This window comes from Clostridium sp. HGF2, assembly GCF_964240115.1.
In the GTDB taxonomy this organism is placed as follows: Bacteria; Bacillota_I; Bacilli_A; order Erysipelotrichales; family Erysipelotrichaceae; genus Clostridium_AQ; species Clostridium_AQ innocuum.
Genome location: NZ_CAXSSO010000004.1, coordinates 187484 through 245154, shown reverse-complemented (window position 1 = coordinate 245154; position 57671 = coordinate 187484). Strand labels below are relative to the sequence as shown.

Annotated in this window: 59 protein-coding genes and 1 other annotated feature (2 of these 60 running past the window's edge); of the genes, 48 read left to right on the top strand and 11 right to left on the bottom strand. The window is 45.4% G+C overall.

Going from position 1 to position 57671, the window contains the following annotated elements; genetic code table 11:
* Nucleotides 1-1301, top strand: the 3' portion of a protein-coding gene (locus ACESPQ_RS09400) for an ABC transporter ATP-binding protein (RefSeq protein ID WP_109770677.1). 565 nt of this gene lie to the left of the window's left edge; only the last 1301 of its 1866 coding nucleotides appear in the window; its start codon lies beyond the left edge, outside the window; the stop codon is at nt 1299-1301.
* A 598-nt stretch (nt 1302-1899) separates the two neighbouring features.
* Here ACESPQ_RS09400 and ACESPQ_RS09395 read toward each other — a convergent pair.
* The 5 genes from ACESPQ_RS09395 to ACESPQ_RS09375 are packed head-to-tail and all read right to left on the bottom strand — an operon-like array spanning nt 1900 to nt 5753.
* Entirely contained in the window at nt 1900-2460 is a 561-nt protein-coding gene (locus ACESPQ_RS09395) for a DUF3783 domain-containing protein (protein WP_002610482.1), read from the bottom strand.
* Between the two features lie 12 nt (nt 2461-2472).
* On the bottom strand, nt 2473-4119 hold the full coding sequence (locus tag ACESPQ_RS09390) for a putative ABC transporter permease subunit (RefSeq protein ID WP_257376812.1): 1647 nt from the start codon (nt 4117-4119) through the stop codon (nt 2473-2475).
* Nucleotides 4112-4837: an ABC transporter ATP-binding protein gene (locus ACESPQ_RS09385; protein ID WP_002610485.1), complete on the bottom strand. Its 726-nt coding sequence runs from the start codon at nt 4835-4837 to the stop codon at nt 4112-4114. Before ACESPQ_RS09385 ends, ACESPQ_RS09390 begins: the two co-directional genes overlap by 8 nt.
* Nucleotides 4834-5487 carry an SdpI family protein gene (locus ACESPQ_RS09380; protein WP_373144293.1) on the bottom strand — a complete coding sequence of 218 codons (654 nt, stop codon included), beginning with the start codon at nt 5485-5487 and terminating at the stop codon, nt 4834-4836. Before ACESPQ_RS09380 ends, ACESPQ_RS09385 begins: the two co-directional genes overlap by 4 nt.
* Nucleotides 5484-5753 carry an autorepressor SdpR family transcription factor gene (locus ACESPQ_RS09375; protein WP_002610489.1) on the bottom strand — a complete coding sequence of 90 codons (270 nt, stop codon included), beginning with the start codon at nt 5751-5753 and terminating at the stop codon, nt 5484-5486. The genes ACESPQ_RS09380 and ACESPQ_RS09375 overlap by 4 nt, the downstream gene beginning before the upstream one ends.
* A 136-nt stretch (nt 5754-5889) precedes the next feature.
* Between ACESPQ_RS09375 and srtB the strand changes: the two genes are divergently transcribed.
* From srtB to ACESPQ_RS09325, 10 genes are all read left to right on the top strand, one after another.
* Nucleotides 5890-6663, top strand: a complete 774-nt coding sequence (srtB, locus tag ACESPQ_RS09370) for a class B sortase (protein ID WP_008728793.1) — start codon at nt 5890-5892, stop codon at nt 6661-6663.
* An 86-nt stretch (nt 6664-6749) separates the two neighbouring features.
* A complete protein-coding gene (locus ACESPQ_RS09365; RefSeq protein WP_224720937.1) occupies nt 6750-7460 on the top strand; it encodes a LiaF transmembrane domain-containing protein in 711 nt (236 codons plus the stop codon).
* A 52-nt stretch (nt 7461-7512) separates the two neighbouring features.
* On the top strand, nt 7513-8595 hold the full coding sequence (gene ftsW, locus ACESPQ_RS09360) for a putative lipid II flippase FtsW (RefSeq protein ID WP_038274612.1): 1083 nt from the start codon (nt 7513-7515) through the stop codon (nt 8593-8595).
* Nucleotides 8596-8662: 67 nt separating this feature from the next.
* Nucleotides 8663-9736 carry an undecaprenyldiphospho-muramoylpentapeptide beta-N-acetylglucosaminyltransferase gene (murG, locus tag ACESPQ_RS09355; protein ID WP_002610496.1) on the top strand — a complete coding sequence of 358 codons (1074 nt, stop codon included), beginning with the start codon at nt 8663-8665 and terminating at the stop codon, nt 9734-9736.
* A 6-nt stretch (nt 9737-9742) separates the two neighbouring features.
* Nucleotides 9743-10645, top strand: a complete 903-nt coding sequence (murB, locus tag ACESPQ_RS09350; RefSeq protein ID WP_002610497.1) for a UDP-N-acetylmuramate dehydrogenase — start codon at nt 9743-9745, stop codon at nt 10643-10645.
* Nucleotides 10633-11412: a cell division protein FtsQ/DivIB gene (locus ACESPQ_RS09345; RefSeq protein WP_002610498.1), complete on the top strand. Its 780-nt coding sequence runs from the start codon at nt 10633-10635 to the stop codon at nt 11410-11412. The genes murB and ACESPQ_RS09345 overlap by 13 nt, the downstream gene beginning before the upstream one ends.
* Before the next feature lie 78 nt (nt 11413-11490).
* Complete coding sequence (locus tag ACESPQ_RS09340; protein WP_002610499.1) at nt 11491-11850, top strand: Asp23/Gls24 family envelope stress response protein; 360 nt, start codon at nt 11491-11493, stop codon at nt 11848-11850.
* A gap of 10 nt (nt 11851-11860) precedes the next feature.
* Nucleotides 11861-13492 (top strand): DAK2 domain-containing protein, encoded by a 1632-nt coding sequence (locus tag ACESPQ_RS09335; RefSeq protein WP_002610500.1) that lies wholly within the window; start codon nt 11861-11863, stop codon nt 13490-13492.
* Nucleotides 13493-14112: 620 nt separating this feature from the next.
* Nucleotides 14113-15279, top strand: coding sequence for an iron-containing alcohol dehydrogenase (locus tag ACESPQ_RS09330; RefSeq protein WP_002610501.1), 1167 nt, complete (start codon nt 14113-14115; stop codon nt 15277-15279).
* Nucleotides 15280-15308: 29 nt separating this feature from the next.
* The gene (locus ACESPQ_RS09325; protein WP_002610502.1) at nt 15309-16184 is read left to right on the top strand and encodes a cyclophilin-like fold protein; all 876 of its coding nucleotides are present in this window, start codon (nt 15309-15311) and stop codon (nt 16182-16184) included.
* Between the two features lie 23 nt (nt 16185-16207).
* Here the strand turns inward: ACESPQ_RS09325 and ACESPQ_RS09320 are convergent, their stop codons facing one another.
* Complete coding sequence (locus ACESPQ_RS09320) at nt 16208-17107, bottom strand: LysR family transcriptional regulator (RefSeq protein WP_002610503.1); 900 nt, start codon at nt 17105-17107, stop codon at nt 16208-16210.
* Between the two features lie 303 nt (nt 17108-17410).
* On the opposite strand from ACESPQ_RS09320, the gene ACESPQ_RS09315 reads away from it, so the two are divergent.
* The 11 genes from ACESPQ_RS09315 (at nt 17411) to ACESPQ_RS09265 (ending at nt 32733) form a co-directional block, all read left to right on the top strand.
* On the top strand, nt 17411-17635 hold the full coding sequence (locus ACESPQ_RS09315; RefSeq protein WP_002610504.1) for a hypothetical protein: 225 nt from the start codon (nt 17411-17413) through the stop codon (nt 17633-17635).
* Between the two features lie 30 nt (nt 17636-17665).
* Nucleotides 17666-18025, top strand: coding sequence for a hypothetical protein (locus ACESPQ_RS09310; protein ID WP_002610505.1), 360 nt, complete (start codon nt 17666-17668; stop codon nt 18023-18025).
* Nucleotides 18026-18398: 373 nt separating this feature from the next.
* Complete coding sequence (locus ACESPQ_RS09305) at nt 18399-18944, top strand: flavodoxin family protein (RefSeq protein WP_257334874.1); 546 nt, start codon at nt 18399-18401, stop codon at nt 18942-18944.
* A gap of 40 nt (nt 18945-18984) precedes the next feature.
* Entirely contained in the window at nt 18985-19833 is an 849-nt protein-coding gene (locus ACESPQ_RS09300) for a DUF3737 family protein (RefSeq protein WP_002610508.1), read from the top strand.
* Entirely contained in the window at nt 19830-21011 is a 1182-nt protein-coding gene (locus tag ACESPQ_RS09295) for a MalY/PatB family protein (protein WP_257327740.1), read from the top strand. Before ACESPQ_RS09300 ends, ACESPQ_RS09295 begins: the two co-directional genes overlap by 4 nt.
* A gap of 268 nt (nt 21012-21279) precedes the next feature.
* A complete protein-coding gene (locus ACESPQ_RS09290) occupies nt 21280-24357 on the top strand; it encodes an ABC transporter ATP-binding protein/permease (RefSeq protein ID WP_002610511.1) in 3078 nt (1025 codons plus the stop codon).
* Nucleotides 24358-24706: 349 nt separating this feature from the next.
* The gene (locus ACESPQ_RS09285; RefSeq protein ID WP_373144290.1) at nt 24707-28036 is read left to right on the top strand and encodes a fibronectin type III domain-containing protein; all 3330 of its coding nucleotides are present in this window, start codon (nt 24707-24709) and stop codon (nt 28034-28036) included.
* 3 nt (nt 28037-28039) lie between these two features.
* Nucleotides 28040-30001, top strand: coding sequence for a M60 family metallopeptidase (locus tag ACESPQ_RS09280; protein WP_373144288.1), 1962 nt, complete (start codon nt 28040-28042; stop codon nt 29999-30001).
* Between the two features lie 34 nt (nt 30002-30035).
* A complete protein-coding gene (locus ACESPQ_RS09275; RefSeq protein WP_002610516.1) occupies nt 30036-30854 on the top strand; it encodes an LPXTG cell wall anchor domain-containing protein in 819 nt (272 codons plus the stop codon).
* 341 nt (nt 30855-31195) lie between these two features.
* Entirely contained in the window at nt 31196-32494 is a 1299-nt protein-coding gene (locus ACESPQ_RS09270; RefSeq protein WP_002610518.1) for an O-acetylhomoserine aminocarboxypropyltransferase/cysteine synthase family protein, read from the top strand.
* Between the two features lie 59 nt (nt 32495-32553).
* Complete coding sequence (locus ACESPQ_RS09265) at nt 32554-32733, top strand: rubredoxin-like domain-containing protein (protein WP_002610519.1); 180 nt, start codon at nt 32554-32556, stop codon at nt 32731-32733.
* Between the two features lie 42 nt (nt 32734-32775).
* Here ACESPQ_RS09265 and ACESPQ_RS09260 read toward each other — a convergent pair whose 3' ends face one another.
* Both ACESPQ_RS09260 and ACESPQ_RS09255 read right to left on the bottom strand, forming a co-directional pair.
* On the bottom strand, nt 32776-33180 hold the full coding sequence (locus ACESPQ_RS09260; RefSeq protein WP_233105410.1) for a winged helix-turn-helix transcriptional regulator: 405 nt from the start codon (nt 33178-33180) through the stop codon (nt 32776-32778).
* Nucleotides 33173-33514: a FeoB-associated Cys-rich membrane protein gene (locus ACESPQ_RS09255; protein ID WP_002610522.1), complete on the bottom strand. Its 342-nt coding sequence runs from the start codon at nt 33512-33514 to the stop codon at nt 33173-33175. The genes ACESPQ_RS09260 and ACESPQ_RS09255 overlap by 8 nt, the downstream gene beginning before the upstream one ends.
* Before the next feature lie 536 nt (nt 33515-34050).
* Between ACESPQ_RS09255 and ACESPQ_RS09250 the strand changes: the two genes are divergently transcribed.
* The 13 genes from ACESPQ_RS09250 to ACESPQ_RS09190 all read left to right on the top strand — a co-directional run bounded on the left by ACESPQ_RS09250 (nt 34051) and on the right by ACESPQ_RS09190 (nt 45273).
* Nucleotides 34051-34599, top strand: coding sequence for a DUF3793 family protein (locus ACESPQ_RS09250; protein ID WP_002610524.1), 549 nt, complete (start codon nt 34051-34053; stop codon nt 34597-34599).
* A gap of 16 nt (nt 34600-34615) precedes the next feature.
* Nucleotides 34616-35035 carry a flavodoxin gene (locus ACESPQ_RS09245; RefSeq protein WP_002610526.1) on the top strand — a complete coding sequence of 140 codons (420 nt, stop codon included), beginning with the start codon at nt 34616-34618 and terminating at the stop codon, nt 35033-35035.
* Between the two features lie 201 nt (nt 35036-35236).
* Nucleotides 35237-35449 carry a FeoA family protein gene (locus tag ACESPQ_RS09240; RefSeq protein ID WP_002610528.1) on the top strand — a complete coding sequence of 71 codons (213 nt, stop codon included), beginning with the start codon at nt 35237-35239 and terminating at the stop codon, nt 35447-35449.
* 13 nt (nt 35450-35462) lie between these two features.
* Nucleotides 35463-35681, top strand: a complete 219-nt coding sequence (locus ACESPQ_RS09235) for a FeoA family protein (RefSeq protein WP_002610530.1) — start codon at nt 35463-35465, stop codon at nt 35679-35681.
* A gap of 53 nt (nt 35682-35734) precedes the next feature.
* Complete coding sequence (gene feoB, locus ACESPQ_RS09230) at nt 35735-37882, top strand: ferrous iron transport protein B (RefSeq protein WP_008728796.1); 2148 nt, start codon at nt 35735-35737, stop codon at nt 37880-37882.
* A 27-nt stretch (nt 37883-37909) separates the two neighbouring features.
* Entirely contained in the window at nt 37910-38080 is a 171-nt protein-coding gene (locus tag ACESPQ_RS09225) for a FeoB-associated Cys-rich membrane protein (RefSeq protein ID WP_002610534.1), read from the top strand.
* A gap of 558 nt (nt 38081-38638) precedes the next feature.
* Entirely contained in the window at nt 38639-39619 is a 981-nt protein-coding gene (locus ACESPQ_RS09220; RefSeq protein ID WP_118001929.1) for a PTS sugar transporter subunit IIB, read from the top strand.
* A gap of 19 nt (nt 39620-39638) precedes the next feature.
* Nucleotides 39639-40457, top strand: coding sequence for a PTS mannose/fructose/sorbose transporter subunit IIC (locus ACESPQ_RS09215; RefSeq protein ID WP_002610537.1), 819 nt, complete (start codon nt 39639-39641; stop codon nt 40455-40457).
* Nucleotides 40458-40477: 20 nt separating this feature from the next.
* Nucleotides 40478-41392: a PTS system mannose/fructose/sorbose family transporter subunit IID gene (locus ACESPQ_RS09210; RefSeq protein ID WP_002610539.1), complete on the top strand. Its 915-nt coding sequence runs from the start codon at nt 40478-40480 to the stop codon at nt 41390-41392.
* Nucleotides 41393-41442: 50 nt separating this feature from the next.
* Nucleotides 41443-41838 (top strand): DUF956 family protein, encoded by a 396-nt coding sequence (locus ACESPQ_RS09205; protein ID WP_002610541.1) that lies wholly within the window; start codon nt 41443-41445, stop codon nt 41836-41838.
* 221 nt (nt 41839-42059) lie between these two features.
* Nucleotides 42060-43676, top strand: a complete 1617-nt coding sequence (locus ACESPQ_RS09200) for a PTS transporter subunit EIIC (protein ID WP_257376805.1) — start codon at nt 42060-42062, stop codon at nt 43674-43676.
* 38 nt (nt 43677-43714) lie between these two features.
* On the top strand, nt 43715-44569 hold the full coding sequence (locus ACESPQ_RS09195) for a PRD domain-containing protein (RefSeq protein ID WP_002610544.1): 855 nt from the start codon (nt 43715-43717) through the stop codon (nt 44567-44569).
* Nucleotides 44570-44655: 86 nt separating this feature from the next.
* Entirely contained in the window at nt 44656-45273 is a 618-nt protein-coding gene (locus tag ACESPQ_RS09190; RefSeq protein WP_002610546.1) for a hypothetical protein, read from the top strand.
* A 140-nt stretch (nt 45274-45413) separates the two neighbouring features.
* Here the strand turns inward: ACESPQ_RS09190 and ACESPQ_RS09185 are convergent, their stop codons facing one another.
* Nucleotides 45414-45923, bottom strand: coding sequence for a peptidoglycan-binding domain-containing protein (locus tag ACESPQ_RS09185; RefSeq protein ID WP_002610548.1), 510 nt, complete (start codon nt 45921-45923; stop codon nt 45414-45416).
* A 185-nt stretch (nt 45924-46108) separates the two neighbouring features.
* Nucleotides 46109-46329: a binding site (T-box leader), on the top strand.
* A gap of 45 nt (nt 46330-46374) precedes the next feature.
* Between ACESPQ_RS09185 and ACESPQ_RS09180 the strand changes: the two genes are divergently transcribed.
* The 6 genes from ACESPQ_RS09180 to ACESPQ_RS09155 all read left to right on the top strand — a co-directional run bounded on the left by ACESPQ_RS09180 (nt 46375) and on the right by ACESPQ_RS09155 (nt 50544).
* Nucleotides 46375-47031: an amino acid ABC transporter permease gene (locus ACESPQ_RS09180; protein ID WP_002610550.1), complete on the top strand. Its 657-nt coding sequence runs from the start codon at nt 46375-46377 to the stop codon at nt 47029-47031.
* The gene (locus ACESPQ_RS09175; RefSeq protein WP_002610551.1) at nt 47024-47749 is read left to right on the top strand and encodes an amino acid ABC transporter ATP-binding protein; all 726 of its coding nucleotides are present in this window, start codon (nt 47024-47026) and stop codon (nt 47747-47749) included. The genes ACESPQ_RS09180 and ACESPQ_RS09175 overlap by 8 nt, the downstream gene beginning before the upstream one ends.
* Before the next feature lie 24 nt (nt 47750-47773).
* Nucleotides 47774-48553 carry a transporter substrate-binding domain-containing protein gene (locus ACESPQ_RS09170; protein WP_002610553.1) on the top strand — a complete coding sequence of 260 codons (780 nt, stop codon included), beginning with the start codon at nt 47774-47776 and terminating at the stop codon, nt 48551-48553.
* Nucleotides 48554-48720: 167 nt separating this feature from the next.
* Nucleotides 48721-49119 (top strand): hypothetical protein, encoded by a 399-nt coding sequence (locus tag ACESPQ_RS09165; RefSeq protein ID WP_109770668.1) that lies wholly within the window; start codon nt 48721-48723, stop codon nt 49117-49119.
* A gap of 109 nt (nt 49120-49228) precedes the next feature.
* Entirely contained in the window at nt 49229-49969 is a 741-nt protein-coding gene (locus tag ACESPQ_RS09160) for an MSCRAMM family protein (protein ID WP_002610557.1), read from the top strand.
* A gap of 29 nt (nt 49970-49998) precedes the next feature.
* Complete coding sequence (locus ACESPQ_RS09155; protein WP_002610558.1) at nt 49999-50544, top strand: beta-class carbonic anhydrase; 546 nt, start codon at nt 49999-50001, stop codon at nt 50542-50544.
* Here ACESPQ_RS09155 and ACESPQ_RS09150 read toward each other — a convergent pair.
* The gene (locus ACESPQ_RS09150) at nt 50536-51435 is read right to left on the bottom strand and encodes a carbohydrate kinase family protein (RefSeq protein WP_118001924.1); all 900 of its coding nucleotides are present in this window, start codon (nt 51433-51435) and stop codon (nt 50536-50538) included. The two genes, ACESPQ_RS09155 and ACESPQ_RS09150, sit on opposite strands and share 9 nt — an antisense overlap.
* Nucleotides 51436-51484: 49 nt before the next feature.
* On the opposite strand from ACESPQ_RS09150, the gene ACESPQ_RS09145 reads away from it, so the two are divergent.
* Entirely contained in the window at nt 51485-52339 is an 855-nt protein-coding gene (locus ACESPQ_RS09145) for a metallophosphoesterase (protein WP_002610561.1), read from the top strand.
* A gap of 87 nt (nt 52340-52426) precedes the next feature.
* Here ACESPQ_RS09145 and ACESPQ_RS09140 read toward each other — a convergent pair whose 3' ends face one another.
* Nucleotides 52427-53149, bottom strand: coding sequence for a GntR family transcriptional regulator (locus ACESPQ_RS09140; protein ID WP_002610563.1), 723 nt, complete (start codon nt 53147-53149; stop codon nt 52427-52429).
* A 205-nt stretch (nt 53150-53354) separates the two neighbouring features.
* On the opposite strand from ACESPQ_RS09140, the gene ACESPQ_RS09135 reads away from it, so the two are divergent.
* The 6 genes from ACESPQ_RS09135 to ACESPQ_RS09110 form a co-directional block, all read left to right on the top strand.
* The gene (locus ACESPQ_RS09135) at nt 53355-53771 is read left to right on the top strand and encodes a PTS sugar transporter subunit IIA (protein ID WP_002610565.1); all 417 of its coding nucleotides are present in this window, start codon (nt 53355-53357) and stop codon (nt 53769-53771) included.
* A gap of 10 nt (nt 53772-53781) precedes the next feature.
* A complete protein-coding gene (locus ACESPQ_RS09130; protein ID WP_002610567.1) occupies nt 53782-54519 on the top strand; it encodes a BtpA/SgcQ family protein in 738 nt (245 codons plus the stop codon).
* 1 nt (nt 54520) lies between these two features.
* Nucleotides 54521-54994 (top strand): PTS sugar transporter subunit IIB, encoded by a 474-nt coding sequence (locus tag ACESPQ_RS09125; RefSeq protein WP_109770664.1) that lies wholly within the window; start codon nt 54521-54523, stop codon nt 54992-54994.
* A 21-nt stretch (nt 54995-55015) separates the two neighbouring features.
* Entirely contained in the window at nt 55016-55789 is a 774-nt protein-coding gene (locus tag ACESPQ_RS09120; RefSeq protein WP_109770663.1) for a PTS mannose/fructose/sorbose/N-acetylgalactosamine transporter subunit IIC, read from the top strand.
* Entirely contained in the window at nt 55773-56594 is an 822-nt protein-coding gene (locus ACESPQ_RS09115) for a PTS system mannose/fructose/sorbose family transporter subunit IID (RefSeq protein ID WP_002610573.1), read from the top strand. Before ACESPQ_RS09120 ends, ACESPQ_RS09115 begins: the two co-directional genes overlap by 17 nt.
* A 432-nt stretch (nt 56595-57026) precedes the next feature.
* Nucleotides 57027-57671, top strand: partial view of a class I SAM-dependent rRNA methyltransferase gene (locus ACESPQ_RS09110; protein ID WP_257335708.1) — the 5' portion only. The gene runs 588 nt beyond the window's last position; only the first 645 of its 1233 coding nucleotides appear in the window; it begins with the start codon at nt 57027-57029; the stop codon falls past the right edge of the window.

Sequence of the window (57671 nt, the reverse complement as noted above, 5' to 3'; positions counted from 1 at the left end):
TTGTCATGATGCTGTCCATTAGCTGGCAGATGACGCTGATGGCACTGGTTGTCATTCCGCTGTCCCTGTTCCTGGTAACCACTGTTGTTAAGCATTCTCAGAAATATTTTGCTAAGCAGCAGCGCTCTTTGGGAAATGTGAACGGACACATTGAGGAAATGTATAGCGGTCACATTGTCATGAAGGCCTTCAATGGAGAGGAAAAGAGCATTGCTCAGTTTGCGGAATACAACGACGAGCTTTATGATTCCGCTTGGAAATCACAGTTTCTAAGCGGCTTGATGCAGCCGATTGCCATGTTTGTCGGAAATATCGGCTATGTCGGTGTGTGTATTCTGGGAGGCTGGCTGGCGATGAACGGCGTCATCGAAATCGGAGATATCCAGTCCTTCATCATCTATGTACGAAACTTCAACAACCCGATTTCTCAGGTTGCGCAGACGATGAATGTCCTGCAGTCTACAGCTGCTGCGGCTGAGCGTGTGTTTGAGTTTTTGGCAGAAGAGGAAGAGGTCAGGGAAACCGCACAGCCGGTTGAAGTCTTTGATGCGAACGGACATACGGATATCAAGGGACAGGTTACCTTTGAAAACGTGCACTTTGGCTATACTCCGGACAAAATCGTTATCAATGATTTCTCCATGTATATCAAGCCGGGGAAGAAAATTGCCATCGTCGGGCCAACCGGTGCCGGAAAGACGACAATCGTTAAGTTGCTGATGCGCTTTTATGAGCTGAACAGCGGCAGTATCTATATTGACGGCATTAAAACGACGGATATGCGCAGAAGCGATTTACGTTCTCTGTTTGGCATGGTGCTGCAGGACGCGTGGCTGTTTAACGGAACTGTCATGGAGAATCTGCGTTATGGCCGTCTGAATGCAACCGATGAGGAAGTCATGGCTGCGGCAGACGCTGCCTATGTCGATCATTTCATTCGTACGCTGGATCATGGCTATGATACGATGATCAATGAGGAATCCAATAATATTTCGCAGGGACAGAAACAGCTGCTGACCATTGCGCGTGCCTTCCTTGCGGATCCGAAGGTACTGATTCTGGATGAGGCAACATCTTCTGTCGATACGCGTACCGAGGTGCTGATTCAGAAGGGCATGGAGAAGCTGATGGAGAACCGTACAAGCTTTGTGATTGCACACCGTTTGTCTACGATTCGGGATGCGGATCTGATTCTTGTTATGAAGGATGGCGACATTGTGGAAGCCGGAAATCATGAGGATCTGATGAAAGCGGATGGCTTCTATACCAAGCTGTACAACTCCCAGTTTGAGGAAGTATAAACAGACGTTTCAATCTGTGAGCAGAAAATATAAAGAAGACGATTTGTCACGAGATTCTGACAAATCGTCTTTTGCAGTTGCATGCTTGATACCATACGGAATGGTGATTGCTTTGTGTGAATTTCACATGGCTCCATGTACATGAGGAAGGATCTCGCGGTTCAGGCTTTTTTGCACAATGGTGCTTGTACAGCAGGTATAAAGTGATCCAGACGGTGATTTGTATTATTTTGATAAGAATTTCGCGGATATATATGCCGGTTATCGGTTATCGTGATTTGAAGAGTAGGGAAGGATACATCGGTATATTAGGGTATACAATCGGCCTGGATACGGCCTGGATGATTTTGTTGTTGTACATCGAATTTGCATGGATTTATAAGGGGTAGCCGGTATTCGAGCGTATAGCTGCAAGATATGTATACCAATACAATTTTTGATTAGCAGAAATAGAACCGCAATTTGCGGATTCCTGGCTGTATGCAGATATCCTTTCATGCAGAGGATAAAAAATGGTCAATTTCATCTATTGACCATTTTTATATCCGGATTTCTGTAGCTTATCCGTTTCCATGCAGACTTCCGTTTGCGGACGGCTTTATTCTGCCGGCTCAAGCTGCTTTTTTGCGGAGGACAGGGCTTCATAGGCCCCGTTGAGTTCTTCCATGGAGCATTCTCTGTTCATGCATTCATACGCCTGATAAAAGGCCTGCTCATAGGACTTCCAGGAAGCGGGGGTACAGGATTCGATCACCAGCTCGCTGCTTTGGACAAGCAGGGTGCGAATGGCATCCATGGTTTGAAAATAGGTATGCTCCCGTTCGATCTCTGAAAGCAGATCATGAAAAGTCCAGCCTTTGTTATGCTTTGTCAGCATTGCTTTTCGCTGCATGGCAGTTCCCTTTGCCTGCAGACATTCATTCACCTTTTGAATATCCTCATCCGAAGCATCTTCAAACAGCATGAGGTCAATGCTGTGGTGAGCAGGCTTCGCATCCGGTATCTCATCAAATCCGGGAAGGCCCATCAAATTGGCAACACACTGATTGAGATCAGCATCCTGCAGGATACGGTAATCCGCATGCATGTCCTTCAGTACCTGTTCCACAATGGGCTGCTTCTGCTGCTCGTCACCAAAATATATTAGTATTCTCTTCATTTCATTTCACTCCTATAGTTGATGGAAGCGCTTCTGTGCAAAGCTATCCAGTCGCATATAGAATACCACATCAACAGCAATACATACAATCACCATGCCTGCCGTACCGAAAAGAAGATAGTCATCCGGCAGGATGAAGAGCAGCACACAGGTCACAACCGTCATAGCCATACCTGCCAGCATGGACACGATTCCTGACATATTCTGCTTAACAGCAGCTGCCTCCTGTTCCCAAACCAGCTTGGGGTGCAGGATATCCAGCGCAAGACTGGCATAATTGCCAAGTACGATGGTGATAAGGGAAGCAGCTGCGGCAGCGAAATACCAGGTAAGCGGGAAAATCGGCAGCAGGAAGTATACACAGACCATCGTCAGCAGCATGCTGATGACAGACATCAGAATACCGCTGAGTACCTTAGCCTGCAGCTGCTGCTTCAATGACATGGGAATGTATTTCATGAAGGAGATATTTGTTCCCTCACGCGATATGGCGGTTGAAGAAATCATGTTCAGATTACTGAACAGAAAGCCTGAGGCCATGCCGGCAAGTACAGCATAGGGGAGCATGCCGTCCAGATACGGTGTGATATCCGGAAGCTGCTGCAGCAGGACATCCGCATCCGCTGTTATAAAGATGACCAGCAGCATGATCGGCATCAGTATACACATGCCGATACAGTTGATTGCATACACCGGTGTACGGATAAGCAGACGCAGCTCCTTAATCAGATAGGTGCGTACCTTGCTGTGGCGGCTGACACGCGCAAAATCCTTTGCGGACAGCTCCTTGCGGGAGCTTTTTGTTTCGCTGAAGCCGATGGCTCCCTTAAAGTACAGCCATTTTCCCAGAATGACCAGGACCGCCAGAGCAGCACAGGTGATGAGTATATAGTAAACCAGCTGCAGTGCATCGCTGCTGATAAGTGCTTCTGCGGCAAAGGGGATAGCCGGAAATATTTTGGAGAACAGGGAAATCATGGAATTATTCCCCTGTGTCAGCATCGAAATGAGCGCATTGGGATCCTCTGCAATCGTACCGGAGTTCATTGCAAAGCTGAAGCCGAAGGCCAGAATGATGGAAAGGATACCGACAATCATATTGAAGCGGTCGCGGTTTTTGAAAAACGGCACAAAGCGCATCAGCAGCATCGTGATGATGCTGGACAGCACGAGGGGATAGATTGGAAGGGTAATGAAAATCACCAGCGCAAGCAGAATATAGGGAATACCAATCGCAGCATTGTTTGCATAGGCGATGTACAGCGGTACGCAGACGATCAGTGTAAAGGCATATTCATACACAAGACACACACTGAATTTGGCACTCAGAATGGTCTGCGGCGGCAGCGGAAGCGCCAGCAGGGTTTCGGAATCCTTGCTGAAATAAAAGATGGAGGGAATCAGAAAAATGGAAAACAGAAAGGTTACCAGTGAGGAAATGTGAAAGCCCAGTGCCAGAACGGCTCCCTCCTGCTGCAGGGGCTGCAGCTGTGCCATGGCAGTGTTGAACATCATGTACAGCGTGAAGCCTAACGGAATCATACAGACTGCAAGCACGCCATATATGAACACGTTGAGTGCCTTCTTGGATTTGCCATCGCTCATCATCCCCATGGAGTTCTTTAACAGAACCCGTGTCAGAGACAGATATTTACGCATGGGCAATGACCTCCATGAACAGGGCTTCCAGAGAATCACATTGCGGATGCAGCTGCTTCAGCTCCTCCAGTGTACCGAAGAACACGATGCGTCCCCTGTTGATGATGGCAACCTTATCGCATAAACGCTCCGCCACCTCCAGCACATGGGTGGAGAAGAAAACAGTGTTTCCCTTGCGGGCATGCTCCTTCATCATTTCCTTCAGAGAATAGGAGGACTGCGGATCCAGACCGGTCATCGGCTCATCCAGAATCCATACGTTTGGATCGGAAAGCAGCACACCCATGATGACGATTTTCTGCCGCATACCGTGGGAATAGGAAAGAATGCGGTCATTGAGTGCGTCCTTCATCTCGAAGGTTTCCGCAAGGGAGGTGATGCGCTGCTTGCGCTGCTCGCTGTCGACCTCATAGATATCTCCCATAAAATTCAGGTATTCCAGCCCCTTTAACCGCAGGAAAATATCAGCGTTGTCCGGAACGATTCCGAATTCCTTTTTTGCCTCCAGCGGCTCCTTAACGATGTTTTTCCCGTTGATCAGGATTTCTCCCTCATCCGGATTGAGCACACCCGTGATCATTTTGATCGTTGTGGTTTTGCCGGCACCGTTTGGGCCGATAAAGCCGATGATTTCTCCCGTAGGTATTGTCAAAGAGATATCATCCACAGCCTTGTGGGTACCTCCGTATATTTTTGTTACATGCTTGATTTCAATCATTTGTTTTCTCCTTTCATCCGCTTTGAGCGAAACAGTGAATATGAATAGATATAGGGCGCCAGAGCCATTGCCAATGCAATTCCAAGGATAGACCCCGTCAGAATTTCCTTTGGCAGCACACTGAGCAGCATCATGAGCAGTCCGGCCGCAAACCATAAGCGTCCAGCCATGCGATGAGTTCTGCGCCAGTTATCCTCATCCTCCAGTGCCCATGGAGTTTTGATGCCGATAAAATAATTCTGGCGGATTTTCGGCATTAGATTGCCCATGACGGCAAACAGGAAACCAAGCCCCAGCGTGATCGCCATTGGAACATCCAAAGCATCTGGCTTCCATGCGGAAATAGCAGTTATCAGACACATGCCGAAAATAAGCAGACACAGTACCATTAGAAATACGTTACAGGTAGATACAAAGTGCTCCACGTTTTTCCTGCGTGGATCCGTGCTTCTGACAAACTGGAAACCGACGCTGATCACGAGCTGCAGCACAGGAAACAGGAACAGAAAAAGCTTGTCGCACCAATTGTCGATAACACCCTCCGCATTCCAGTGAATCGGAATCTGCGCAGGCAGGAAGGGGAGAATTACAAGACAGAATAGAAACGTTATCAGAATCAAAAACGCAATACTCAGGGTTTGCTTTTTCATTGCTCTTCTCCTTTCAGGGATGTGATCCAGCCGATGATTTCATCAATCACGCTGGTATTCAGCTCATAATAAATGTATTTCCCTTGTTTTTCATCCGTAATCAGACCAGCCTTTCTAAGAATGGAAAGATGATGGGATATCGTGGCATTTGTGCTTGAAAAATGTGAAACGATATCTCCGGCACTGCGCTTGCCGTCCTTTAGCAGATTTACAATTTCTCTGCGAGTCGGATCGGACAGCGCCTTGAAGGTTTCCTGAAATCCCATAGCATCGCCCCTTTCATTTCGATAACTGTCTAAATGAAGTATAGAACAGAACGATTGGATTGTCAAACAAATTCCGTATGGATAGTAATTTTGTATAAACTATGGTAGAATGAAAACCAGCAACGGAGGTATCCGCATGAAGAAACCCATGTCAAAAACGAAAAAAATTATATATGATATACTGTTCGTCATCGCTCTGGCCGTTTTTCTGTTTTCCGCCTATAAGCTGATCAGCATCTACTATCTGAATTATCAGGAGGGGAAGGAAAAGGATGCGGTACAGGAGGTTGCCAAGGTTCCCAAAAATCCGGAAAAGGAGGATTTCACGATTGACTGGAAGGCATTGAAGGAGAAAAATCCGGAGGTTGTCGGCTGGATTCTGATCCCTGATACAGATATATCCTATCCCATTGTGCAGGGAAGTGATAATTCCTATTATCTGAATCACACCTTTGAAAAAAAGGAAAATTATGCCGGTGCTATTTTTATGGATGCCGGCGCAGATGCTTCCTTTCAGGATCGCAATACCATCATCTACGGACACAATGTCAAGCACGGTACCATGTTTGCCGAGCTGGAGAAGTTTAAGGAGCAGGCATTTTTTGAACAGCATCCGTATCTGTATATCTTCACAGAGCAGCAGAATTACCGCTGCGAAATATTCAGTATGTATTCAACGAGTGCAACGAGTGCCTCCTACCGGCTGCAGTATGCGGATGATGCGGACTTCAAGAGCTATGTGGATATGGTGAGGGAGCTTTCGGATTTTAACCGAAAGGTATCGGTCAAAGGACAGGATCGCATCGTTTCGTTAAGCACCTGTTCCTATGAACGTGACGGACAGCCCAGCGAGCTGCGCTACCTGCTGCACGCCAGACTTGTGAAGTGGGACGGGGCATTGAAGAAATAAAGCCAGCTGCATTTTAAAGAGAAAAAAGCAAATCCTGCGTTTGGATAGCGGAATGCTCAGGATTGAAAGGAGAATATGCAATGCATATGAAATCAAGAATTATCGGACTGCTGTTTCTGGCAGTTGGAATCGGATATTTGGGAGGCGCCATGGACTGGTGGGATTTCTCCATCTTTTTCCCGGGCTGGTGGACACTGTTTCTGATCATCCCGGCAGTATTCAGCTTTTTTGAGGACGGCTTCCATTTCGGAAACGGCTGTGTTTTTATTCTGGGGGTATATCTGCTGTGCAGTGCAAATGACTGGATCAGTATTCGCCTGACATGGGGAATGCTGGTGGCAATCGGCTTGATTCTGCTCGGCTGCCGTATGATCATCGGGGACAGCTTTCTGCGGTTTAAACATAGTGACAGTGTCCTGCAGGAGGAGGATGGCCGCCGTGATTTGCGCAGTGCCACCTATTTCGGCAACAAACGGCTGAATGCTCATGGTATTGTGTATTCACTGAAGGCGGAAAGTGTTTTCGGAACGCAGATGATTGATCTTGTGGATGCGGACTTAACGGAATGCGGCTATGTGAAGCTGGAAGCGGTGTTTGGCAGCATCGACCTGCTGGTCAGTGACAGGATACATTATCGCGTGAAAAGTGAAAATGTGTTCGGAAACACCCGTGTGGAGCATCATCCGGAGGGCTCACAGGATCTTGCGGTAGATGTATCCTGCGTCTTTGGAACGATCAATTTACGCAAGGTGCATGTCGAGGATGATATCCTGAATGGGAAATACAGAGAAAAGTAGTCGGGTACTACTTTTTTTCTTGCTGGCATACACTGTGTCAGAGGTGGTAGTTATGTTTTCCAGAAAGTGCAGGACGCTCACCGTACTGATTCTGCTGCTGGTGGTCATCGGCGTGATCATGGTGGGCAGCTCTTCCCGTGTATGGGCATCCGCGAAATTCGATGATGCATCCTATTTTATGAGCAGACAGGCCGTGTTTGCACTCATTGGGGTCTTTGTCATGTATGTGGCCAGCCGTATTTCCCTGACGAAGCTTCGCAGGTACGGGAAAAAGCTGTTTATCCTGTGTGTGATCGCTCTGATTCTGGTATTGATTCCGGGGCTAGGAATCCAGCGAAACGGTAGCCGCAGCTGGTTTGGTGTCGGCTCCTTTCTGATTCAGCCATCTGAATTTTTCAAAATTGCCATCATCATTTACGTTGCGGATTTTCTGGCAAAGCGCTACCGCATCAAAACCTTTAAGCGCGATCTGCTGTTTCCGGCCTTTCTGGTCATGCTTGGCTTTGGTCTGATTCTGCTGCAGCCGGATTTTGGAAGCGGCATGGTTATGGTCTGTTCCATCGTCGTCATGGTGCTGGCGGCGGATTCACCGCTTTCTTATTTTGTGCGAGTCGGTATGCTGGGGGCTGCCGGTCTGGGTGGACTGATCATATCCGCGCCCTACCGCCTTGCCCGTATCACCTCCTTTATCGATCCGTGGAAGGACCCGCTGGGGGCAGGCTTTCAGATCATACAGTCATTGTTTGCCATCTCACCGGGAGGGATTTTGGGTGTCGGCTTTGATAACAGCATGCAGAAGCATTTCTATCTGCCGGAGCCGCAGACGGATTTCATCTTTGCCATCTTCGCCGAGGAATTCGGCTTTATCGGCTGCTGTATCCTTATCACCTTATTTCTGATGGTGATTTATCAGGGCGTGAAGATTGCCAAAAACAGCAGTGATCCTTATCTGTGCTATGTCGCTATCGGCTTGATCTCGCTGTTTGCCATTCAGGTGATGATCAATCTGGGCGTTGTTGTCGGTCTGTTTCCGGTTACAGGCATCACCCTCCCCTTTATATCCTACGGAGGCAGCTCGCTTGTGGTCATGATGGGCAGCATGGGGCTCTTGATGAGCATTGCAAATGAAAGCTGAAAAACATAAAATTTACTGCGCAGTAACACGTCTTCCTATGGTATAATAAAAAACAAGGAGTGATTACATGAGAATGCTGATTGCCACTGGAGGGACCGGAGGTCATATCTATCCTGCCCTGGCGCTGGCGGATGCCGCAAAAGAGCGCTATGGGGATATTGAGATATTGTTTGTGGGGAATGATGATCGAATGGAGGCCAGTGAAGTACCGTCCCATGGTTACGCCTTTCAGGGACTGCATGCCAGCGGACTGACAGGAAATGTCTTCAACAAGTGCAGGGCACTGCTGTTGATGATGAACTGTTACCGAAAAGCCTGCAGGATCATTGATGAATTTAAACCGGATATTGCGATTGGCTTTGGAGGCTATGTGAGTGCACCTGTCATGCTGGCGGCACATCATAAGCATGTAGCTACCATGATCCATGAACAAAACTCCATTGTCGGAGTTTCTAATAAAATGGTTGCTAAGTATATGGATGCGATCGTCATCTGTTATGAAAAATGCTTTGAGGAGTTCGGCAGAGAAAAAACCAGACTGCTGGGAAATCCCCGTGCAACCAATGCGGTCCATGCCAAATTTGACAGGGACTACTTTTTATCACTCGGTCTGAGCCTGCACAAGCCGCTGATCCTGGTTGTTATGGGGTCATTGGGTTCCACATCGGTCAATGCCATCATGAAGGATGCACTGCCTGCTGTGAGTGAACGGTATCAGATCCTGTTTGTGACAGGGAAAAACAATTACGAAGAGATGCGTAAGCAGATTCATGCTCCGCATGTAAAAGTCGTCGATTATGTAAAACAGCTGGATATTATGGCGCATGTCGATCTGATCGTCTGTCGTGCCGGCGCAACAACCGCAGCGGAAATCACTGCACTCGGTACACCGAGTATACTGGTGCCGAGTCCCTATGTTGCCCATAACCATCAGTTTTATAATGCCAGCGTACTGGTTGATCACAAGGCGGCTGTCATGCTGGAGGAAAAGGATTTGAATGCGGAGGCACTATCCAACGCAATCGATCGCATCATGTCGGATGATTTGCTGCGTGCTTCCATGCACAGCGCTTCGTTAGCGCTTGGAAAACCGAATGCGAGTGAGGATATACTGAACTGGTGCGATGAAATGAAAAGGTGAACATAGATGAATATAGAAATGAAACTACAGTCCTATGGCGATGTGGAATGCCGGGTGCCGCTGTCCAAGCGGACGACATTTCGTATCGGCGGGACTTGCAAATATTTTATTTATCCGAAAAATGAGCTGTGTCTGCTTCGGATACTGGACATTCTGGAGGAGGAAGGAATTCCGCACCGGATATTCGGCAAGGGAAGCAATATCCTTTGCAGCGACGATGATTATGAAGGGGCGATCCTTTGTCTGGACCGCTATTTTACTGATTTTTTCTTCGAGGAGGAAGGCTCCTGTCTGGTACAGGCGGGTGCCAGCATCATCATGCTCGCACATGAAGCGATGAAAAAATCCTTCAGCGGGCTGGAGTTTGCCAGTGGCATACCCGGTACGCTTGGGGGCGCTGTTTTCATGAATGCCGGTGCTTATAAAAGTGACATATCACAGATTCTGAAAGAGGTTTACATTTTAAAGGACCGCTCGATAGTTGTTATGCGCGTCGAGGAGCTGGAATACGCATACCGCCACTCGATTTTTCAGAGTCACCGCGACTGGATTATCCTGGGGGCAAGACTGCAGCTGCAACTGGGGGATCAGAAGGAAATTCGTGATTTAATGGATTCCCGAAGAAAGCGCCGTATGGATTCCCAGCCGCTGGACAAGCCGTGTGCCGGCAGTATGTTTCGCAATCCTAAGGATCATCAGGCATGGCAGCTGATTGAAGAAATCGGTATGCGTGGTACACGGATTGGCGGAGCGATGGTTTCAGAAAAGCATGCGAATTTTATCGTCAATGAAGATCATGCAAGGGCAGAGGATGTAGTACAGCTGGTAGAAGTCATTCAGAAGGAAGTACAGGACCGTTTTGGTGTTGAGCTGATTACGGAAGTGGAGAAATTCAATTGGAAGATATAAACGATCTTCTCTATGATGACGTCGAAGCGAAATACCTGGCCCTTCAGAATAAGAAAAAGAACCGCAGGAAGAAAAAACGAAAGAAACGACTGCTGATTCTTCTGGTTGCTCTCGCGCTTGCCGCGCTGTACTTTATCAGTGATTTTTCAAAGGTGAAATCACTGGATGTAAGAGGAAATTCCTTCTATACGAAACAAATGGTTCTTCAAAAGGCAGGACTGACCTATGACAGCCGCTATATCGTCATCCCCCGCTTCTATCTGGAATGGAAGCTGGAGAAGGATGATCTGATTGAAGCTGCCACTATACATAAGGAACTGGATGGTGCCATTACCATTGAAGTGAAAGAAAAGAGCATTGTCGGATATTATATCGATAATGGGAAAAACTATGCATTGGTGAATGACGGAAGCAGTCTGGTAATCGACAGCACCATGCTGGATACGATTGTGAATTATCCGCTCGTGGACGGCTTTACGGCTGCGGAGCGGAAAAAGCTTGCCAAAAGCTTTGGCGGAAAACAGAAGGTGGAGGATTCCATTGTGCAGATGATATCGGAAATGGTTCCGTATGAAACATCATATGACAAGCATATGGTGAAAATCATCATGCAGGACGGCAACACCATTTTTACCTCCTATGAGTCCATGCCGCTGCTCAACGATTATCTGGGGACGCTGAAGCGTCTGAAAAAAAGCAATGTCTGTTTATGGCCGGATGCCGCTACGCATTCCATACATAACGAAAATTGCAGTAAAAAAGAATAAACAGGCAAGAAAAGAAGGAACATTCTTGGAAATCTATACGGTTTTTGGTATAATAAATAAGATGTAAGGAGGAATATTATGTCAATCTCTAAAAGTACACAGTATGGAAATATCGAAATTTCCATTGATGCCATTGCTTCATTGGCAGGCGGTGTTGTGACAGAATGCTATGGAGTAGTCGGAATGGCTTCTCAGAAATTTCTGAAGGACGGTATCGCAGAACTGTTAAAGAAAGAAAATTACGCAAAAGGTGTTGTGGTTCGACAGAAGGAAGATCATCTGGAGCTGGACCTGTACATCGTAGTGTCTCATGGAGTAAAAATCAGTGAGATTGTTTACGAAGTGCAGCAACGTGTGAAATATATGCTTGAAAAATCCCTGGAACTGGAATTCAAAAAAGTGAATGTCTATGTGCAGGATGTAAAGGTTATGAAATAGGGTACTGCATATGGAGACAATTAACGGAAGTTTATTTAAGGATATGCTGGCCAGCGGTGCGAATCTGCTGTCCAACAAATTCAGTGAAATCGATGCATTAAACGTATTCCCGGTACCGGATGGTGATACGGGAACAAATATGTCTTTGACATTCAATGCCGGCGTACAGGATGCGCTGGCTTGTCCGAGTGATGATGTCTGTGAAATCGCCAAGGTATTGTCCAAGGGACTGCTGATGGGGGCACGCGGTAACTCCGGTGTTATCACCTCTCAGATTTTCCGTGGTCTGTATCAGGGTGTGGAAGGCATGAAGGAAATCAACGGATTCCAGCTGGCCAATGCACTGGTACAGGGATCACGTGTTGCGTATAAGGCGGTTATGCGTCCTGTTGAGGGAACGATTCTGACCGTTGTGCGTGAGGCGGCTGATTATACGTATGCCTATGCAACCTCTACACAGGATGTAACGGTAACGCAGGTAATGGAGAAGATGGTGGAGGAATCCAAGGAATCTCTGATTCGTACACCGGAGCTGTTGCCTGTCCTGAAGGAAGTCGGTGTCGTGGACAGCGGCGGTGCCGGTCTTGTGACGATTTTTGAAGGCTTCCTTTCTGCAATGAAGGGAACTGTAATTCAGAAAGAGGAAGCTGGCGAAGCAAGCGAGGGTGTTCAGGCATCCATGGAAAGTGAGGAATTCGGTTATTGTACGGAATTCATCATTCGCCTGTCTGAGCGCGGTATGAAAAATTTCAGAGAGGATTCTCTGCGTGATTCTCTGGCAAGCATTGGTAATTCCATTGTCTGTGTGCAGGATGATGATATTGTAAAGGTGCATGTGCATACACTGACACCGGGAGATGCCCTGAACATGGGGCAGCGCTATGGCGAATTTGTCAAGCTGAAGGTTGAAAATATGCAGGAACAGCATGAGAACATCATGATGAATGCTGCAGTTGAAAAAGAAGAGGCGCCACAGCAGCCGAAAAGCAAATATGCAATCATCACGGTTGCGGCCGGTGATGGTTTAAAGGATATGTTTACAGAGCTTCGTGCTGATTATGTTATCAGTGGCGGGCAGACGATGAATCCTTCCACAGAAGATTTTGTACAGGCAATCGACAAGGTGAATGCCGAGCATATCTTCATTCTTCCGAACAATTCCAATATTGTACTTGCGGCACAGCAGGCTGCTTCGGTTTGTGAGGATCAGCATGTGGAGGTTATTCCGACAAAGACGATTCCGCAGGGGCTGAGCGCATGCATCATGTTCAATCCGGAAGTGGATTTTGATATGAACCTTTCAGAAATGAGCGATGCGATTGCACTTGTGAAAACCGGACAGGTAACCTATGCGATTAAGGATACCACCTTTGAGGGTATGGAAATCCGTGAAGGTGATTATATGGGTATTCTGGAAAAGGATATCATTGTATCGAATCCGGATAAGCTGGATACGACACGTCATCTGATCGATGCCATGGTGGATGAGGAAAGTGAAATCGTCACACTGATTTATGGTGAGGATATCACAGAAGAAGAAGCACAGGGAATTGCTTCCTACATTGAAGATAAATACGATGTTGAAGTGGAAGTGAACAGCGGTAATCAGCCGGTGTACAGCTTCATTCTCGGTGTCGAATAAAAGAAACAGAGGAAGTGCCAATCAAACTGGCACTTTTTATTTGCGAAATTTGGATGCTCTTGTGATGAAATGATTGTATAAGTCAGCATTTCTTATTTTTTGATTCATGTCATTCTCATAAGCTGGCGAAAAACCTGTTTCGTTTTATGTCATTTCCGTGGCTGAGGAAAAACTTCTTTCTTTTAAAAATACAACACAGAATTTATATCATTCTATTAGCATGAATATCTAAACAGTGAGATGGCACTGTTTATTTTTTCTATACCTTAAAAGTAATGGATATAATACTCATCTATACCTTTTAAGCATGGAAAACTATTTGATATAAGTGTTTGTCATATATAAAAAGAGAAGGTATGATGATGATAGGAAATGAAAGGGAGGCTGATCAGAAAATAAAGCATATCAATACATCATAAGCTGTATGTCAAATTTGGATTGGGGTAGAGAAATCGGAGGGATGGATAAGGCAACACGCTTTCCTGAGCATCTGCCACATACATCCTAAGGCTACAGTACATCGGGAATCGTACTCATGAACAAACAGCAAGGTGGCAAAAAATAACATAACGTGTTGAAAACACGAGAGGCTCTTACCAGGGCAATAAGGAGGACAGTATATGTTAGGAAATTTCAGTTATGTAAACCCGACAAAGCTCTATTTTGGTGAGGATGCACTTTCCCATTTGCATGAGGAGTTATCAAACTATGGCAACCGTATCTTACTTGTATATGGAGGAGGTTCGATTAAGAAAAACGGAGTTTATGATGCAGTATGTGAAATACTGCGGGCAAATGGAAAAGAAATCTATGAGGATGGCGGAGTCATGCCAAATCCTACCGTGGAAAAGCTGCGGGAAGGCTGTGACATTGCACGAAAAAATCAGGTGGATTTCATATTGGCAGTTGGAGGCGGCTCCGTATGCGATTATGCCAAGGCTGTATCTGTTTCCATTCATTGCGAAGAAGATCCGTGGGAGAAATATTATTTGCGGATGGAGGATGTATCCTGTGAGATTGTTCCAGTAGGCTGCATTCTTACCATGGTGGGGACCGGTTCGGAGATGAACGGCGGTGCGGTGATCACCAATCATGAACAGAAGCTGAAAATCGGTCATGTGTTTGGTGAAAACGTATTTCCAAAATTCGCAATTCTGAATCCGACATATACGTATTCCCTTCCCAAATATCAGATGGTTTCCGGTATCTATGATATTTTCAATCATATATGTGAACAGTATTTTTCCGGAGAAGATGACAATACAAGCGATTATATCAGTGAAGGACTGTTGCGTTCGATCCTTCATTCCTCCTATGCAGCTATAAAAAATCCTCAGGATTATGAAGCCCGCAGCAACATCATGTGGACGGCAACCTGGGCATTGAACACACTGATCGCAAAAGGTAAGACAACGGACTGGATGGTACATATGCTGGGACAGGCGGTAGGAGCCTGTACGGATGCGACGCATGGCATGACGCTGGCAGCAGTGTCCATGGCATATTATCGTTTCCTTTGTTCGTATGGTCTGTCAAAATTCGTCCGCTTTGCACAGAATGTTTGGAATGTGAATCCGCAAGGAAAAACGCCAGTGGAAATCGCGGAAGAAGGTCTTGATCGCATGGAACAGTGGATGAAGGATCTCGGTTTGATCATGCATCTTACAGAGCTTGGTGTGCATGAGGATATGATGGAAGATCTTGTGGATGCCACACTGCTTATGGAAGGTGGTTATAAGATTCTTAACCGCGATGAAATCCTTCAGATCTTTAAAGAAAGTATGTGAGATTTCTGTTGGAAATCAAGGTTTGGTATATGAAAGATCATTTTATAAAAATACTGGCTGTCATGGGATTGCTGCTGTGTGCTGGCTATACTCGGCAAAGACAAACAGCGGGGAAAAACAATCCCGCTGACAGAGGCACCGTGAAGGAAGAAAGTACTATGGAAATCATGATACAGGACGAACACGATACTACGGTACGCTTTGTGCTGTTCTCATCACCAGCTGCCAAGTCTTTTTACGAACAGCTGCCGCTGCGTGTGAACGTGGAAGACTACAGCGATAATGAAAAAATCTTTTATCCCTTGAAGGAGCTGGAAATGCAGGATACACCACAGGCTGTAGCTTCTTCAGGCACGCTGGCATATTACAAGCCATGGAACAACATTGTCCTGTTTTATGAAAATGGTCAGCCCTCGGATACATTGTATGCACTGGGAGAAGCAGTTTCCGGAAAGGATAATATCAAAAAGTTGCAGGGAATGATAAATATCACAAAATATAAAAATAACACGGTATCCAAAAAACAGAAAGTAAAGGAAGAACAGCAGCGTGTGAAGGCTCACATCGGTACAAAGATGTTCACGTTATCCTTGCATGATTCTGAATCTGCCCGTGCATTTTTAAAGCGTTTCCCCATGACGGTAACGATGCAGGAGCCGAATGGAAATGAGCTTTTCGCATATATGGATGAGAATCTGCCAACAGATGCACAGCGTGCAACGAAAATTCATACCGGTGATGTAAAGCTGTTTGGCAGGGATTGCCCGATGCTGTTCTATAAAGATTTTACCACTGCATATTCCTACACATCCCTTGGAAAGGTGGATGACGCAGAGGCACTTGCACAGGCATGGAAGGAAACAAAGAGGTTATATTTACGTATTAGAGAAATTGACGTTATTTGAATCAGGATGGATACGGCATCCCGCTATGTGTCCTTCTCCATATTTGCTATTCCGGTTTGCAGCTGCTTTAGAAATTTTTCAGAAGCTTTGGAGAAAATCTGATATTTTTTCCATATCAATGTCATACCGACACGCAGGGGTGGCTCTAAAGGCTTAAAGCAGATGGAGGATTCATCCGATGTATGAATGATGTTGTCTAAAGCAAAGGAATAGCCGATACCGTTTTCCACCATGACAGAACCGTTGTATAGAAGGTTGAAGGTTGCGATGATGTTCAGCTGAGTAGGATCTTTTTGCAGCCACTGGAAAATATTATCTTCATTATTTTTGGAATTACGACTGCAAATCAGAGGCTTATCCCATAAATCCTCTGGCACGATGACATCTTTTTCCGCAAGCTCACTATCCTTTCGCATTAAAATACCATACGTATCTTTGCAGGGCAGCTCAATATAATCGTATTTCGATTTGTCAAAAATACCAAACACAAGTCCAAAGTCGATCAGCCCCTTATCCAGATCATCCAGCACATCCTTTGTATCTCCACTGGAAATGTGCAGGCGGAGCTGAAACTGCTGCTTTTGCAGCTGCTGAACGGCATGGATCAAAATGGATACCGCATGTGTTTCACCTGCTCCGATATAAAGATCTCCCTCTGTCACATTATCTTGTAAGGTGATCTCATCCTCGGTCTTCTTTACCAGATCAAGGATTTCCTCTGCCCGTTTTCTTAAAATCCTGCCTTCCTGCGTTAAGGTGATTTTTCGATTGCTGCGGATAAACAGCTGTTTTCCCAGCTCATCCTCCATATCCTTCATCTGTCTGGATAACGTCGGCTGAGATATATGCAGAAATTCTGCTGCACCGGATATGCTTTGTTCACGTGCGATTGTAAGAAAATATTGAAGTACTCTTAATTCCATTATGATATCCTCCTGATCACTGTTATGAAAGAAAATACTTTCGTTTCCCATCATGGGGCAGAGCCGTTCGATTATGCTGCACAGTTCCCATAATAGCGCTATAACAACCTACCATAAAGAATGAAATGCTTCATTTTTTATTCTTCGGGTGCTGTAATCTATACCCCATTATACCACAGTGCGTGGCATGTGACATACAGGAAAAAAGAGCAGTCACGATTACGGATCGAAGAGTATCCATAATCATCGTTTTACACTACTGTAATTTAGAAAATTATTACAAACTATATAGAGGATTGAAAAATGAAAAAGGGAATTGAAAACACACTATGGTACATGAAGGAATGCGGTTGTCAAGAGGATATCATCCGGGAATATGAAAAACTTATAGAATCGCCGCATAGAGAAGAAGCTGTTGCTATGCTTGAGATGTATTGCAAACAATTGCAGGAACAAATAGAAAAGGAATATAAAGCAGTTGACCGCATGGATTATCTGATCTATGAAATTGAGAACAGCGAAACATAAGGAAGATTCTTCCTGAAGGGAGGCGAGGATATGAACATGAAAGAATTTTGCAGGCAGTATGCTGTGACGGAGGATGTGATCAAAGCCTTCCTTCATGCAGGGTTATTGAAGGACTTTGAAGATGATTTGGAAAGGGGTCGTCTTTGCTGTTTCGCTGTACAGCGACTGGAAACCTGTTTGTGTTTGCATGCACTGGGCTTTGATATACAAACGATAAAAGCATACTGTTCCTTAGCAGAATCAGAAGGCGATACCCGGGCGCTGAGAAAGGAAATGTTACAAGAGCGCCGCGATGAGCATCTGAAGAATGCACATCGGATAAAGAAAACGCTGGATTGTCTGGATGCTGTTTTACAGGAGCTGAAATCGGATACAGAAGGTGGAACATGAGAAGGAAGGATATTGCCGCATTTTTTGGAATCCTCTGTTATACACTCACTGTGTTTGCCGGTCTTTATGTATACTATACAAAAACTACAATGCTTTATGGAACGATATGTGAAACAGAAAGCAAAGGATACAGGAAGGAAGCAGAACGAAAAAAGCATAATTTAGAGTTACGTATGCCAAGTGATAAGTCTGTGTATAAGGAACAGGCTTCCGCATCAGCGGAGCCGATATAAAAACAGATAGGAACAGAATACAGGTTACCACACATAAGGAAAGGCATAAAGCTCATGCCGTAGAGTAGGAAGCTATATCGTCTATCCAAATCATTTGTAACATAAACAGTTTACCAAACGTGGTAGAAGGAGGCAGTTTTATGAAGAATATTATCGTTATCAGTACGAGCTTAAGAAAAAATGGAAATTCCGAACGTCTTGCGGATGCATTTGTAAAGGGTGCGAAGGAGGCAGGTCATATGGTAGAAAAATGTTCGCTGCAAGGTTGTGCTATGCATTTTTGCACAGGCTGCATGGCATGCCAGCATAGCAGGCAGGGGCAGTGTGCAATGCCGGATGATGCGGATATCCTGATACAAAAGATGGCAGCAGCGGATGTTATCGCATTTGCAACACCGGTATATTTCTATGAAATGTGCGGACAGATGAAAACTTTGCTGGATCGGACAAATCCGTTGTTTCCGATTCCTTATAAGTTTAAAGATATCTATCTGTTAACGACAGCCGCTGATTCTGAGCAACATGCAATGGACGGGGTGATCAAGGGTCTACAGGGCTGGATTGACTGCTTTGATAAGAGTTGGTTAAAGGCTGTGGTATATGGTACCTCGATCGATGGTATGGATGCAGTACTTGAACATCCCGAAATCTTAAACGAAGCCTATGAGCTGGGAAAAAAAGCGTGATGGAAATATCACAGGTTGAATAAAATAGGAGGTAGTAAGCATGGATACTATAAAACAGGCATATTTAACAGGAGAGAGAGCATTATTTCACGCATCGGATGTACAGGTGGAGGATAGCACCTTTGCGCAAGGGGAATCCCCGTTAAAAGAAAGCCGCAATATTCGTCTTCACAACAGCATCTTCAAGTGGAAATATCCGCTTTGGTATAGCACCGATATAGAATGCAGTCATATCACGCTGATGGAAACTGCACGCTCCGGTATCTGGTACAGTGAACATGTCACGATGAAGGATTGTGTTCTTCAGGCACCGAAAACATTTCGCAGATGCTCTGATATCACACTTGAGAATGTACAGCTTCCCAATGCTCAGGAAACCTTCTGGAATTGTTCCGATATCCGGCTACAGCGAGTACATGCTGCCGGGGACTATTTTGCGATGAATGCCGAAAACATCACCATTGATGAATTCACCTTATCCGGTAACTATGCATTTGACGGTGCAAAGCATGTGGAGCTTCATCATGCAACGCTGTTATCCAAGGATGCCTTCTGGAATTGTGAAGATGTAACCGTCTATGATTCATTGATTATCGGAGAATATCTGGGATGGAATGCAAAGAATGTGCGTTTTGTGAATTGCACCATCGACAGTCTGCAGGGAATGTGTTATATGGATCATGTTGTACTGGAAAACTGTAAACTCCTCAATACCACACTGGCATTTGAGTATTCATCGGTACAGGCAGATATCACTTCCTCCATCGAAAGCATATCCAATCCATATGAAGGCAGAATTCGTGCAAAAGAAATCAAGGAAATTCGATTGGAAAAAGAGTATGTGGATCCGTCGGGAACACAGATCGAGGTGCAGGAGCTGAGTGCATGAATCCGTTGTTTGATACCGTCATTGAGCGAAGAAACACCAATTCTCTAAAATGGAATGTAGAGGAGGATACCATTGCCATGTGGGTGGCGGATATGGATTTTCGAACAGCTCCCTGTATACAAAAAGCGATGCAGAATACTGCAGCTCTAGGAATCTATGGCTATTGTGAGGTTCCGGAAGCCTTTTATACAAGTATTCAGGAATGGTGGAGGCAGGAGCACTGCTTTGCGATGGAACGGGAATGGATGATGTTCAGCAGCGGGGTGGTGCCGGCAATTTCTTCCATGGTTCGACGGCTGACACAGCCTGCGGAAAAGGTGGTAGTGCTGTCTCCAGTATATAATATTTTTTATAATTCCATTGTGAACAACGGCAGAAGGGTTCTTGCCAGCGAGCTGCTGTATGAGGGAGGTACCTATGAAATTGACTTTATCGATCTGGAGCAGAAGCTGCAGGATCCGCTTACAACACTGATGATCATGTGCAATCCGCATAATCCGATTGGTAAAATATGGAGCAGGGAGGAGCTGACACAGATCAATGCACTCTGCAGAAAGCATCATGTGATCGTCATCAGTGATGAGATTCACTGTGATCTCTGTGAGCCTGGAAAAAAGTATCTTCCCTTTGCCGCGGTAAATGCATCATGTCTGCAAAACAGTATTACCTGTCTGTCCGCAAGCAAGGCTTTTAATCTTGCCGGATTACAGGCTGCCTGTGTTGTGATTGCGGATGAGGGGATACGCAATCGGATATGGCGCGGCTTCCATACGGATGAGGTGGCGGAACCAAATGTTTTTGCCTGTGAAGCAACCATTGCCGCATGGATGGAGGGGAAGGACTGGCTGAAGGATTTGAACCATTACATCAGTGCCAATAAAAAAACGGCACAGCACTATCTAAAAACACAGCTCCCTGAGCTGCATGCTGTCGAATCGCAGGCGACGTATCTGCTGTGGATTGACTGCCATGTACTGCATCCCTTTGTGGATCAGTTTTGTGATTTTCTGCATAAGGAACACGGGCTTCTTGTTTCCAAAGGCTCTGCCTATGGAAAAAGCGGAGAGGATTTTATAAGAATCAACATAGCCTGTCCCAATGCACTTATGCGCACGGGGCTTAAGCGGCTGTCAAAAGGCTATCGCGCATTTACGAAGCAGTTTTCAGAGTGCCGTTGAGCGTATAGAAACATTTGAAGCAGGAAGTGCTGTATACTAAGGGAATCGGGTGTTTTCATCAGGATAGCATCGATTCCTTTTTCTTATGATTCAGCACATAGCTCATGCTGCTGCAGGATCAGAAACTGTCTGATAAAATCATAACATCCTGTGATTTTAAATGATTCTTGAAAGCTTTTCCTGTATTTCATGCCACATTTGCGGTATAATTCACATAACAAACCTATTTTTGTGTAAAGTGGGGACTGTTAAGGAGAGGATGTTTTCTATGCTTCAGATAAAAAATATATACAAACAATATCAGACAGGCAGTTTGATCCAGAAGGCATTGGATGGCGTTAGCCTGAATCTGCGTGATAATGAGTTTGTCGCTATACTGGGACCGAGCGGCTCCGGTAAAACGACGCTTTTGAATATCATCGGAGGACTGGATCGTTATGATCAGGGAGATTTGATCATCAACGGAATTTCAACAAAGAAATACCGTGACAGAGATTGGGATTCGTATCGAAATCATACCATCGGTTTTGTGTTTCAAAGCTATAATCTGATACCGCACCAGACAGTGCTGGCCAATGTTGAGCTTGCATTGACGATTTCCGGTATATCCAAGGCCGAGCGAAGAGAAAAGGCCAGAAAGGCTCTGGAGGAGGTTGGACTTGGCAATCAGGGGCATAAAAAGCCGAATCAGATGTCAGGCGGACAGATGCAGCGTGTTGCCATAGCGCGTGCACTGGTGAATGATCCGGATATCCTGCTGGCGGATGAGCCGACCGGAGCTTTGGACAGTGAAACAAGTGTACAGGTAATGAATCTGCTGAAGGAGGTTGCCAAGGATCGCCTGGTCGTCATGGTAACCCACAATCCGGAGCTGGCACAGGATTATGCGACCCGTATCGTATCGCTGCGGGATGGCAGGATTCGCAGTGATTCCAATCCCTATGCAGTAAGCGAGGAAGGGCTGGAACCGCCCAAGCATGAAACTATGGGGAAGTCCTCCATGTCCTTTCTGACCTCACTGTCGCTGAGCTTTAATAATCTTCGTACCAAAAAGGCGAGAACCATTCTGACCTCCTTTGCCGGTTCGATCGGAATTATCGGAATCGCACTGATCCTTTCCCTTTCCAACGGTGTGAATCAGTATATTCAATCCATTGAGGAAGAAACCCTGTCTGAATATCCGCTGCAAATTCAGAGTACAGGCTTTGATATCACATCCATGATGACAGATGCCCATCCCGGCCAAAAGCAGGGGGATGATGAGGAAGACAAAATTCATGTTTCTCAAATGATTACGAACATGTTTTCAAAAATCGGCTCCAATGATCTGACATCACTGAAGCAGTATCTGGACAGCGGAAAAACCGATATCGAGGAACATACCAATTCGATTGAATACACCTACACAGTGGCTCCGCAGATTTACAGCACGAAAACGGATACTGTGCGTCAGGTACATCCGGATACCTCCTTTTCCTCACTGGGCTTTGGCTCCTCCAGCAACACCAACAGCATGATGTCCTCCATGATGAGCACGGATGTGTTTTATCAGATGCCGCAGGATACCGGGCTGTATGAGGATCAATACGATATCAAGGCAGGGAGATGGCCGAAGCAGTATAATGAATGTGTACTCGTTCTGACAAAGAATGGCAATATCAATGATTTTATGCTGTACACACTGGGGCTTCGCGACTATAAGGAGCTTGACAAAATGGTGGAGCAGTTCTCCAGAGATGAGAAGGTAAACGTTCCGGATGAGAGCCGCTCCTACAGCTATGAGGAGCTTGTGGGAACCACCTATAAGCTTGTCGATGCCGCTGATTATTATGTATATGATAAAACCTATCATGTGTATAAGGATAAAACAGAAGATAAGAAATATATGAAGCAGCTGGTTCAAAACGGTGAAGATGTAAAAATCGTCGGTGTAGTTCAGCCAAGCAGCTCAGCGACCGCGACGATGCTGAAGGCAGGAATCGGCTATCCGGCCGAGCTGACGATGCATGTGATCGAACAGGCCAAGAACAGTGAAATCGTGAAGAAACAGCTGGCAAAGCCGAATACGGATGTATTTACCGGGAAGTCATTTACAGACAAAAGCAGCAAAGCATTCGATATGAATTCGTTATTCACGGTGGATACACAGATGCTGAAGCAGGCCTTTTCCTTTGATCAGAGTAAGCTGAATATGGATATGTCCAAGCTTGATCTCAGTGGTATCAAGATGGATATGTCCAAGCTGCCGCAGATTGATTTTCAAGGGATCCTGTCCAGTCTTGATGTTCAGATTTCACAGGAGCAGCTGCAGTCGCTGGCAACGGCATTGCAGACGGATTTTCAGAAATATATGGTCGAGCATGCACTGCTTGATCCCACCAGGATGAATGAATATTTCCTTGCCTATCTGCAGAGCGATTCTGCACAGGCGCTGATTCAGAAGGAAATGAGCACGCTGCTACAGCAAAGCGGATTGACCGGGCAGTTTGAAGCACAGCTGCAGAAGCAGATGCAGACGATCATGACACAGTATACATCCACACTCACAGCACAGCTGCAAAAGGAATTGAGCACACAGCTGCAGAGCCAGCTTGGAAATCTTGCAAGCAGTATGCAGGATGCAATTCAGATCGACGCAAGCGTATTTTCCAAGGCAATCAAAATGAATATGAATGAAGAAGAGCTTTCCGAGCTGATGATGTCCCTTATGACCACAGAGGTCTCCTCCTATGACGGTAATTTAAAAAATCTGGGATATGCCGATCTGGATAAGCCGGGCGGCATCAGCATCTATCCGAAGAATTTTGAAAGTAAGCAGAAGGTGATCGATGTACTGGATGGCTATAATGCAAATATGGAGAAGGTGGATGAGGACAAGGTGATTTCCTATACCGATTATGTGGGTACACTGATGTCCTCGGTGACTGATATTATCAATGTTATCAGCTATGTACTGATCGCCTTTGTCGCCATCTCACTTGTGGTATCGTCCATCATGATTGGTGTTATCACCTATATCAGTGTACTGGAACGAAAGAAGGAAATCGGTATTCTGCGTGCAATCGGTGCCTCCAAGAAAAATATTTCGCAGGTATTCAATGCGGAGACATTCATCATTGGTCTGCTGGCAGGTCTGCTTGGAATCATAATCACCCTGCTGCTGCTCATACCTGGCAATATGCTCATTCACCATCTGGCAGGAAATGTGGAGGTCAGTGCTGCTTTACCGCTGGCAGGCGGTGTCATATTGATTGTCCTGAGTGTCATTCTGACACTGATTGGCGGTTTGATCCCATCGAAGAAGGCGGCTCAGGAGGATCCGGTTACCGCCCTGCGTACAGAATAAGCTGATTGTTATATAGAATTTCAGAATTTTCAATGAAACAGAAATACAGCTGTGTGTGAGTATACTCCCGCAGCTTTTTTTATCAGGCTGACGATGTGCATTGTTTTTTTAAAGACTGAAATTCTCATACCATCATATATCTGCTCTCCTGATCACAGCAAATATACATAAAGCATAACCTTTGCGAAGCATTTGTTTTTTTTATGTTAGTTTTATAGCTTAAATTATAACCTATTTGATAAAAAAAGAGCTTTTTTATTGCCTTAAGAAAGCAAAAACGGTTATAATTTTACAGTAATGCTGCATATGGTTATCTGTGCAGCTCTTACAGAGAAAGGGATGGAGAGTTATGAAACGATGGTTTTCCCTGATCCTGGCTGGATGTATGCTGATGCAACTAACACTTGGTTCTTCTTCCGGCTATATGAAGGCTGAAACAGAGTCTGAAGGACCTGCAGAAGTGTCAGATGAAGTGCAGGTGCAGAATGTGGAACCGCAACCGGAAGCAGCTGTAGAACAGGAACAGCCGGTACAGAATGTTTCGGAGGAAGAAACGCAGACGCAGGATCAAAAAGATGAGAAACCACGAACAACTCCCATAGAACAAAATAGCAATGAGGGCAAAGAGGAGCCTGTTCGAAAACAGATCAACGGCAGTATTACCGTTTCTTTTTTAACAGGTAAAGGATTGTCTGAGCGTCAGAGCTTTCAACTGACGCTGAAGCACGGCAGTGAGGAGGAAACAAGAACTGCTGTTCTGGAGGCTGCGCAGGGAGCTTCCGCTGTATCTGCTGTTTTCGAAAATCTTCCGAAAGGCACCTATACGCTGCAGGTGGCTGCGAAAGGGTATCGAACATATGAGCAGATATTTCAGATGGACGGGTATGATCAAAGCATTCAGCTGTATCTTGGTACAGCACCGCAGCTGTTTGAGGATGTACAGCCGGGATTGCTGGCATATGCGGCATCGAATGTACAAATCAAGGATTTCGTAGATGCGCTGGATCGGGGAAGTGCGGACAGCATTTATGATATCAATCAGGATGGAACGGTGGATCTTGCGGATTTACAGAGGCTCTATGATGAGCGCAGGGAATATAAGCAGCAAACCTCCGCTATAGAACGAAGAGTTCCAAAAAGCGCTGTAGGTGTTTCCATTGAAGCGGGAACGCAACTCGTTTCCGGAAAGCTGGAGGATGTATTGGCTGCGGAATCTGCTGTGACGTTGAAACATGCCGACGGACAGGCGATCAGCACAGACCATCCGTTGCAGCTGACCTTTGATTTTCAGCAGAATGAAAACCCGATCCGCATGGAAGGCTTTACCATTCAGGCACCGCTTGAGAGTGTAAACAAAATTGCGGATGGAATGATTCTTGTTGAAATCGAGGGACAGGATGAGCCGTTGCAGGTGCCAATTGTAAATTACTACCGTTCCCGTCGTGCTGCGTCCTCTCCTTATGTGGAAATGGATGTGAGGGGAAATCTGATTGTGCATCTCGGTGATCAGATTGCAGTGAAAAAGGTGACGATTAAGGTAACCAAAACGACACAGGCGCAGGGTAGTCTGGTCGAGATTTCCAAGGTTGAATTTCTAAATGACATGGAAACACGTATTCCGGAGCCGGAGATGAATATACCGAAAAATCTGCAGGGAACTGCCGGAGATAAAAAATTCACAGTTTCATGGACTCCGGAGAGAAACGTAACGGGCTATGAGGTGCGAATTGAGGCAGACGGATACCGTGAGGTTGTCAAAACAACGGTACCAAGTGTGACCGTCACACAATTTAAAAAGGACAAGCTGGAAAACAAAAAGGAGTATATGGTTTCTGTACAGTCTGTGAACTGTGATTGGAAAAGCGGGTATTCTGCACCGATAACATTGACGCCACAGACCAGCAGTAAGCCGGCAGCACCGGATGATGTAAAGGCGTCCGGCGGTTACCGCTCCATAAGCTTATCCTGGAAAAACATGAAGGATACAGATGGCTATCATGTATTCTACAAAGAAGAGATCGGAGATTCCTTTACAAAAATCAGCAATATCACAAAAACAAGTTACACGCTGGAAGGTTTAAAGGATGAAACCACGTATATTCTGTACGTCACGGGTGTTAATGAACTGGGAGAGGGTCCAGGCTCCATGAAGGTTAAGGCATCCACGCTAAGTGTAAAGCGTGCGCAGATGCCTTCCTATAAGCTGATCAATGATTCCAACGGAGAAGGAAAGCTCACACAGCATATCGTCTCTGCAAAGCATGTTGTCGGAAGCATGGTAAACAGCAGTCTGGATACAGATGCCCAAAGTGCCAACGGTCTTGTGGATGACAGCTATGAGTCCTACTATCGTTTAGAGGACTGGGATGACGCGGTCAGCTATCACCAGTGGCAGTGGGGGACTACCGTACAGCTGGATCAGGAGTATACAATGGATCGCTTCACACTGGCTGCACCGATGGATACGGTCGGCTATGGAGCTGCGGCAATCTACTATTGGGACAGTGAACAGAATAAGGAAGTACAGGCATCGAATGTTCGCATACAACAGAAGGATGACGGACAGGGAAGAAAATATTATGTGATCAAGCTGGCAAAGCCGATTAAGACAAGCCGCGTGCGTTTTGGTCTGACTACATCCGGCGGTGTAAGAAACATCATGGTGGCAGAAATCCGTTTCTTCCAATACGATTCTCTGGAATCGGATATTCAGGCATTATTTGCTGATGATCTTCATCTGACACTGGCAAAGGATGTGGACACAGAGCTTCTGAATACACTGCAGCAGCGTCTTGACACCAAGGATCATGGAGAATATCATCCGGATCAAAAAGCACTGCAGGTGGAACTGGATACAGCGAAGCAGCTGTATGCGGAACAGGATACGCTGAACGATACGATTGCAGTACATGCCAATCTTCGCTCAAACAAAGATTCCGGTATCTCTGTAGGTGGTCTGAATGCATGGCAGCCGCTGGGTATCAGTGCTTATGCAGGACAGGAGCTGGTCATTTATGTAGGAAATCCGGGAATGAAAACCGGGCAGAACAGTTCCCTGAGTCTTGTTGCAACACAGCAGCATGCGGAGGCAAGCGGATTTGCCAAGACGGTCGGCAATTTGAAAATCGGCAGAAATGAAATAACGATTCCGCAGATTACTTCTACCGATGTTGAAAAGGGTGGCGCGCTCTATCTTCAATATAACGGAAACAAGGACACGGATCAGTATGCGGTAAGAGTCAGCTCAGGCACAAGGGTTCCAACGCTTGATCTGTATCAGGTAAAGGATAAAGAAGAACGGATGAAAAGAATCCGTACCTACATCGAAGAGCTGCAAGACTTTGTCCCGAATTTGCAGCAGCAGCATGAGAAAGATCATAAAACAGAGGGCAATGAGCAGGTATCCTATGCATACGACGAGAAAACGTGTGCTTTGAATATCACGGATATCATGCTGGATCAGATGATGTATTCCATACCGGCATCTCAGGTTTGGAATGCGGTGAATGACGGCTCTGTAGAGGCAGGCGCTGAAAAGCTGAATGCTTCCCTTAACGCAATGGATGACATGATGACGCTTTTCTATCAGCATAAGGGACTCACTGATAACTTTAAGGAAGGTACTGCACAAAATGTGAAGGACAAGAATCATTTACCTGCACAGCATTTGAATATTTGATACATGAAAATGTTTGACGGCGCCTTTATGTATGCTTCCGGCAATCATATCGGTGTGGAATGGGGTTCCACACGCGGACTGGTGAACAGCAAGCCGGTAGAGGTTGATGAAAACGGAAAGAAAATCGGGGTTGGAACATACTTCGGCTGGGGCATTGCTCATGAAATCGGACATAACATCAATCAGGGAAGCTATGCAATTGCTGAAATCACAAATAATTATTTCTCCCTTCTGGCACAGGCAGATGAGACGAATAACGGTGTGCGGTTCAAATATGAGGATGTATACAAAAAAGTAACATCCAATGTAACGGGGCGGAGTGACAATGTATTCACACAGCTTGGAATGTACTGGCAGCTGCATCTGGCATATGATCACGGATATAATTACAGAACCTATGCGGATTATGATGAAATATTCAAAAATCTGTTCTTTGCGCGCGTAGACAGCTATGCAAGAAATACAGCATTGGCACCTGCTCCTAATGGTATCAAGCTGACACTTGGCAAGGATGCCGAGCAGAATATCATGCGGTTGGCGAGTGCTGCGGCAGAAAAGGATTTGAGTGACTTCTTCCAGCGCTGGGGTATGGTGATGGATGCGGATACCAAAGCATATATGCAGCAGTTTGAAAAGGAAGCACGCGCCATCTATTATGTAAATGATGAAGCACGTGCCTATGAAATCGAGCATGGCGCAAGTGAAGGTATCAGCGGCAGGGATGTTGCCACTGCATCTGTTTCAAAGAATGATCGCTCCAGTGTAACACTGACACTGGGCAATACTGCAGATCAGGCAGATGCAATTCTCGGTTATGAAATTGTAAGAACGACCTATGATCAGGGAAAGCAAAAGGACGAGGTTGTCGGATTTACCATGGACAACAAATTCACAGATCAGCTGGGTCCAGTAAGCAACCGCTCTGTTTCCTATAAGGTGACTGCGTTTGATAAATTCCTGAACCGCTCAGCGGCCGTACAGGTTTCTCCAGTCAAGGTAGAGGGTGACGGCAGTCAGGTTAAGGACAGCTGGACCATCACGACGAATATGCTGTCAAAAGATGATGAACAGAAGCCGGCAGAAGGCGAGGATCCATGTGCTCCACAGCTGAAATCAGCGGCATACCGCATGATTGATGACGGCACGGCAGAAGAAAACACCTATATCGGTGCATCTACAAATGCGGATCCGCAGATTACGATCAATATGGGGAAAACCACGGAAGTGACAGCCCTGCGTTATCACCGCGGTACGGATGAACGTTATGATATGACAGATTACAGGATTGAAATCAGTCAGGATGGCAAAACATTTAAAAAGCTTAAAGAAGGAACCTTCGACTTTAAGGATGATGTGGCAACTGTCTATTTCCAAAATGCGGACAACGACCCATGGATAGTAACCTATGATGCTGTTTATGTACGTATCACTGCCTTAAACAAGAAAAACAGCACACTGGTCATTCCGGAATTGGATATTCTGGGACCAACGGGTGATAATATCGAATTTTATAATGAGGAAGCGGCAGAGACAGCGTCAATCGGTATTCTGAAAGAAGATGTTATCCTTCAGGAGAAAGATGAAACGCATGAGGAACAGAAGATTGAAAAGGGATCTCTGATTTTTACAGGAACTTATAAGGGAAACCCGGCTTATAATGTCGTTATGCTGTATGATGAAGCAGGAAATATTATCGGCGGAACAGACGCAGAGGGTTCTCTGATTGCCAATCAGGTTATTTTTGCCCCAAATCCACAGAATGCATTGCTTGGTGAGGTTTCCGAGGGTACCTGGGTATACTGGATTGCAGAAAAAGATTTGAACAGTGAGCAGCTGCCTGAAAAAGTCCGTGCAGAGCTGTATCGTGTAGACAATGCCCTGACCAATGAGGGACAGCGGCTGGTCAGCGATACCCTGCTCGTCAAGATTCCGGAGATTTTGCCGGAAATCACATTGACAAAATAATACTGAAAAGCAAGGAAAAGAAAGGAGAAGGCTGATGAAAACATGGCTGCAGCGAGGAGTATCCCTGTTACTGATTTGCCTGCTGGCAGGTCCCATCGCCATCCAGGCGGATACGATTGAAAAAATTATCCTTACCGCGAAGGAGAATCAGGTAGAGGCTGTACTCATACCATCCGATACCAAGGATACGATACGTTCCTTACAACTGAGCTTTCAGATCAAGGCGAAGCAGGGGAAGGTACTGAAAGAACATGTACAGTTCAGGTTTCACCGTGATATCAAAAGCGATGTACAGGAATGGCGCTATCAGGAGGATACCGGGAGGCTGACCATCTATCTTTCCGGTGATGAGCATCTGTATGCACAGGATGAATTGCATCTTGGAATGGTGGAATTGAAGCTTGCCGCTGGAACTAAGGCGGAAGTAAGTGTAATCGAAGACAGTCTGAAAACCGTAAACGATGTATATGCGGTCAATGAGGTATCCGGTATGGATGCAATCGCACCGGTTACGATAGAAAAAGCAGGTTCCGGTGATAACAATGTGCCTTCAGAAACTCCGGATACAAATAAACCGCAGGAGAATGACAAGGAAAGTACGCCGGAAGGAAAACCGGACATTCCGGATACGGGTAAACCTGATAACTCTCAGGAGAACACACCTCTTGATGCTTCAAAGGCAGATACATCTGAGAAAGCTCAGAATAAGGGAAGTGTGGAAAAAGCGGAAAAGGGTGTCGATACGGGTGATAAAACACAGGCGCAGATATACGCATTAGGCATGCTCGGTGCTCTTGTGGCAGGCGGTATCCTCTTGATTTTGAAAAAGAAAAAAGAACTGCAAATCAAGTAAAGAAGGAGAGGGTCAAGGGAATTCAATATGGTTTCCCTGACTCTTTTTTTACAGTTTGCTTAAGCTGGATATCTTGTATCATGTGCTTTCCTTATGGTAAGCAGCAAAGAAGCGATTTGCAGGTTTCTCCATGCGATATGCTGTACAGTCGCTGTCGCAGTAATGATATTTGTGTCATGCAGAGGCTATTTAGAAAGACAATACGCCTTTATGAAATAATTTTCAGTATTGATGACATTATTTTCATAAAACTGTGAAAATTTATTGACATCCATGCATTCACCCCGTATAATTTCAATAAGCCTACTAAAACACTAGGTATTTGAAAGAGAGGGAGCAATATGAAAGAGAAAGCATATAAATTTGAAACCCTGCAGCTGCATGCCGGACAGGAGGAGCCAGACAGCGCAACCGATGCAAGAGCAGTACCGATCTATGCGACAACATCCTATGTATTCAAAGATTCCGAGCAGGCAGCACAGCGTTTCGCCTTACGTGAGGGGGGCAATATCTACAGCCGTCTGATGAATCCGACATCGGATGTGTTTGAACAGCGGATGGCCGCGTTGGAGAATGGCGCTGCGGCTTTGGCTACGGCATCCGGGTCTGCGGCAATCGATTATGCAATCCGCAATATCGTGACCTGCGGCGATCATATCGTTTCCTCCTCTACGGTCTACGGGGGAACCTATAATCTGTTTGCCAACACACTGACAGACAGCGGCATCACGACTTCGTTTGTGGACGGAAGTGATCCGAAAAACTTTGAAGAAGCCATTCAGGATAATACAAAGGCTGTGTATCTGGAATCCCTTGGAAATCCGAATGCGGATATCATCGATCTGGAGGCTGTTTCAGAAATCGCCCATCGTCATGGTATTCCGGTGATTGTCGATAACACATTTGCCACACCGTTTTTATTCCGTCCGCTCGAGCACGGAGCGGATATCGTTGTCCATTCCGCAACCAAGTTCATCGGCGGACATGGCACGGTTATGGGCGGTGTCATTGTGGACGGAGGACGCTTTGACTGGGCACAGAACGATAAATTCCCGGGGCTGTCAAAACCTAATCCTTCCTATCACGGCATTGTCTTTACGCAAGCCGTGGGGAATATCGCCTATATCATGAAGATCCGGACTACATTGATGCGTGATCAGGGAGCATGTCTGTCCCCGTTCAATTCATTTCTGCTGCTGCAGGGGCTGGAGACATTATCTCTGCGTGTGGAACGCCACGTAGAAAATGCAGGAAAGGTCGTTGACTTTCTGCAGAAGCAGCCTAAGGTGGCTGCGGTGCATCATCCCTCTCTTGCACAGGGGAGAGAGAAAGAACTGTATGATCGCTATTATCCAAAGGGAGGCGCATCCATCTTCACCTTTGAGATAAAGGGAAGTGAGGAACAGGCGAGAACCTTCACGGAATCTCTGTCCGTTTTCTCGCTGCTTGCAAATGTGGCGGACGTGAAATCCCTTGTAATTCATCCGGCCTCCACAACCCATTCACAGATGAGTGCACAGGAGCTGGCAGCTGTTAAAATCACACCGCAGACTGTACGGCTTTCCATTGGCACTGAGCATATTGACGATATACTGGAAGACCTGCGGCAGGGATTCACAGCTATATCAGCTGGCAAATAAAATGACAGATGTGCATTTCTTGTGTATAATAATTCACAGAGAAAGTGAGGACATACGATATGACATGGATGTGCAGTATTTGTGGATACACCTATGACGGTGAGGATTTCACAAAGGAAGCGGATGATTATCTGTGCCCGTTATGCGACAGCGGAAAAGAGAGCTTCCAGCAGCGTGATCTGGCAACGGAAATCACAGCAGCAACCAATCAGTATTTTGCGGTCAAGGAAGAAAAATAAAAATCTGATCTGCATACAAAAAAAGGTGTCATCACTTATGTGTTATCTAAGTGTTTGACACCCTTTTTCTGTTCCTATACAGTCTGCACTCCTGACCAGCTTTTCGATGCGGGAATGCGGAAAGGAACCCAGGCAGAGAAGGGAGCTTTCCAGACGGTCCTCCTCGGTGAAAGTGGGTATGCGGGAAAAATAGGAAATCAGCTCGCAATATGTGTGATAGGTTTTCTGCAGCTGTCCCTTTCCAGCCTGTGTAAGACAGATGCTCTGATAGCTTTTTTTCTCAATCAAACCTTCACTGATCAGCTTTTGTAGCATACGGCTGGCAGCCGGCAGTGAGATGGACAGCTTTCTTGCGATATCCACGCAGTGCAGGCATTCCTGCTCCTGAAACAACTCATACAGGGCGATGTAATAGTGAACGCGGCGATTATAGCTGATATCACTCATACGCTTCATACCCCAATGCTTGAATGGCTTGAAACAGCTCCTCTTTATTGAGCGGATGATTGCTGTATACATCGACAACTTCCTTTTGAAGATTTACAAGGGCAGCCGTATCCTGCATCTGATTAAGTCTGTGTTCAATGCTTGCCGCGCAGCTTTCACAATGCATACCGTGTATATGATACTGCTCATGTATTGCATATTGATCCGTCTGTACGCTGTCTCTGAATACAGGTCCGCCGCCACCGCAGCAGCCGTTTTTTATTCTTTTTCTTGACCGATGGAAGGCAAAGACAATATACAAAACGAGTAGTATGAGTATGATGATGGTTGCCATCATCTCACCCCCTTTTTCAGATGAAGTTTAACACGGCTAACAAAATGTGTCAATGCCATTTCCTGTATGCAATCGCTCTTGCCGTATGCAGAAGGGGATGCGAAAACCTGTTGTATCCATTTTCTGCTTGCCTGCTTGATGAACGCATTCCTTATGATAAGCATGCTCTTTTTATAAGCTGCCTGCGCTCACATACTGCGATGATCTCTATCAGAATATGCTAAGAGCAGCCTTACAAGGACTCATAAAAGCATTCAAAAACATAGGATAGAAAAAAAGGATGTAAAAAGAGCGATAAGTGGCTTTAGAGGACACATACGATAAGCGATCACAAAATAGAAAGAAGAATCATGCTTTCAGAAAAGGAACGTCGTAAGAAGGAATGCAAAAAAGCTTCAAAAGAGATTGACATACGGAGCCCTGATGAAGTATACTTATTCCATAAGTTAGATTAAGATAACTTAATAGGCAGAGGGATTCCTCTGTTTCTTATTAGAACTATAGTTAGACTAATCTAACATAAAGGAGGAAACATCGTGTCGTTTGTTGAACTGATTGCATACTATGCAGCACCAACATTGGAGGGTATGAAGCCTTCCTGTCTGTTCAGCTGCAGAGATAGTGAAGTTGGAAATGTAGAAGAATTTGTTCTGGCATATAACCGCTGTCTGAATCCAAAACGGATTTATCTTCAGATTATGAAGCATTCACCTGATTTCAAGCTGATCCTCGTATATCACAAGGATCTTCTGGATACGCATCTGTGTCAGGAGGATATACAGCAGTTTCTGTCTGCTTTCGGATACGGCTTTGTGACGACCAGACAGGCGCTTTATCATCTGCAGGAACATATGTGCAAGGAATGCTTTCCTCATGAAATCGGTGTCTTTCTCGGATATCCGCTGGATGATGTTGTGTCGTTTATACAGAACAACGGAAAAAATTATCAGGAAATCGGATACTGGAAGATTTATCACAATCTCTCCCGTGCGAGAAAAACAACGGCACGCTTTCTGCAGAGCATGGAATGTACTCTGGAAAAACTGCAGGAAGGCATTCCTCTGGAACAGCTGATAACAGCTTAGGAAAGGATGGAATCACATGAATATTCTTATCGCATACTGGTCAGGAACCGGAAATACAGAGGCTATGGCAAATGCTGTTGCACAGGGCGTTGAAAAGGCAGGAAAGCATGCTGATGTCGTTCATGTCGCAGATCAGCCGGATGTATCCGCATATGATTACATTATCTTCGGATGTCCTGCCATGGGCGCGGAGGTACTGGAGGAGTCAGAATTTGAACCCTTCTTCATGCAGGCAGAAGGAACTCTGATGAATAAAAAGGTTGCGCTGTTTGGCTCCTACGGATGGGGCAGCGGTGAATGGATGCAGAGCTGGGAGGAACGTGTGGAAGCAGCCGGAGCCAATCTGTTTGAAAACGGACTGATTATAAATTACACACCGGATGCTGACGGCCTGGATGCCTGTGAGTCCTTGGGAGAACGCTTCGCCAATGCATAAAAACGTGTGCAGATCATTCGGTCTGCATTTCGTTTAGAAAGCCTTTGATAAAATCGTTTCTTTACAGTTATCTTCGGGCATATTCCTTGACAGTCGAAGACTGAAAGGGCATACAAGGAAAAAACTGGTTGACAGGCATGTTAGCCTGTGCTAATATTTGGGTGTGAAAGGTTAGCGTTTGCTAACAAAGGAGGTTGACATATGGTACTGACAGCTGCACCGATTGGAAAAAACTTTCAAATCGCAAAGGTGAATGGTAAGGATGAGGTTCGCAGTCATCTGGCGGCACTTGGTTTTGTAGAGGGTGCTGACGTAAGCGTGGTGAATGAGCTGAGCGGCAATGTCATCATCCATGTAAAGGATACACGGATTGCATTGGATAAGAGCCTGTCCAACCGCATCCATGTGAAATAGGAGGGAAATGAGCATGACATTAAAGGAAGTAAAACCTGGAAACAGTGTCACGATCCGCAGACTAAATTCTACCGGGCCGGTTAAGAAAAAGCTGATGGATATGGGACTTACCAAAAACACGGAAGTGTATATCCGCAAGGTTGCTCCGCTGGGAGATCCAATCGAGCTTACCGTGCGCGGTTATGAGCTGAGTATCCGTAAGGCGGATGCGGCACTGATCGAAGTGGAATAACATGTATTTTTTTTGAAGATTGAGTTAGGTTAAACTAACAGAGGAGGGAGATTATGTACAGAATCGCATTGGCTGGAAATCCAAACTGTGGAAAGACAACGATGTTCAATGCACTGACAGGCAGTAACCAATATGTAGGCAACTGGCCGGGCGTAACCGTAGAGAAAAAAGAAGGGAAGCTGAAGGGTCATAAAGATATCGTGATTACCGACCTTCCGGGTATCTATTCCCTGTCACCGTATTCTCTGGATGAAGTGGTGGCAAGAAACTATCTGGTGGAAGAACAGCCGGATTTGATTATCAATATTATCGATGCAACAAATCTGGAGAGAAATCTGTATCTGACAACACAGCTGCAGGAAACGGGTATTCCGGTTGTTGCGGCACTGAATATGATGGATTTGATGCAGCAGAATAAAACAGAAGTGAACACATGTAAGCTGTCTGATCTGTTAAATATTCCGGTTGTGGAGGTATCCGCATTGAAAAACCGCGGACTGGATGAACTGATTCAGAAAGCAGTCGGTATGCTCAGTAACAAACATACTGCCTTTACCAATATTTACGAAGGACTGCTGAAGGATTGTCTGCTGAAAATTGCTGATCTGAGCGCCGTGCAGGCAAAGGGAGCCAGCAGCTTCTGGTATGCGGTGAAATATCTGGAAAATGATGAGAAAATTATGACATCCGCACCGCTAAACAGTACAGACAGCAGCATCGTAAATGCTTTGCGTAAGGAGCTGGAGGATAGCTATGACGATGATGCCGAAAGCATTATCACCAATGAACGCTATGAATACATCGCTAAGCTGATGAAGCAGACCTATGTGAAAAAGCACAGCGGTATGAATGTATCTGACCGTATTGACCGTTTTGTTACCAACCGCTGGCTCGCATTGCCGATCTTCGCTGTGGTGATGTATCTGGTATACTATGTATCCGTAACGACGGTTGGTACGTATGTGACGGACTGGACAAATGATGTGCTGTTTGGAGATATCATTCCTCCTGCTGTGACTTCCTTTCTGGAAGGCATTGGAACTGCAGGCTGGCTGGTTTCTCTGCTTGTCGATGGTATCATTGCCGGTATCGGGGCAGTTCTCGGCTTTGTTCCGCAGATGCTGGTGCTCTTCCTGTTTCTGGCGATTCTGGAAGACTGCGGCTATATGGCACGTATCGCCTTTATCATGGACCGTATTTTCCGCAAATTCGGATTATCCGGTAAATCCTTTATTCCGATGCTGATCGGAACCGGCTGCGGTGTGCCGGGCATCATGGCAAGCCGTACGATTGAAAGTGAAAAGGATCGCCGTATGACGATCATGACAACGACCTTCATTCCATGCAGCGCCAAGCTTCCTATTATTGCACTGATTGCCGGAGCGCTGTTCCACGGAGCAAGCTGGGTGGCACCGAGCGCATATTTTGTCGGCATTGCTGCCATCATATTATCTGGTATCATGTTGAAGAAAACACGTATGTTTGCAGGTGATCCGTCACCGTTTGTCATGGAGCTTCCTGCCTACCACGTTCCAAAGACTTTGAATGTTCTTCGCAGCATGTGGGAGCGCGGATGGAGTTTTATCAAGAAAGCGGGAAGCATTATTCTGCTGTCTACGATCTTTATCTGGTTTACTTCCAACTTCGGCTTCGTAAACGGAGGCTTCACCATGCTGGAAGAATCGCAGCTAAACGAAAGCTTCCTGGCGAATCTGGGCTCTGCGATTGCACCGCTGTTTGCACCGCTGGGCTGGGGAGACTGGCAGGCATCCGTTGCCGCAATTACCGGTCTGGTCGCAAAGGAAAATGTCGTGGCTACCTTTGGTATCCTGTACGGCTTTGCCGAAGTGGCAGAGGATGGATCAGAAATCTGGGGAACGCTGGCAGCAAGCTTCACGGTTGCAGCAGCATACTCCTTCCTGGTATTCAATCTGCTGTGCGCACCATGCTTTGCCGCAATCGGTGCGATCAAGCGTGAAATGAACAATGCGAAATGGACGATCTTCGCTGTCGCTTATCAGTGTGTATTCGCCTATGTGATTGCCTTTATGATCTTCCAGTTCGCAACCTTCTTTACAACCGGCGTATTCGGGATCGGTCTGATCATCGCTCTGCTTTTCCTGCTGGTTATGCTGTATCTGCTGTTTCGTCCGGAATCTAAAAAACAGGTGCATCTTGAAAAAGTAAAGGTCAATGCCTGACACCAAGAAAGAGAGGATTGATGAAGGATGGCTACCATTATCATTTCATTACTTTTGCTGCTGCTGATCATCCTTGCACTGCGGTCGATTCGCAAAGAGGAATCCTGCAGTGGGGGATGCAGCGGCTGTTCAAAAGGCTGTAAAAGCGGACAAGCTCTGTATGAGGCCTATCAGCAGGGAGAAAAGCAGCAGGTATGATATAGAAATCTTATCGCTGCTGTCTTCGCATTCGCGGCTTTCAATCGTATTGAAAAGGGGAATCGAGCTGCTGTTGCTGCATATCACAGCACTGGATTTCCCTGTTTTTATAGCATCGTCACCGCATGAGAACCTTATCCTGTATGAGTATGCTATCCTTCCTTCATGCACCAAAAGCCATGCGCCAATAGGGGATGTGAAAGCAGTGGGACAGTGTGATGGATCTATTGCCCGAGGTGCTCATCATTGGAAAACGTCAATGGTGTACAAGAAGACAGGGCCATCGCATAGCAGGTGTCAGGATATGTTTATAGTGTGTGCAGCTTTCATGGCTGTATACAAGAAATAATGAAAAAAAGAATTGACAGTAAGCGATACCAATGATATTATTTACCCGTAAAAAGTGAATACTTCGTGGTGTGTTACTGTTATCAATAACAGGCATTAACTATTTGAGAAGATGGATTACCGAGTAAAGGCGGAGTCTGTCCAATCGAAGAGTGATGCCTGTTTTTTTTGCATTGCGAAGGATTCAAAAAAAGAAAGGTAGGAGAAAAAATGGTAGGAATTATTCTTGCAAGTCACGGTGATTTTGCGAAAGGCATTCTGCAATCCGGGGAAATGATTTTCGGAACGCAGCCCGATGTAAAAGCAGTAACACTGCAGCCAAGTGAAGGACCGGATGACATTCGCGCAAAAATGGAAGAAGCAATCACTACATTCGAAAATCCTGAACAGGTCCTGTTCATGGTAGACCTCTGGGGCGGTACACCGTTCAATCAGACAAGTGGACTGATCAACGGACATGAAGACACATGGGCTGTCGTTACAGGATTGAATCTGCCGATGCTGATTGAAGCATTTGCATCCAGAATGTCAATGGAATCCGCACAGGAGATTGCCGCACATGTATATGGGGTGGCAAAGGAAGGGGTTCGATTGCTTCCGGAGGCACTGGAGCCTGCACAGGAAAAACAGGCAGCTGAGCCGGTGACGCCGCAGGGAGCGATTCCTGAGGGAACCGTAATCGGAGACGGCCATATCAAATATGTGCTGGCACGTATTGATTCCCGTCTGCTGCATGGACAGGTAGCCACAGCATGGACAAAAACCGTGAAGCCAACGCGTATCATCGTGGTTTCCGACGGTGTAGCAAAGGATGAGCTGCGAAAAAACCTGATTGAACAGGCGGCTCCTCCGGGTGTGAAGGCCAATGTTGTTCCGGTTGATAAAATGATTCAGGTCGCAAAGGACCCGCGCTTTGGAAATACGAAGGCGATGCTGCTGTTTGAAACACCGCAGGATGCGCTTCGTGCCATTGAAGGCGGCGTGGATGTGAAGGAGCTGAATATCGGTTCCATGGCACATTCCGTCGGAAAGATTGCAGTGAGCAAGGTGCTGTCTCTTGGCAGGGACGATGTCAAAACCTTTGAAAAGCTGAAAGCAAAGGGAATTCAGTTTGATGTGCGTAAGGTACCAAACGATTCCAAAGAAAATATGGACGATATTATAAAGAAAGCCAAAGCAGAGCTGGCTTAAGGAACAGGAGGAAATCATAATGTCAATTATTACTATTTTACTAATCGTTCTTGTTGCTCTTCTGGCTGGTATGGAAGGGGTACTGGATGAATTTCAGTTCCATCAGCCACTGGTAGCATGTACGCTGATCGGTATTGTGAGCGGTCATATGAAGGAAGGTATCATTTTAGGAGGCTCCCTGCAGATGATGGCGCTGGGATGGGCAAACGTTGGAGCAGCGATTGCTCCGGATGCCGCCCTGGCTTCTGTTGCATCGGCAATCATCATGGTATTGGGATTGCAGGGTGGAGCAACCGATGTAAATAACGCAATTTCCACTTCCATTGCTGTTGCCGTACCGCTGTCCGTAGCAGGTCTGTTTTTAACAATGATCTGCCGTACTATTGCGATTCCAATGGTTCACTTTATGGATGCCGCTGCTGAAAAGGGAAATATCCGCATGATGGAGGTATGGCAGATGCTTGCTATCCTGCTGCAGGGTGTACGTATCGCGATTCCTGCTGCCGCCCTGTGTGTTGTATCTCCGGGTGTTGTTACGGATGTTTTGAATCAGATGCCATCCTGGCTGTCCGGTGGTATGGCAGTCGGTGGAGGAATGGTTGCCGCAGTAGGGTATGCCATGGTTATCAACATGATGGCAACAAAGGAAACCTGGCCGTTCTTCGCTCTGGGCTTTGTGCTAGCTGCACTGAACCAGCTGACGCTGATCGCACTGGGCGTAATCGGGGTTGTCATTGCACTGATTTATCTGGGACTGAAGGAGCACGGTGGTTCCAATAACGGCGGAGGAAGCAGTAATACCGGTGATCCGCTTGGCGATATATTGAATGATTATTGATCTTGAAGGAGGAAGAAAACATGGAGAAAATTACATTATCGAAAAAAGATCGTTTGTCAGTTGCATGGCGTCATCAGTTCCTTCAGGGTTCCTGGAATTATGAACGTATGCAGAATGGCGGCTGGTGTTATTCCATCATCCCTGCCATTAAAAAGCTGTATCCGAATAAGGATGATCAGATTGCCGCATTGAAGCGTCATATGGAATTCTATAATACGCATCCTTATGTGTCTGCACCGGTTATGGGTGTAACGCTGGCACTTGAAGAGGAGCGTGCCAACGGTGTGTCTGTGGATGATGCGGCAATACAGGGTGTCAAGGTCGGTATGATGGGACCGCTGGCAGGTGTCGGAGATCCGGTATTCTGGTTTACCCTGCGTCCGATTCTGGGAGCGCTTGGCGCATCCCTGGCATTGTCCGGAAACATCATCGGACCACTGCTGTTCTTTGTGGCATGGAATGTGATCCGCTGGGCCTTTATCTGGTATACACAGGAGTTCGGCTACAAGGTGGGAACCTCTATTGTAAAGGATCTTTCCGGTGGTCTGCTTGGTAAAATAACAAGCGGGGCATCCATTCTGGGTATGTTTATCATCGGATCTCTTGTACAGCGCTGGGTAAGCATTTCCTTTACACCGGTTGTATCTACGGTTACACAGTCAAAGGGAGCGTTCATTGACTGGGATAACCTGTCCAGCGGCATTGACGGTGTACGTGAGGCTATTACGCAGTATGATGCACTGGGAAGCACCGGCTTAAATGTGGAAAAGGTGACAACCCTGCAGCAGAATCTGGATCAGCTGATTCCGGGACTGGCAGCATTGCTGCTGACGCTGCTGTGCTGCTGGCTGTTAAAGAAAAAGGTATCACCGATCATCATTATCATAGCTTTATTCATCGTAGGTATTCTGGCACGTCTTGGCGGCGTGATGTAGGAGCCGTTTAAAAAGGTTGCATAGCTTCGCGGCAGAGGAGGAAATCAGATATGGTACAGTCAAGAAACACAACGGTGGATTATACAGTCAAGGGTATTTCCTATATGGGATTATCAGCGTATGGGAAGATCATGGTAGGGGATCGGGCCTTCGAGTTTTATAATGATCGCAATGTGAAGGATTATATTCAGATTCCCTGGGACGAGGTGGATACCATCGTTGCTTCTGTATTGTTCAAAGGCAGAAAGATTTCACGCTTTGCAGTCATGACAAAAAGCAGCGGTACATTCTCCTTCTCCTCCCGCGACAACAAAGCCCTGCTGCGTGCGGTCGCAAACTATGTAGACAAAGAGCGGATGGTGCGTTCCCTGAGCTTCCTTGATGTCACCAAACGAAGTATCAGACGCATCGTTCACAGAAAAAAAGAGGATCAGGCATCCTGCTGATACAGCGTGCTTACAAAAAGGGTTTCAACAGAAATGTTGACTCCCTTTTTCAGCATATGGGTACATGTGAATAGTAAAGAAATACAGGCGGAATATGGAAATCGAATGTTGTTTTTTCCTTTACAATATCTTCCAAACTTGGTACCATATTATATATGGTTTGGTTGTAAGGAGAAAGGAGTGTATGAATTCGCTATACGGGCGACTCATACAGAAGATATATGAAAGATCGTATGCTCAATGTTCTGCAGCGGGTGGGAAGAAGCTTTATGCTGCCGATTGCCATACTTCCGGTTGCGGGTCTGCTGCTGGGAATCGGGGAGTCACTCAGCAATCCCAATATGATCGCTGCCTATGGATTGCAATGGCTTTTGGGTGAAGGAACATTCTTCTATATGATATTCAAGGTGATGAGCAATGCCGGCAATATCGTATTTACGAATCTGCCCCTGATTTTTGCTATGGGGGTGGCACTGGGGATGGCGAAGAAGGAAAAGGAGGTCGCAGTTCTTGCATCCGCGATCAGCTTTTTCATCATGCATACCTCCATCGCTACGATGCTGGAGCTTACGGATATGGCGGCATCGCTTCCGGAAGGCTCTGTAACTTCAGTGACCGGCATCACCTCTTTACAGATGGGGATGTTTGGCGGTGTCCTTGTAGGGCTTGGTACGGCTGCACTGCACAATCGTTTTTATAAAATTCAGCTTCCGCGCATTCTGAGCTTCTTTGGAGGTACACGCTTTGTGCCCATCATCTGCTCCATCGTCTATCTGCTGGTCGGCATTCTGATGTTCTATATCTGGCCGGTTTTACAGGAGGGGATTTATATGCTTGGGGATATCGTGCAACGCTCCGGGTATTACGGAACCTTTCTTTACGGGGTGATCGAGCGCGCACTGATTCCCTTCGGGCTCCATCATGTCTTTTATCTTCCGTTCTGGCAGACGGCAGTTGGCGGTACGATGGAAATTGCGGGAGTCAGTGTGCAGGGAGCACAGAATATCTTCTTTGCTCAGCTTGCGGATCCCAATACCGTACGCTTCAGCGTAGAGGCAACGCGCTTCATGTCCGGTAAATTTCCGCTGATGATGTTCGGTCTTCCCGGAGCTGCCCTTGCCATGTATCACTGTGCTTTGCCCAAAAAACAGAAAATTGCCGGAGGACTGCTGATTTCCGCTGCGCTTACGAGTATGCTGACCGGTATCACCGAGCCACTGGAATATACCTTTCTGTTTGCGGCCCCGCTGCTTTATGTCATACACTGTGTACTGGCAGGCTGTGCATTTATGCTCATGCATATGCTGCAGGTCGGTGTTGGCTTAACCTTTTCCGGAGGATTGATCGATCTGTTTTTGTTTGGCATTCTTCAGGGAAATGCAAAAACCAACTGGATTATGATCGTCGTTGTCGGCGTTTTCTATTTTATCATCTACTATGTGCTGTTCACCTTTCTGATCAAAAGGTTCGATTTCAAGACACCGGGAAGAGAAAGCGAATCACAGGAAATAAAAGTCAGCGAGAGGCTTGCGGTGGTGGAGAAAACGGATGAAGGACAGCAAACAGAGAAAAAAGATAGCGATGCAGATGCCCTGTCCTCTTTGATCTGTGCAGGACTTGGAGGAAAGGACAATATCATAAGTCTGGACTGCTGTGCGACAAGACTTCATGTGGCGATGAAGGATCCAATGCAGATGGATGATATATTGCTGCAGGCAAGCGGAGCTGCCGGTATCTATAAGAAAAGTCGCGGTCTGCAGATTATCTACGGTCCCCGTGTGACGATTATAAAATCGGATTTGGAGGATTATCTGTTACGTCAGGCAGGTAAGGAATAAGTGTATAAGGAAACGGGTTTTAGGAAAGGGGGACATTTATGTATACCGTTGTAAAAACATTAAACAACAACAGTGTACTGGTACAGGATGCATCCGGTGTATCCATGATATTCCTGGGGAAGGGGATTGGCTTCGGAAAGAAAAACGGGGATTCCATCACCCTGGGTGCGGGCGTGGAGCTGTATCGGTTCACGGAAACAAATGATCATGGGGATGCCATGGAAATCATACAGGAGGTCAATCCAGTCTTCATTGAGGTCGCAGGCAGAATTTTGCAGCTTGCGCAGGCCAGATTTCATGAGGTTGATAAAAACATATTGCTGCCGCTGGCGGATCATATCGCTTTTTCCATTGAGCGGATGAAGGCAAATATGGATATTTCCAATCCCTTCGCCAGTGAAATCGCTCTGCTTTACCGGGAGGAATATGAGGTCGCCTTGCAGGGAAAGGCAATTATCGAGGAAATGTGCGGCTATACGATCAATGAAGGAGAAATCGGCTATATCACGCTGCACGTGCATTCCGCAAGAGGGGAAGACAAGGTTTCAGAGGCGATGCAGACAGCGGTTATCATACGCGACAGTATCGAAGAGGTGGAGCGGGACTATGGGATTTCAATCGATACCAATTCCATGTCTTATACCCGTTTGATGAATCATATGAAGTTTCTGATGCTGCGGCTACAATCGGATGAGGAGCTGCAGATGGATGTTGGCGATTATGTATCGAAGCAGTTTCCCTATGCCTACAAAACGGCGCAGAAAATCTGTGAGGAGCTGCGCAAGGTCTATCATAAGGATATTCCGGAAACAGAAATCGGATATCTTGCCCTGCATATCGAGCGGGTTCGTACCAGTGAAATGAAAAAGCTGAAGGAACGCATTGCTGGATAGCATACATATATGAGCGTATGTTTACATTTGCGGGTGATTGCTTCACGGATATGATATAATAATGGAAATAAAAAGGAGTAAAGGGTATGGATGAGATGATGAGTGAAACAGCTTTTGATGCTAGACTGAATGTACTGTGGGAACGCTTCTTTGCACTGCAGAATCACGCCGGTGCGGATGTGCAGGAAACACTGCATGATTTAATGACGCATCCTAAGGAGGAGCTGGACGATGCTTCGTATATGAAGCTCATGTATATGAAGGGACTTTGCTATGAGGAGCAGGGAAATAAAAATGCGGCGCGCTATTGTGCCATGCGGATGTATGCAATACAGGAATGCATGCGCAATCCCAGAAAAAAACGTCCCCGTTTTCTGGACTTGCAGGGATATGCATGCAGTGATGCAATGAATGCTTTTATCGAGCGCTACACAGCGTTTCTGGAGGAAACCTACAGGGGCATCAACCGTCGCCTGCTTATGATCGTAGGCATATTGTTTCTGGCTGTCTTCCTTGTTTTAACACTGTTTCTCAAAATTTATTTCATCATCGCGGCGTTGGAGTCTATTATGCTGGGCATGCTGACCTATCTGCTGCAAAAGCGAAGGATGCCTGATATCTTTCAGAAAAACCAGCTGAATGCAATAGAAAAGTATGTTGAACAGGAGGTTCTGGAATTTGACCGCCCCATTCGTTTTTCCTAAACACAGGTGCAGCACAGATAGCTTCTGCTGTACTTTTTTTGTCGGTTAAGCAGATCACAATACTGGTGGATTATTGTTATATTCTATGTAGAAAACGGCAGGAAAGACAATCCTCCCGTTATCGTTTTGTGAATTTCATCCTACAGCTTATTACGCTCGTTAACGATGGCATCCCAGGTTGCCTTTCCAATGACACCGTCGATGTTTAAGTCATATAAATACTGGAACTGCTGTACCATGGTGGTAGTTCTTGGACCATACATGCCGTCTACCGGTATCGGACGCAAGCATTTGTTGACAGCAGCAATCTCATTCAGATATTCCTGCATTTTAAAGACGGAAATTCCCTGCGCACCAGAGCTGAGGTAGTAAGAGCTGCTTGCGACAGGAATATTGGTGACAATCTGTAGATCACGAAGCTTGTTTACAATGGAATCCCAGGTATCGTTGCCGATTTCACCATCAATCGGAAGGTTTGCATAACGCTGCCATTCCCGTACGGCCTGCTCCGTTCTGGTGCCATATACACCATCCTGCAGATTACGGGTATTGATGAACCCCTTTTCCTGCATCATATTCAAATATGCCTGCTGTTTGTTTACACCAATTCCGATGCTTCCCGGTTTTAATGCGGCTGTTGAAATCATCATGTAACATCTCCTTTCCCTACAGTATATGGGAAAGCAGGGAAACGCCCTATATACTAGCCCATCTTACAATCTTTTCATGATATAAATTTGATGAAAATGCCCTGAAACAAAAACATGAAATATTTTTCAAAAAATTTACAGAAAAGTGTTGCAATCTTTTTGCATCCGTGTATAATAGTGTTATATTAACAACTGAGAACAGAAGTAGTACATCTGAAATGCTGCAAAGAGAGCCTGCATACCGGTGAGAGCAGGAGAGTAAAACAGGATGGAACGTGTCTGGGAGTTGGATTGTCGAACGCTGCGGCATGAGGCAGTTCCGTGTTACCTGACGTTACAGGCCTAAGCGTCGTTCGTTGTGCAAACGGACGGAATTAAGGTGGTACCGCGAGCAATCGTCCTTTGATTTTTTGAAGGGCGATTTTATTTTTATAGAGAGGAAGGAGATTTTATGAATTTTGATATTACAGTAATAGAAAGGTTCTGGCAGCTGCTGTTAAGTGGCGTGCCGGTTATTCTTGGATTGTCCCTGGCTTCCGCATTCTTTGGAACGCTAATTGGTCTGGCGACGGTATTTCTAAGAAGGATGAACAAGGTATTCAATCTGATTGTTGCGGCGTATATTGATCTGTTTCGTGGAACACCGGTATATGTACAGATGTTTTTTATCTATTTCGGTATTCCCAGCCTGGTTCCGGGGCTTAATATCAACAACTGGGTTGCGGGAATTCTGGTATTCTCCCTGAATTCCGGTGCCTATATGTCAGAAATTATGCGTGCCGGTATTGATGGTATTGATAAGGGGCAGATTGAGGCAGCGAAGGCATTGGGAGTATCCGGTAAAGATATTGGAAAAGATATTATTATCCCTCAGGCATTTCGTAATGTACTGCCAGCGGTTATCAATGAATTTATCACACTGACCAAGGAAACCTCCATCGTATCTGTGATTGGTCTGCATGATATGATGTACTGGTTCTATGCGGTTAAGAATCAGACCTATGCGGATTTTGAACCGCTGCTGATTGTGTTCCTTGTGTATTATATTATGAATAAGGTATTGTCCCTCATTGGAAAGGCGATTGAAAGGAAGCTGAAATATGATTAGAGTAGAGCATTTATATAAGAATTACGGTGATAGTGTAAAGGTTCTCTTCGATGTCAATTTTACCTTCGAGGATGGAAAAACCTATGCTATTATCGGCAGCAGCGGCGGAGGAAAGTCAACCTTCATTCGCTGTCTGAATATGCTGGAGGTACCGACCAGCGGGGATATATTTTACAATGAAACAAAAATCAATGATCCGAAAACAGATTTGGCACGTGTCCGTGAAAAAATCGGAATGGTTTTCCAGAATTTCAATTTGTTTGATCACATGAAAGCCATTGACAATGTTACGTATGCACTTCGCAAGGTGAAAAAGATGAACGCGGAGGAAGCCAGAGCGAAGGGACTCTCCCTTTTGGAAAAGGTCGGCTTACGGCATCGTGCAGACGCTTATCCGCATCAGCTGTCCGGTGGTGAAAAGCAGCGATGTGCGATAGCGAGAGCATTGGCGATGGAGCCGGATGTCCTGCTGTTTGATGAGCCGACGAGCGCCCTGGACCCGGAAATGACCGGTGAGGTACTGAAGGTTCTTCAGGATTTGAACCATACCGGTATTACGATGATTGTTGTGACTCATGAGATGAACTTTGCCAAAAAGGTTGCGGATTATGTCATCTACATGGATAAGGGAAATATTGAGGAATGCAGTAAGGCAGCAGAGTTCTTTGAAGAGCCGAAAACGGCAAGGGCAAAGGAATTTCTGTCAAAAATGATATAGAAAAGGAAAGAGAGGAAATAGAAGATGAAAAAGTTACTGACTGGATTGATGGCTGTTGTTATGATGGCTGGACTTGCGGGCTGCGGCAGCAAGGATGATGGAGCAGGAGAGGGAAGCGATACGGCGAAGAAGGAGCTGACCGTTTATACAAATTCCGGCTACAAGCCATATGAGATGGTGGATGAAAAGGGAAATCTGTACGGGTTTGATATCGACGTTATGAATGAGGCTGCCAAACTGGCAGGCTATACCGTGAAATGGGAGGATGTTGATTTTGACGGTATCGTGCCTTCAGTAAAACAGGGAAAAGCAGATATCGGTATTGCAGGCATCACGTATACCGAGGAGCGTGCAAAGCAGGTGGATTTCTCTGATGTATACTATGCAGGAGAGGATGCACAGAACTATGTGCTGACAATGAAGAGCAGCGGTATGAAAAAAACAGAGGATATCAAAGGAAAGAAAATCGGTACGCAGATGGGTACCATTCAGGAATCCATTCTGAACTCTCTGCAGGATGAATATAAGCTGAAGCTGGACAAGAGAAAGGCTTATTCCGATATGGTACTGGAAATGAAAAAGGGAGTCATTGATGCCATGGTCGTTGAAAAAGCAGTAGCAGAGGAGCTTGCGGCAGATAACGAAGATTTGAGCTACTACAAGTTTGAAGCCGGTGCTGAGCTTGCGGGTAATGCAATGATTTTCCAGAAGGACAACAAATTGAAGGATGAATTCAACAAAGCCATCAAAACGATGAAGGAAAACGGAAAGATGGATGAGTTGGTAAAGAAGTATTTTAAATAGCAACATAACCGCAGATTGTTTGGGTCTGCGGTTTTCTTATACCGTGATGCTGGTTGGCTAAAAAAACAAGAAAAAAGCTTGCATTATCAAAGTATACGGGGTATGGTTAAGCTGTACAGGGGGAGACACCCATCATAAAAAGACGAAGGTACAAAGAGGATGAGAAAATGAAGCGTATAGAGGTCATTGATGAGCAGGGTGTTCATCTGCAAAATACCTATGAGCGCCGAGCAAGAGGACTGGTGAAAAAAGGCAGGGCGTACTATGTGACAGCATCCTGCATCTGTCTGTTTACGCCGCCGGAAAACATGGAGGAAAAGACTTTGGAGACAAATAATAAGAAGGATATCCTAACAAGGATTGATACAATTTTACAGCAGAAGGAATATCTGCAGGAGGCATTTTCGGCAATTGAGAAAATACCGCATGATCTGAATGAGGAGCTGACTGCCATTCGAACGAAAACGATTTTGGAGATCGTAGAGGCCAGAGAAAAAACGAATCAGGAAGTCGTTGCGCTGCTTCGTGCAATGCTGGATCAGGATGTAACACCGCAAGGTGAGTAAAAGCGAGGAGCTGAGAAGACTGGGGAGAATATTCCACAGTCTTTTTTTGTCGATGAAAATCAGGCTTAAAACATGAACACCTCACATAGGATAGATTGAGGTGATAGCGATGATCAAAGCATGTGTCCTGTGTGGAGTTTGTATATCTGTATTTCTAACCCCTGTGCAGGCTAAGGAAGAAGTGGTACAGGGGGTGGTTCAGGTACAGGATGATACCGGAAAACCCCTTGAGGGAGCCGCATTTCAGCTTATCAGCTATGGGGAGCCTCTGCAGGAGCTGACCAGTGATAAAACGGGCAGAATCGTTTTACATGATCTTGATTACGGAGAATATCAGCTCATCCAGACGCAGACAGATTATGGCTATCAGAAAACAAAACAGCGCATCAGCTTTGTATATGATGGAACACAGGAGAAGAAGCAAAGCTGGAAGGTTGTAAATGAACGTATGCTGGGGACGGTAAAGCTTCGTATCCGGCAGGAGAATGATGAAAAAATATCCCATGTTTCCATGGAGCTGCTGGATGAGCAGGGGAAGAAGCTTCGGAATATCACCAGTGACAGGGACAGTATTGAACTGCAGAAGCTGCCAATAGGCACATATCGTCTGCATCTGGATGAAAAGGAAAAGGATTACCACTTGAAGGAGGATGTGACCTTTGCGATAACACCATACAACTATAATCGCAGCTATGTGCTGACGCTTCATCTGGAACCGGTTAAACAAACGCAGGAGGATTACACCTTTGCCTTCTGTTTTATCATGGCGGTGCTGGGTCTGTTCGCCTGGCTGATTTACTTTTTCAGAAAACAAAGTCTCACACAATTCCTTGATGATTTCATGGTATAATGCTCACACATGTGAAAGGAGGAAGGTCAGTGATTGAAGATCTTCTGAGCTACAATGAGGAATTTGTAAAGAACAAGGGCTATGAGCCTTATCAAACAAGCAAATATCCGGATCGGCGTCTGGCTATCGTTACCTGTATGGATACGCGGCTGATTGAGCTGCTGCCGGCAGCACTTGGTATAAAAAACGGCGATGCAAAAATTATAAAGAACGCAGGAGGAGTTATTACACATCCTTTTGGCAGTGTTGTACGAAGTCTTTTGATTGCCATTTATGAACTGGGTGTGGAGGAAATTCTGGTAATCGGTCACACGGATTGCGGTGTACAGCATATGGATGCCGAAAATTTGCTGGAGAATATGCGTAAGCGCGGTATTTCGAACAACGCCATTGAATCTCTGCGATACTGCGGAATTGATTTTGACCGCTGGCTGGAGGGCTTTGATGATGGCTGTGTGAGTGTGGCAAAGAGTGTGGAGCTGTTAAAAAAACATCCTCTCATACCAAAGGATGTGCGTATTTACGGATTTATGATGGATTCCACCAGTGGCAAGCTGAGCAGTGTTTCAGAATAGGGACAGGGCTGTCAGCTCATCTTCATGTATAAGGGCGCCCGGTATGGAAACGATATATCCGCAAATGCGATTGGCAATGCGAAGCGTATCCTGCCAGCTATAGCCCTGCTCGCGCAACGCGATGATGCTGCCGATATGGGCATCTCCGGCACCGATTGTATCCTGAATTTGAACCGCTTCTGTAGGAATGTGTGTACATTTTCCTTCCTGCTGCAGCAGACATCCCCGTGAGCCAAGGGTGATGATAACGATATTGTGTGTACGTTCATAGAGACTTTCTGCGGCCTGTTGAGCAGTCGGACAGCCGGTAAAGCTGCAGGCTTCCTCTTCATTTAGATGCAGTATGCAGTGCAGGTTGAACAGCGTCTTGATACAGCCTTGCGAAAGTGCGGACAGTCGTGGACCGGGGGCAAAATAGATGATAAGCTGCGGATGCTTTTGCAGATAATCGAGAATGTATATGCCAGTTTTCTCTTCCAGCTCCAGACCGCACACATAGACGGTATCAACACCATAGGAATCCAGCAGGGAGAACCATTCCTTCTGAAATCGGTATTCCGCACCATGGTGGCTGAGAAAGGTGCGCTCACCATCTGACTCCACCAGACAGAAACAGCAACCGTTTTCTTCCTTGCTTTCCAGCAGAATGTCAATCCTGTGTTCCTGTAGCTGGCGGCGGACAAAGTCACCGTAGATTCCGGTACCTACCGGAGAAAAGAATAGCGGGTCACCACCAAGCAAACGGCACATCCATGCGGCATTAAAGGCACAGCCGCCAAGGGAAAGCGTCTGTGATTCGATATTGATATCCTCCTGTCGTACAGGAAGATGAGGAATTCTAATGATAACATCGGCCACACTGGAGCCGATGAATGCAATATGCTGTTTCATATGTATCACCACAGGTATTATATCGCAAATCAGGCAAGGAGGAAATCATTTGAAGAAAAAAACATATACGGTGGCCGGGGCTGCATTCACTGCCGCAGCACTCGCACTCTCGTATCATGAGAACCGCTGTCTGGATGTATGTCATCTGCGGGTGCGCAGTGCGAAGCTTCCTGCCTCTTTTGCAGGATTTCGAATTGTACAGTTGTCCGATCTGCATACTACACGCTTTGGGTATCATCAAAAGCATCTGCTTCGCAAAATCCGTATGAGTGCACCGGACATCATTGTTATCACAGGAGATTTGATCGATCGGCGCAGAACTGCAAAGAATACAATGCAGCCGGTTGTACAGCTGATAAAACAGGCGGTTACAGTGGCACCGGTGTATTATGTGCCGGGAAATCATGAAGCGGTTTCCCCCATATATCCGCATTTGAAGCAGGTGCTGCTGGATTACGGGGTGCAGGTATTGGAGAACAGCAAGCTGGAGCTGTCGCGCAAGGAGGAAAGCATATCCATTCTGGGGCTGAAGGATAAAAAATTCTATCCCTATGCATCGGATCGGTATTTCATGAATCTGCATAACCTCATGCAGACCGTAGATACATCCTTTTCTATCCTGCTCTCTCATCGTCCGGAGCATTTTGCGGATTATGCAAAGGAGGGCGTATCCCTGGCATTCTGCGGACATGCACATGGCGGTCAGATTGTAGTACCGAAGCTGGGGGCGCTGTATGCGCCGGATCAGGGAATCTTTCCTTCCTATACGGATGGAATCTATGAACATAAGGGGTGTACCATGGTCGTATCGAGAGGGCTCGGAAACAGTCGGGCACCGCAGCGGATCAATAACCGGCCGCAGGTAATGGTGGTAACGCTTTTCCCGGAGGAAATAAGAAATTGATGATTGAAAAAAGCATTTTGCCAATGCTGTGTTTGTAAAGAAAACGTAAGTAAAATAACAGACAGCCTGTTTCAGATAGGCTGTCTGTTATTTTAATGAACGAACCGCATAAATGTATTTCGTAGTTAATATATATTGCTTATTCACATAGATAATAGAATTATCAGGTGTTAAGACTGTCTGGGTTACTTCCAAAAGAGGAGTTCCCACAATACAATTTAATTGCTTTGCAAATTCCTTGGTTGCAAATATAATTTTAAAATAATCCTCAAACTTCGCCGGATGCATGCCAGTTTCTTTTGTGACGAGATGTAGAAGAGATGTTTTTTCCAGCTTTTTCTTTAATAGGAATTGAAATGAGTCGGGAAAAAAATCGACTTCGACAATACATGGTACATCGTCCACAAGACGTACGCGTTTTATTCGAATCAACGGTGCAGTTGTACCAAAAATCGTATTTATTTCAGTTTCATCATGGCATACGGTACTTTCTATAATCTGTGTTGAAGGCTTGGCTTTCATTCGCAAGCATGTATCTGTAAAACTTCCACCTGAGAAGAATTCCTCTGTGTAAACCTGTGTTTTCACATAGGTTCCTTTTCCATGCTTTTTGATAAGTAGGTCCTCGTTGACAAGCTGTTGTATAGCATTTCGTACAGTTACACGACTTACGCGATATATCTCGCTCAGCTTCAATTCAGGGGGGATGCGATCTCCCGGTTTGTACTTTCCACTCTTTATTTGCGTAGCTAATTCATTATATAGCTGTTCCTGCAGTGTGATTGCATTTAATTGTTTGATTTCCTGCATGGGCCCTCCTATAAATCCTATCATTCCGTTTAACACTATGTTCATTATAATGAATTCTACGTGTGAACGCAATCACAGATAGTATTATTTCATCATATTTTTTAAATATAGCGGTCACCTTTTTTTATACAGTACTTGACAGCGGTTACATGACATGTTAGAATGTCGTTAGTTAATACAATATAATACAACTGGAGGATGGAATATGAAAAGAAAAATTGTGTTAGCGTCACATGGAGGATTAGCGAGCGGATTATATGATACAGCAAAAATGATTGTTGGAAAGCTTCCATTTGATGTTGAGATTTATTCTCTACAGCCCGGCGGTCTTGCAGAGGACTACGGTAGGAAATTGAAAAAGGAAATTGCCGCACATATGAATACAGAATATGTAATCTTGACTGATTTATATGGTGCCAGTGTCTTTACAGCAATGTATTTATGCACAAAGCTTGATAATGTTCGATTATTTTCAGGGATGAATCTAAACATGCTGCTTTCCGTATGTTTGGAGCATCCTGCACCTTTAAACGAAACAGATATCGAGCAAATCCTGCATGATGCAAAAAGTGGTATACAGTTTACTCAGCAGTCAAAAGAATGCGAAAGGGAAGAATTTTAAAGGAGAAAGTATGAATAGAAAATTTCTAAATTTATTTAAAAATGAAAAACCGATATTGGCAATGCTTCATCTGAAAGGGACAAGTGATGAAGATATTGTTAGACGCTTTAAAGAAGAAATTGCAATCTATGCTGAAAATGGTGTGGACTGCATTATAGTTGAAAATTATTTTGGGAATTATCGGCATATGGAAATGGCGCTTGATTATATCTCAAAGCTAAACCTTGTTATTCCGTATGGCGTGAATTGTCTGAATGTAGATCCCATGGGGTTTGAATTAGCTGAAAAATATGGTGCAAGCTTTGTACAGTTGGATTCAGTGGTCGGACATGTTAAACCGCGTGATGAAGCAACCTTGGATGCATTCTTCAAACTGTACCGTGAACGCTATCAGGGGATGGTGTTAGGTGGTGTACGGTTTAAATATCAGCCAGTTTTATCACGAAATAGCATTGAAGAGGATTTGCAGATTGCAATGCAGCGATGTGATGCTATCTGTGTTACACAGGATGCCACAGGACAGGAAACCTCACTCGATAAGATTATACAATTCCGCAACGGTATTGGAGACTTCCCGTTGATTGTGGGCGCAGGTGTAACTCCCGAAAATATGGCAAAGCAGTTTGCATATGCAGACGGCGCTATTGTCGGTAGTTATTTCAAAGATAACTATAGGGATGAAGGAGAAGTTTCTCAAGAGCATGTAAGAGAGATTGTGAAGGCTGCTCAGAAAGTAAGAGGTAAGTAATATGATAAAGCTGTTGCGAATTGATCATCGTTTACTGCATGGACAGGTTGCGTTTTCATGGACAAAATTTCTGGAATCTGATTGCATTCTAATTGCCAGCGATAATTTAATGAAAGATGAATTGAAAATGAGTGCAATGCGTATGGCGAAACCAACGGGTGTCAAGCTGGTTATGAAAAGTATTGAAGACTCTATAAAGGCATTGAATAGTGGTGTTACAGATAAGTATAAACTCTTTATTATTGTGGAAAGTGTAGAAGATGCATACCGATTGGCGAGCGGTTTTCCTGCTATTAAAAGTATAAATATTGGCGGTATGAAGGCTAGAGAGGATCGCAAGCAAATATCAAAAGCAGTATTTGTAAGTGAAGAGGACATAGAGAAACTGAGGATACTAAAAGACAGGGGAATTGAATTGGAGGTTCGTCTGGTACCCAGTGATTCAAAGCAAAATGCTTTGGATCTTGTGAAATAGAGAGGAAAGAGGTAGAAAGATATGAGTGATAATTTATTGATACAAGCTCTGCTGATAACTTTGGTTGCGTTTATTGGTTATATGCATTGTTATTGGGGATCTACGATGAACAACCGCCCGATTATCGTTGCACCTCTTGTTGGATTGGTATTGGGCGATATGACAACCGGTATCATGGTAGGAGCAACATTAGAGCTTATTTTCTTGGGGGCTGTACCTATTGGTGCCAGCAATCCACCTGATATCACGTCCGGTGCCATCATCGGGACATCTTTCGTAATTCTTACGGGGCAGGAAGTTGGCGCGGCTGTTGCACTAGCAGTGCCGGTTGCGACTCTTGTTCTGCTTTTTGATAATTTGCAAATGATGTTTATCTTAACATGGGCTACACATATGGCGGATTCATATGCGAAAAAAGGAGATTATAAAAAAGTAGAATGGGTTGCACGTTTTGCAGGTATTGGAAATAAACTAATTTTAGCTATAGTTGTCGGTGTCGCATTTTATTTAGGGGTACCGGTCATTAAGGATGTATTGGCAGTCATTCCGCAATTTATAATTGATGGTATGGATGTGGCGGCAGGAATTCTGCCAGCTGTCGGGTTTGCCATGCTGGCAAGGATGATTGTTACAAAAGAATTGTCTCCTTACTTGTTAGCTGGATTTCTGTTAGCTGCATATATGGAAATGCCTGTATTCGGTGTAGCACTGGCAGGCTTGGTGATTGCCGGTCTTACATTCTTTCATGATAGTAAAAAACAAAGGGAGGTAGTAGTGGATGACAACGAATTTTAATGAGGCGAAGTTGACAAAAAGTGATTTACGCAAAGTGTTTATGCGTTCCTGTACATTAGACAGTGCATGGAATTATGAGCGTCAACAGAATTTGATGTATTGTTACTCCATGATTCCCGTGTTAAAGCGACTTTATGGCAATGACGAAGAAAAAATGGCAGATGCGTTATGCAGACACTTGGAATTCATGTCATGTACGCCCCATCTTGTAACCTTGCTGATGGGAATTACAGGCGCTATGGAAGAAGAAAATGCAAAGGATGAAAATTTTGATGCAGCAAGCATAAGCGCAGTAAAAACATCGTTAATGGGACCGATGGCAGGAATTGGCGATGCCTTTTTCTGGGGAACCTTATTGACGATTGCGATTGGTGTTTCAGTATCCTTTGCAAAACAAGGAAGTATCATTGGTCCGATTGCATTTCTATTGATTATCAATATTCCAGGCTTTCTAGCTCGCTATTATTGCCTGCATGCCGGCTTTAAATACGGTGTCAAATTTTTTGGTGATAGTGAGAACAGCCGTATGATTGAGAATATAACAAAGGCAGCGTCTATCCTTGGTTTAATGGTTATAGGGGCTATGATAGCATCCACGGTCAGCATCAGTATACCATTTGAAATTGGTGTAAAAGGCGCAAAAGAACCAATACAAACGTATATCGATCAAATAATGCCATGTCTTCTTCCGCTTACAGCTTTTGGTATCATGTATTGGCTGTTGGGGAAAAACGTTAAAACAACAACGATTCTTGTATGTTTAATCATTCTGGCATGTATCGGGACATTCTTTGGTTTATTATAGAAGTTAATGAACCGTATGCATTGAGCTAAAAAGTATACATATTCATTCTTGTATACTTTTTTTACTACCATCAGAAATAATAGCAAACATAAGCTGTTGTTTTCAATTGCAAGTAAATGTTAATCTGGGAGAACACAATGCTTGTTCATTAAGCTTAGAAATGCATGTAGATGCTGCGATTTTATTCGCCATTTGAAAAAATCGGAAAGGATTGATGGAATCCTTGCTTGCATCATCTGCTCCCTTTCATAAGAATTTACCACGCAGCCAGTTATTCCTGATGTTTCAAGTGACTGTAATGAAAGCGGATAGGGGTAGGACATTCACTGCTCTGTTTGCGTAATCAGTATGCGTTTGCTATAATATGTCCATATGAATAAGCGAATTAGTGTATGATGCGCTGTCGCCGTACATAGGAAATGGAAGAAGAAAATGAAAACTACACGTGAATGGAAACAGGTTACGATAACAAAAAAAGGAACTAAGAAGCTACAGAGCGGCCATCCCTGGGTATATGAGGGAGAGGTGCTGGCTCTTGAAGCGAATATACAAAATGGAGATATTGTGGATGTGTTTTCTGAAAAAGGCAGCTATCAGGGAAGCGGACTGTATAACGGAAATTCACGAATCCGTATCCGCCTGCTATCCCGTAATGCCAATGACAGATTCGATGAGGATTTTTTTTACCGCCGTTTGCAGCATGCAATCAGCTACCGTGCAACAGTTATGGGAGAGGATTTTGATGCCTGTCGCCTGATTTTCGGAGAGGCTGATTATTTACCCGGACTGACAGTTGACCGTTTTCATGATTTGCTGGTCGTGCAGACACTTTCCTATGGTATGGAGCAGCGAAAGGATATGCTGTTTCCCATGCTTGTGAAGATTTTGAGAGATGAATATCATGTAGCTATCAGAGGAATCTATGAGCGTAATGATGTGGGAATCCGTAAGCTGGAGGGCCTTGAGAAAACAAAAGGCTGGTATGCGCATTCCGTTTTGCCGAAGCATCCGGAAAGCTGTCTTACCAGCATAGTTGAGAATGGTATTTCCTATGATGTGGATGTTGAAAATGGTCAG

Bases quoted from the DNA above. Each gene is read 5' to 3' on its own strand.
- ACESPQ_RS09210 (WP_002610539.1), top strand. From the start codon at position 40,478: ATGGAGAAAATTACATTATCGAAAAAAGATCGTTTGTCAGTTGCATGG.
- ACESPQ_RS09375 (WP_002610489.1), bottom strand. From the start codon at position 5,753: ATGGGATTTCAGGAAACCTTCAAGGCGCTGTCCGATCCGACTCGCAGA.
- ACESPQ_RS09180 (WP_002610550.1), top strand. From the start codon at position 46,375: ATGAATTTTGATATTACAGTAATAGAAAGGTTCTGGCAGCTGCTGTTA.
- ACESPQ_RS09170 (WP_002610553.1), top strand. From the start codon at position 47,774: ATGAAAAAGTTACTGACTGGATTGATGGCTGTTGTTATGATGGCTGGA.
- ACESPQ_RS09260 (WP_233105410.1), bottom strand. From the start codon at position 33,180: ATGAGTGATATCAGCTATAATCGCCGCGTTCACTATTACATCGCCCTG.
- ACESPQ_RS09270 (WP_002610518.1), top strand. From the start codon at position 31,196: ATGAAAGAGAAAGCATATAAATTTGAAACCCTGCAGCTGCATGCCGGA.
- ACESPQ_RS09240 (WP_002610528.1), top strand. From the start codon at position 35,237: ATGGTACTGACAGCTGCACCGATTGGAAAAAACTTTCAAATCGCAAAG.
- ACESPQ_RS09285 (WP_373144290.1), top strand. From the start codon at position 24,707: ATGAAACGATGGTTTTCCCTGATCCTGGCTGGATGTATGCTGATGCAA.
- ACESPQ_RS09205 (WP_002610541.1), top strand. From the start codon at position 41,443: ATGGTACAGTCAAGAAACACAACGGTGGATTATACAGTCAAGGGTATT.
- ACESPQ_RS09135 (WP_002610565.1), top strand. From the start codon at position 53,355: ATGAAAAGAAAAATTGTGTTAGCGTCACATGGAGGATTAGCGAGCGGA.
- murG (WP_002610496.1), top strand. From the start codon at position 8,663: ATGAGAATGCTGATTGCCACTGGAGGGACCGGAGGTCATATCTATCCT.
- ACESPQ_RS09220 (WP_118001929.1), top strand. From the start codon at position 38,639: ATGGTAGGAATTATTCTTGCAAGTCACGGTGATTTTGCGAAAGGCATT.
- murB (WP_002610497.1), top strand. From the start codon at position 9,743: ATGAATATAGAAATGAAACTACAGTCCTATGGCGATGTGGAATGCCGG.
- ACESPQ_RS09255 (WP_002610522.1), bottom strand. From the start codon at position 33,514: ATGGCAACCATCATCATACTCATACTACTCGTTTTGTATATTGTCTTT.
- srtB (WP_008728793.1), top strand. From the start codon at position 5,890: ATGAAGAAACCCATGTCAAAAACGAAAAAAATTATATATGATATACTG.
- ACESPQ_RS09305 (WP_257334874.1), top strand. From the start codon at position 18,399: ATGAAGAATATTATCGTTATCAGTACGAGCTTAAGAAAAAATGGAAAT.
- ACESPQ_RS09115 (WP_002610573.1), top strand. From the start codon at position 55,773: ATGACAACGAATTTTAATGAGGCGAAGTTGACAAAAAGTGATTTACGC.
- ACESPQ_RS09340 (WP_002610499.1), top strand. From the start codon at position 11,491: ATGTCAATCTCTAAAAGTACACAGTATGGAAATATCGAAATTTCCATT.
- ACESPQ_RS09275 (WP_002610516.1), top strand. From the start codon at position 30,036: ATGAAAACATGGCTGCAGCGAGGAGTATCCCTGTTACTGATTTGCCTG.
- ACESPQ_RS09190 (WP_002610546.1), top strand. From the start codon at position 44,656: ATGGATGAGATGATGAGTGAAACAGCTTTTGATGCTAGACTGAATGTA.
- ACESPQ_RS09160 (WP_002610557.1), top strand. From the start codon at position 49,229: ATGATCAAAGCATGTGTCCTGTGTGGAGTTTGTATATCTGTATTTCTA.
- ACESPQ_RS09215 (WP_002610537.1), top strand. From the start codon at position 39,639: ATGTCAATTATTACTATTTTACTAATCGTTCTTGTTGCTCTTCTGGCT.
- ACESPQ_RS09315 (WP_002610504.1), top strand. From the start codon at position 17,411: ATGAAAAAGGGAATTGAAAACACACTATGGTACATGAAGGAATGCGGT.
- ACESPQ_RS09225 (WP_002610534.1), top strand. From the start codon at position 37,910: ATGGCTACCATTATCATTTCATTACTTTTGCTGCTGCTGATCATCCTT.
- ACESPQ_RS09385 (WP_002610485.1), bottom strand. From the start codon at position 4,837: ATGATTGAAATCAAGCATGTAACAAAAATATACGGAGGTACCCACAAG.
- ACESPQ_RS09335 (WP_002610500.1), top strand. From the start codon at position 11,861: ATGGAGACAATTAACGGAAGTTTATTTAAGGATATGCTGGCCAGCGGT.
- ACESPQ_RS09320 (WP_002610503.1), bottom strand. From the start codon at position 17,107: ATGGAATTAAGAGTACTTCAATATTTTCTTACAATCGCACGTGAACAA.
- ACESPQ_RS09265 (WP_002610519.1), top strand. From the start codon at position 32,554: ATGACATGGATGTGCAGTATTTGTGGATACACCTATGACGGTGAGGAT.
- ACESPQ_RS09150 (WP_118001924.1), bottom strand. From the start codon at position 51,435: ATGAAACAGCATATTGCATTCATCGGCTCCAGTGTGGCCGATGTTATC.
- ACESPQ_RS09280 (WP_373144288.1), top strand. From the start codon at position 28,040: ATGAAAATGTTTGACGGCGCCTTTATGTATGCTTCCGGCAATCATATC.
- ACESPQ_RS09185 (WP_002610548.1), bottom strand. From the start codon at position 45,923: ATGATGATTTCAACAGCCGCATTAAAACCGGGAAGCATCGGAATTGGT.
- ACESPQ_RS09325 (WP_002610502.1), top strand. From the start codon at position 15,309: ATGAAAGATCATTTTATAAAAATACTGGCTGTCATGGGATTGCTGCTG.
- ACESPQ_RS09200 (WP_257376805.1), top strand. From the start codon at position 42,060: ATGAAAGATCGTATGCTCAATGTTCTGCAGCGGGTGGGAAGAAGCTTT.
- ACESPQ_RS09175 (WP_002610551.1), top strand. From the start codon at position 47,024: ATGATTAGAGTAGAGCATTTATATAAGAATTACGGTGATAGTGTAAAG.
- ACESPQ_RS09290 (WP_002610511.1), top strand. From the start codon at position 21,280: ATGCTTCAGATAAAAAATATATACAAACAATATCAGACAGGCAGTTTG.
- ACESPQ_RS09195 (WP_002610544.1), top strand. From the start codon at position 43,715: ATGTATACCGTTGTAAAAACATTAAACAACAACAGTGTACTGGTACAG.
- ftsW (WP_038274612.1), top strand. From the start codon at position 7,513: ATGTTTTCCAGAAAGTGCAGGACGCTCACCGTACTGATTCTGCTGCTG.
- ACESPQ_RS09295 (WP_257327740.1), top strand. From the start codon at position 19,830: ATGAATCCGTTGTTTGATACCGTCATTGAGCGAAGAAACACCAATTCT.
- ACESPQ_RS09330 (WP_002610501.1), top strand. From the start codon at position 14,113: ATGTTAGGAAATTTCAGTTATGTAAACCCGACAAAGCTCTATTTTGGT.
- ACESPQ_RS09310 (WP_002610505.1), top strand. From the start codon at position 17,666: ATGAACATGAAAGAATTTTGCAGGCAGTATGCTGTGACGGAGGATGTG.
- ACESPQ_RS09380 (WP_373144293.1), bottom strand. From the start codon at position 5,487: ATGAAAAAGCAAACCCTGAGTATTGCGTTTTTGATTCTGATAACGTTT.
- ACESPQ_RS09300 (WP_002610508.1), top strand. From the start codon at position 18,985: ATGGATACTATAAAACAGGCATATTTAACAGGAGAGAGAGCATTATTT.
- ACESPQ_RS09140 (WP_002610563.1), bottom strand. From the start codon at position 53,149: ATGCAGGAAATCAAACAATTAAATGCAATCACACTGCAGGAACAGCTA.
- ACESPQ_RS09165 (WP_109770668.1), top strand. From the start codon at position 48,721: ATGAAGCGTATAGAGGTCATTGATGAGCAGGGTGTTCATCTGCAAAAT.
- ACESPQ_RS09365 (WP_224720937.1), top strand. From the start codon at position 6,750: ATGAAATCAAGAATTATCGGACTGCTGTTTCTGGCAGTTGGAATCGGA.
- ACESPQ_RS09125 (WP_109770664.1), top strand. From the start codon at position 54,521: ATGATAAAGCTGTTGCGAATTGATCATCGTTTACTGCATGGACAGGTT.
- ACESPQ_RS09395 (WP_002610482.1), bottom strand. From the start codon at position 2,460: ATGAAGAGAATACTAATATATTTTGGTGACGAGCAGCAGAAGCAGCCC.
- ACESPQ_RS09245 (WP_002610526.1), top strand. From the start codon at position 34,616: ATGAATATTCTTATCGCATACTGGTCAGGAACCGGAAATACAGAGGCT.
- feoB (WP_008728796.1), top strand. From the start codon at position 35,735: ATGTACAGAATCGCATTGGCTGGAAATCCAAACTGTGGAAAGACAACG.
- ACESPQ_RS09390 (WP_257376812.1), bottom strand. From the start codon at position 4,119: ATGCGTAAATATCTGTCTCTGACACGGGTTCTGTTAAAGAACTCCATG.
- ACESPQ_RS09235 (WP_002610530.1), top strand. From the start codon at position 35,463: ATGACATTAAAGGAAGTAAAACCTGGAAACAGTGTCACGATCCGCAGA.
- ACESPQ_RS09120 (WP_109770663.1), top strand. From the start codon at position 55,016: ATGAGTGATAATTTATTGATACAAGCTCTGCTGATAACTTTGGTTGCG.
- ACESPQ_RS09130 (WP_002610567.1), top strand. From the start codon at position 53,782: ATGAATAGAAAATTTCTAAATTTATTTAAAAATGAAAAACCGATATTG.